Below are 57,671 nucleotides of genomic sequence, written 5' to 3' on the forward strand. Positions count from 1 at the left end.
TAATCGGCGACGACGTGTTCCGCGCGGCGCATGGCGGGAAGTGCGACGTCGGGTTCGGGACCTGCGGTGGCGGCGTCCGCGTGTTCAAATATCGGCAAGCTGGGCGCATCTCGCAGCGCCTGAACTTGCCAGAGGGCTTGTCGTCGGTCGAGGCCCATGGATCGCATAGCATCAGCGGCAGCAAGGCGGCGGATACTGCCGACGTCAAGACCCGCACGACCCTTGAGCGCCTCCACATTCGCGAACGCGGAATCGCGCGCGGCCATGATCCGCAGACCCGCCTCGCGGTGCATGCCATCGATCTGGCGCAGGCCGATACGCAGGGCGAAACCGTCTGCGCACGGCTCCAGCGTACAGTCCCAATCGGAATAGCTGATATCGACCATGCGCACCTCGACGCCATGATCTCTTGCGTCGCGCACGATCTGCGCGGGCGCATAGAACCCCATCGGTTGCGAGTTGAGCAGCGCGCAGGCGAAGGCAGCGGGATAGTGACACTTCATCCAACTCGACACATAAACCAATTTGGCAAAGCTGGCGGCGTGACTTTCGGGAAAGCCGTATTCGCCGAACCCCTTGATCTGATCGAAGCAGCGTTGCGCGAAATGCGGATCATAGCCGCGCGCCGTCATCCGCCCGACCATCTTTTCCTGCAACTTTTCGATCGTGCCGCGGGATCGAAAGGTCGCCATCGCCTTGCGTAATTCGTCACTTTCCTTGGCTGAAAACTGGGCCGCGTCCATCGCGATTTTCATCGCCTGTTCTTGAAAGATCGGGACGCCCAGCGTGCGACCAAGGATGCGGATCAACTCGTCCTGCGGATGCTCCGGCCCCGGCGCGGGATAGACGACAGGCTCCAGCCGTTGGCGACGGCGTAGATAGGGATGCACCATGTCGCCCTGTATGGGGCCTGGGCGCACGATGGCAACTTCGATAACCAAATCGTAAAATACACGCGGTCGCAGCTTGGGCAGCATCGCCATTTGCGCGCGGCTTTCCACTTGGAACACGCCGAGGCTGTCACCGCGACACAGCATATCATAGGTCGGGCGCCGGTCGTCCGGCTCTCGATCCTCGATCGGCACGGTAGCCAGGTCGTAACGTGAACCGTGATGCGCCTCGATCAGATCGAAACCCTTCGCGATACAGGTGAGCATCCCCAACGCCAGAATATCGACCTTGAAGATGCGCAACGCCTCGATGTCATCCTTGTCCCACTCGATGAAGCTGCGCTCGGGCATCGCGCCATTGCCGATGGGCACCATCTCCGTCAGGGGGCGCTCGGTCAGGATGAAACCGCCGACATGCTGCGACAGATGTCGTGGCATTCCGATCATCTGCCGCGCCAGTTTGAGGACCATACGCAGATAGGGATCAGTGAGGTCCAGTCCGGCCTCCTTGGCGCGCTGATCGTCCACATCCCCCTCGAAGCTGCCCCAGACCGTGCTTGCCAACTTCGAGGTTATATCCTCGGACAGGCCCATCCCCTTGCCCACTTCGCAAATGGCGGAACGGGGGCGATAGTGGATGACGGTGGCGCACAGGCCCGCACGCTCCCGCCCATATTTGGCGTACATGTACTGGATGACCTCCTCGCGCCGCTCATGCTCGAAATCCACATCGATGTCGGGCGGCTCGTCACGGGCCTCATTGAGGAAACGCTCGAACAGCAAATCGTGCGCGGTCGGATCGACGGAGGTAATGCCGAGACAGTAGCACACAGCGGAATTGGCGGCGGACCCGCGCCCCTGGCATAGGATCGGGGGCGTGGCCTCCTCCCGCGCGAAATGGACGATGTCGCGGATGGTCAGGAAATAGCGGGCGATGTCCTTACGCGCGATCAGGTCGAATTCTTTTGCGAGGACCTCGCGCACCTTGTCGGGCACGCCGTTCGGATAGCGGGCTGCCGCACCCTGCCATGTCAGGCGCTGCAATTCCTGCATAGGGGAGCGACCTTCTGGCACGATCTCGTGCGGGTATTCATAGCGCAGATCGTTGAGGGTGAACGTGATGTCATCCGCAACCTTGCGGGTCGCGGCGATGGCATGGGGCCAGCGTGCGAACAGGCGGCACATCTGCGCAGGGGATTTGAGATGACGCTCCGCGTTGGCCAGCAACCTGAACCCGGCGCGCTGGATGGTTATGCCCTCGCGGATGCAAGTCATCACATCCTGAAGCGGGCGACGGTCGGGGATGTGGTAGAGGACATCATTGGTGGCGAGGATTCCCAGCCCATGCGCCCGCGCGAGGGTATCGAGCCGGTTGATCCGCGCTACGTCGTCGCTGCGATAACGATAGCTTGCCCCAATATAGCGTAGCTCCGGCAAGGCGCGCGCGAGGCGGGAAAACGCCGCCTCGAACTGGTCGATATCCTCGTCCGGCATGGCAATCAGATGCAGGCCTTCGGCGTGATCCGCCAACATCTCCAGCGTCAGATGCGTCTCTCCCTTGGCCTGCCAGTCGCCATCCGCCGTTACCATCTTGCCGCGTGACAGCAGCGTGGACAGACGCGCGTAGGCGGCGCGGTCACGCGGATAGGCGAGGAATTCCGCGCCGCACAGCAACACCAACCGCACACCGATCATGGGCCGGATGCAGGCCGTCGCTGCCTCGGTATGTACCCGCACAACACCTGCCAGCGTATTGCGGTCCGCGATGCCCATCGCGTCATAGCCAAGGTGGTTCGCCGTTGCGCACAGCTCACTGGCGGTGGAGGCCGCATGCAGGAACGAGAAACAACTGGCCAGCCCTAGCTCTACGTAAGACGCGGGTGGGTTGCAGGTGAACCGGTTATCTTCCGCCAACAAGACCCGCTTATGTCCCTCCTGCTGCGGCATTACGCAAAGAATCCGTGCAGGAACCAGCGAGGTTCTTCACCGCGCCCGTCGCCGATTACGCCCTCGCGGTATAGCCAGAAGCGGCGACCGTCCTCGACCTCAACCTTGTAGTAGTCGCGCAGCCGCGATCCGGGTTTGTCGCGCCACCATTCTGGCGCGATCCGCTCCGGCCCCGATTGACGCGCCGTGCGCAGGGTGACGCGCCGCCAGATGAATTGCGCGGGCGGACCTTCGGGCACGGCATAGACAACGGTGACTTCTTCGGGCCGATCAAGCAGACGGATTGGGCGTTCGGCGGTAACAACGGGAGGCACTTGCGGATCGTTGCCGAGTGCCGTCACCCGCCGTTCCATGCGATCCGGCAGATGGCTTTCCTCCCAATGCGACCATGAGACGTGGCGCGCGCCCAGTCGTGCACTGAGCCGGTCGAGCAGGCCAGCCACGTCCGCATCCGCGTCGTGCGCGCCGTCCAGTCCGGTTTGGGTAGCCTCCAGCGGCTCGGTGCGCAGCGCCTCCAGTGTCAGCATATCGAAGCCGAAACCGGCATCGACTCCGTCGAGCTTACCGTTCAGCAACCGCAACATATGAGTAGGATCACGGCTCGCCCGTGCAAAGGCAACGTCCATCCAGCGCGCCTCCCCATCCACACAGTAGATCGTCAGGCGTAGAGCACGCGCGCCGCGACCGGACGCTTCCAGATCGGTGCAAAGCTGCCAGGCAAGGTCGGGCAAATATGGACCTGCATCCATCACCGGCTCCGCCAGCCGGGAACGCGCAATCAGGTGAACTTGATCCACCGGTGCGTCTAGAGGGTCAGCTTCGCGCCCCATCGCGCGGTCTAGCTGGATCAACGGATTGCGCCCCTGCGGTAGGTTCGCGAAGCGTCGCATCAGCGATACGCGTGGCATATTGTTCAGCGCACCGATGGTCTTGAGGCCCAACCGGTCGAGCAAGCGCTCCGTGTCAAATCCCAACCTCAGCGCACAGACAGACAGCAGCGCAAGACGCGCACCCAGATCGTCAGGCCCACAGATCACCCGCTCCTCGCCGTGTCGCGCAAAAGCCTGCGCCGCAAGCGATGTGGGCGCAATTGCCAACCTTACGCTGATCCCCTGCATGGTGAACCGGCCCGCAATATCATCCAGCAACGCCGTCTCTCCTCCGAACAGATGCGCCACGCCGGTCACGTCTACAAACAAGCCGTCCGCGCCGTCACGCGCGCTCCACGGCCCCCAGCGGCGTGCCCAGAACACCAGTCGGTCAAGCAGCGCCGCGTCGCCCTGCGCATCCGCAGGCTCGACATGTAGATCGGGATGGATCGCCTGCACGTCCACGATCCGCGCGCCGGACCGGATACCGCGCGCGGTGGCGGTCGTGGACGCTGCATGGATCACCGGTCCGTGCGCGCCGTCGCGCGCCAGAACCACCGGGACATCATTCCCCGGAAGCGTCCTGTCGCGCCGCGCCACGATCCTCCACCGCTCCATCGCCAGATGCGGGAACCAGATGGAGACGATCCTCTTTGGCACCCGGCTCATGCTGTGCGATCCACGTTCCCGGCGGACGTCCCTGTGCCCGGATCAGGTCGGCGCGCCATTGCGGCGCACCCGGCGCGCCAGCATCGTGGGGATGGCGCAATGAGGGCAAAGCGCCTATGCGCCACCTCTGCCGCGCTGCACTCAGCCCCTGCGCATCGTGGGATCGGATCAGCCAGACCGGCACGCCAGATGCCTCCGCTCTGAGCGCAAGCCGCTTGGTCGCCGTGAAATCCAACACCGCCGGATTGCCATGGATCTCGCCCACCACAGCACCCAGACCGGCACAGGCCGCGCCTTCCTCCATAGCCCAGAGCACATCGCGCGGATGGCTGACCTCGACCCGCAGCAGCGCTCCGAAACGCATGGGTTTGCCCGACCCCGGCAGATACAGCCGCCCAGCCCCCTGCCCCGAAGCACGATCCTGCAACCACAGCACTGTGCGCTGCGTCGCAGGTAGGGCTGACAGCACGAACGCCGTCACCGAAAGATCGCCTGCCCGCGCGGCCTGCGCCTCCTGCAACGCAACCTCTCCCGGACGGGGCACGCACCGACGCACCTCGCAGGACTGCATACGTGCAGTCGGCAAGCGTAAAACCTGCCCGTATGTTGAATCGATTCCCATTCACCGATCCATATGTTCACACTTTGTTCCAATTTGGAATGTGGTGAAATCAGCACAGAGCTGATCTGATGGCATCCTTCTTGGGGGACGCAAAGCGGGACAAGTCCAGTGATGTTTCCCCACCCGGCGATTAATCGTCGATGATATCAATACTCTGCCCAGCGGCGGGTGGCGTCGATTTTGTGGCGCCCCGCCTACCCAGTGCACGATCGGCAATGCCGGGCGATGGGTGACCGGGAAAGCCCTCTCCGAAATATCGTACCATTTCGATATATTTAAGCCCTAGCGAGGACATTTTGCAGATCTGAAATCCACCGATACTATCCTTAACAACGAGCCCGCCAGATTTTGCCGAAACCTCTAATCCATGCTCACTGAAGCGAGCGATTAGCTCACCCCACGACCTGCTATCGGTGTAGATACGCTGCGCAAGCTCACTCAGCACGGCTAGCTCATCGGGCATTGGAATTCGGTCAAGATCGCCTTTTTTATCAGCAGCACCACCGGATGCGGATATTGGTCTAGTAGGTGCGGTAGAAAACGTTTCCGAGGTATCTTCGTCAGCAGCTGCCTGCCTCTGAGGCGCGAATACTAGCTCAGGCAAAACGGTTTCCCATGTGTCACGGCGCGCATAATGGGCAAATCGTTCATCACCGTCGGATTTGCGCCAGTGGACCACTGCCCCCACCGTACCGGAATAAAGGACCCTACCCGATGGATATTCCCATGATTTTGACATTCGGCCCAAGACGCAACCATTGCGATCCAAGAACTCCCAAGCCGAGCTCCTGTATTCTAGCCGCAGCGGATCACCCACCTTGCACGTTCGGATCGCATCGTGAATTTCGTGCCGCGGCCCGTATCGGCTGGGGAAGGACAGGTTGGAATATTTGAGATTTGGCAAATGATAGACTCGGGCGGGCGGCACGCCGATTGGGTTATCCGGCGACACCTTTCGTTGGATGATCGATGGTGTGCTGGGTTTAAGCAATGCGTGGGCACCCGAGGTCATCACGGTCAGGCTCACCTGCGCGCGGGTCATTGCCACGTAGAAAAGCCGCCGCGGAGCGTCACGGTCTTCGTTTTTTGAGGGGTTGTCCCAACCGCCATTCAGAATGGCCACATGATCGAATTCCAGCCCCTTGGCCCGATGCGCTGTCAGTAACAGCAGGCCGCGCTGTTCGCCGCGCGTGTCGCGGGACCATTCGGCCAGCCATTCGACGATATCGGGCACAGGCATCGCCTTCGCCTTCAATTCTCGTGCCAGCTCGGCGATACCTTCGGCCAGAAGGTCGATCCATTTGTTTGGAGCCTGCTCATTTAGAATGTCGAGGATATCGGCCACTCCCAACAGTTCGCCCTGCCGCTGTCGAAGGCCGCTAACCAACGCCTGAGTTTCGCGCAATCGCCAGATATTTGGCAGGTCCTCATTGGCCATCTCGACCTTGATCTTCAACTGCTCGGCATAGGTGCGCACTGCGTCAAGTTTGCGCCAATCCCGTGAGATTACGGCGGTGCGGGCCCATGACCATTCAGGATCCAGTCGGGACAGGCGTACCAGTTCATCGACCGCTGCCATAGCCTGTGGAATATCCCCATTGGGAACATCCAAGAGCTGAACCCTGCCCTGCGCCACGCCATCTGCGCCTGCAAGCACCCCTCCCTCGGGCGTGTTTGCACGGTAAGCGTTTATCCTGATTTCATGCTCCAGCTTCATTCGATCTGGCGCGGCCGAAATCACAGTATTCGCGGCTGAAATTATGTGGCGGGTAGAGCGATAATTCTCGACCAGAAACGCCGGACGCGCCTTATAATCCTTTTCGAATTTGCGGATAAATTCGATGGATGCGCCGTTAAAGGCGTAGATGTTTTGATCGTCATCCCCGACCGCAAACAGGCTAAGCTTCATATCTGCATCGTCCAGCGACCGACCTGCAATTGCAGAGATCAGCTGGTATTCCTCTGGCCCGATGTCTTGATACTCATCCACTAGGATCCAACGATAGCCCTGAATTAGCGTGTCGCGCTGCGCCTCGGCCTCGGCCTTGGATAGGCCCTCACCCTCCAGCTGACGCACTGCTTCCATCACGATGTTATCAAAATCTGCGGTATCCGCGCGTTGACCGACAAAGCTGGCACCGACGAGCTTCATCGCCAAGGAATGACAGGTTGAAACCGTCACCCCCATAGCATCGTCCCCAACCAGAGCGCGCAATCGTACTCTAATTTCAGCAGCAGCGTGCCTGTTATATGCAAGAACCAGAATACCCTGCGGATCCTCACGCTTCATACGCAGCAAATAGGCAATTCGGTGGACCAGAACGCGCGTTTTTCCTGATCCCGGCCCCGCCAAGACCAGAACATTCGTCCGATCACGATCATCGGTTACGATTTCCTGCTGAACCTTGTTGCCCAGCTTCTCAACGATTGCATCCCAGGATGCGCTGGTGGTTTGCCGCCTGACTTCACGACCCACACCGGGCATCCAGCGCTTCATGAACTGCTCCTTGTTGAGCAGGAAGTAATCCTCGGACAGGCGTGTGGCATCTGTCATCATGCGCATGCCGGTTTCCGCATAAGCCGCCATGACGTGGGTTTGCAGGGTTTGCTCGCTGTAATGTTCCTCTAACGGGGTAAAGTGCGCCTGCGTGAATTGGCCGCCGGCAGGGTCGAGGTGCACCGTCATGGCGGAGCGGAACGCTGTCAGCCCCTTGCCTAGGGTTAGCACGCCCTGTTCGTGCAGCCACATCAATGCGCGTTCCATCAGCTTCGTCATATCACGCACGCCGACGCCCTTGAGAAAAGCATCCTGCGTTAGCTGCGCCAACAGATCACCGACCGTTGTTTCAACCTGTTGGTCCTTGCCGCGAGCACCCTTGTTCAACCGCCCTGTCAGGTAGGTGAGCATCAGTTCGGCGGCTAGCCATCGGACCCGTGCTGTCTCTTGGATCACTCGCCATGATCGGACCAGCGTAACCAATAACGTGTTGCGGCTGGCCTTGCGCAGCGAAATATTGCCCTGCCCCCCCTCCTGAGTGCGCCCGTCCTGTGCCATGCCGCGCACCAGCTTATCAATCGCGTCGGGCCTGACATCTGGATGGGCCTTGTCCCGCAATCGTTGGCAGGCCTCAGCAAGGTTCAGGGGCACGGGAGTGCGGTCATCCAAATCTGGGGCAAGTTCCTGCATCAACGCAATCAGATCGGCTTCCAGTGCAGAAGCTTGCGCCAACCTCTGCGCCGAGGAGTGTGCAACACCAACATGAACGAAGACGGTGATCGCCACGTCATTTCGCGCAATGCCTAGGGATTCAAGCGTCGCCATGGCCCTTGGCAGTGCCCCCGGAGGGATGCCGGCCACACCGCACAGCTCATCAGTTGAAACGCCCTCATCCGCGGGTGCGGACATGAGATGTTTAACGATAGACAGCAATTGCCTGCGATGTGACTGCGTTATATCTGCCTCGGCCAGACGGCTTTTTGCCTCATCTACCGACCGAACCCGCAGGGAGGACGGGAAAACCTGCACTCGGTTTTCCTCACGCGATACCAGATGCGCCTCCTCCAGCCATGATACGGCCGTCTTTACGCGGGTATCGTCGGTCGTGCTGTCACGCTCGAACGTCTGATCCTTTTCAGAGCGCACAATCTCACCCGAGGTTGCGACAACCTTGCCTGTCTTTTTTGTGCGATCATCAATCCGGCGAAGTGCCTTTAGGATTGCCCCAATCTCATGCCGTGCAAGGCGTGAGCTGGCCGTCAGGCGAAATTGGCGTTCAACGTCATCCGCCGCAAATAGCAGAACGCAATGGGCGTCCTCCCGATCGCGTCCCGCGCGGCCTGCCTCCTGTAGGTAATTTTCCAGCGATCCGGGAATATCAGCGTGGATGACCAACCGGATATCGGGCTTATCGATCCCCATGCCAAAGGCATTGGTCGCTGCGATCACGCGCAACTCGCCTACGCGGAACTGCTCCTGTACGGTCTGCTTGTCGTCAGGGCTCATCCCCGCGTGGAAATGTGCCGCATCCATCCCTTGTGATTTCAGGAATGCAGCGACACGCTCTGTTTCTTTGCGCGATGAGCAATAGACCGCCGCACCTGAACGCCCATCTGTGGGCAGCAGTTCCAGCAACACAGTTAGGACGTCGGATAGCTTGGTCGCCTTGGTCGTTGGCCGTACATCAAACGCCAAGTTTGTCCGCGATGCGCCACCATCCAGCGGCAGCAGCTCAATGCCTGCCTTGGTCTGGAAGTGGCTTATGATATCCGCCACGACCTCAGGCTTTGCCGTTGCGGTCAGGCAGATCATGGGTGCGGGCGGCATGTCACCCGAAAATTCCTTGATGAAACGGCCCAGATAGCGGTAGTCTGGCCGAAAATCATGCCCCCATTTCGACACGCAATGGGCCTCATCAATCGCCCACAGCCCAACCTCGCGCTGGGCCAAAACGTTGCGGATAGAGGGGCTTCGCAACTGTTCGGGAGAGATGATGAGGATACCAGCATCCCCCATCCGCACCTTGTTGAGAGCGTCCTGACGTTCCGGCATGGACATCATGCCGTTGATCGTAACCGAGCAAGAGATACCGGCACGTTCCATTCCATGCACTTGATCCGCCATCAGCGCGACCAAGGGTGAGATAACAACCGTTAACGCGCCAATCGTGTCGAACCTCGACAATGCGGGCACCTGATAACACAGGGACTTTCCAGTTCCCGTCGGCAGGATCCCCAACAGGCTGTTGCCTGACATTGCCTCATCAACGATGCGTTCCTGCAGGGGGCGCCCCTCGGGATCAACAGGTTTTGGGCGAAAGCTAGGGAAGCCGAACCATCGCTCCAACGCGCGCACCGGATCGTTCTGTTCCGCGCACCATGCGCAGTTGGGATCCTTGCACGATGTATCACGCAGGTGTTTGACGATCAGTGATGCTTCGCGAAATTGTGCACGAACCCAGGGTGGCATCACGGGATCGCCGGAAGCCACGGTGATCCAGGACAGAGCATAGGCCATTGGCCAGCCATTCTGGGGGCTGCTCAAACGAGTTAGGGCCTGCTCGATACGCACGCCACAGGCGCGTCCGTCCAGCATGCGCATGATCGCCATGCGCGCCTGCTCGTAATCAGGGCATTCGCGGCCGCGCACATAGCGAAATACAGCATCAAAGCCGCCTGCCCGTTCCATGCGTGTGGATAGGTAATGGTAAGCGGTCAGCGCGTCTGGCTCATCCTTTGACAGCTTAACGAAAGCATCTAGTTGATTTGCCAGCACATCAAAGACCAGCCTTGCGTCCAGCTCCGGATCATTCACATGGCCAGTTTCCAGCCGCCCGTCATGGTAGTGTTTCACCAGATGGTGGTACGGGTTTCGCGGAAAGGCCAGCGGGTTAAGCCACAGAGTGTCGATCGGTGCTTGAATGATCTTAGCCAATCGGGGCTTGGTTGCGACCAGATGCTTTAGATCGTGATTAAGGAAGTTGTGGCCAATCGGATGGGCCACATCACCGATCTGCGCCTCTAGCTGGTCCAAGAATTCGTCGGAGATGCCGCCCATTGCCTTTAGCGCGGGTCGATCATCCGCACGCACGGCTGCTATGGCAAATATCTTGGCCTTTGATGGATCAACTTCTAAGTCAATCGATAGGCAGTGGGACAATATTTCAGTGTGACGCATTTACATTTGTCCGTGATTATCGATTAGCCGAGCAAAGCCCTATTGGTTTCAAGGGCGTAGGCCAGCGTCTGCACGTATTGGTACAGCAGGGTTCCGAATTGACGGCGGCGGCCCACGTCAAATGGGGGTAAAATACGCAACAAAGTGGAGCACGCATCGCTACAGACCAGGCCGCCAGACACTGCGACAGATAGACTCTAACCTCGGTACGCAGCCTAGTAATGCCCACATGTCGGGTCAGATCGAGAGTCGGATCCACGCTGCCCTTACGCAACAGAAAGCTGCAAAGTACGCCCTGGTGGCGTACATTCCTCCACCGTGTCAAATGTCATTTCTAAGCAACCTAAACGCTAAAGCTCTTAAGGCAGTCAGCCATATGGAAAAAAAGTGTCAATTGAACAGTATTGAGCGGCATATCGATATTACGCCTGATGAACAACCTAGGCACGCCAATCCACAGAAACGCATTTTATGTAATATTGTAATCCCCCCCGATCTTAGAGCCCGTCTCAAAAGTTTATATTACATAGCAATATCTTGCGTGCCCTGCCCTTCTGATACGGCCGTCGAGAACTGCCCTTTGCGGACCTTCGATGGCACCACGGCTGCTGAGACGCTACTTAACCAAAGCGGTCGTTCGCCCAACATGCAGCGTAGTCCGGCTTCTGGATTTCGGCAAACCGGGCGATCTAATCATCCCGGAATGCTTCGCGACGCTCCTGACCCGCTCACGACGAGTCCCTCTGACAATGCCCTATCGATGTCCCACAGAAATTTGTCTCGCAGTGTCAAAGCTGCTTGACGGATCAATACGTCAGAATTCCCGGCTGAAATGAAAACCAGGAAGACCGGCCCGCATGGCCTTCATCGCTTCCTCGTAGCTTGCAATGTTCTCAACAGTTGGCGGATCCCCATCGAGGATCGCTCTGATGCCATCCGCAATCCCACGTCGCGAGACGTAGTCGTAGATAACCGGACCCATCGAAAGTTCATAATTTAACGACCCGGTCATCAGATCAAGCCGCGCATAGCCGGGCATGTGCGCGATCGAGTTTCGCACCCCCGCGACCTCATGTTTGGCTATGCTCACCCGCAGTGCCTCGATCGTTCCAAAGATCACATGGACGCGGCGCTGATCAGAGCGCAGATTCTCCACCAGTATTGGATCGTCGCGAACCGCTTCGAGTTGGCGGGCCCGAATCTGGCTTCCGAAATCTGCAGGGCCGTCACGCTTTCGAAGGTGGTCGATCTTGAGCTGCAGACCGCCATTAATATGAAGCTTCAGCGCGTCCGATACGCGCTGTCGCCATGTTCGAAGGAGTTCGTAGACTGCGAAGAGCCACATCTGGGTCTGCGCTGTGAGGAAGACAAGTTGATCAATTGGAACTCGGTCGTTCTGGATTTGTTCTTTCGCGGCCTCGGCTTCCACCTGCATCAGGAAATCGTCCACGATCGCGACATTGGTCACCTGCATGGACAAGTATGGATCGTCACCAAGGTAGTTTGAGCTACCCCCCGAAATTCGGACACTGACATAAGCTACGATTTGCAGTCTGCTGATCTTCGACGAGAAGGAGATCAAAGATGTCGAAACGGAAGCAGCACGCGCCTGAGTTCAAGGCGAAGGTCGCGCTGGAAGCCCTGAAAGGCGAGGAGACGGCTGCCGAGCTGGCAAGCCGGTTCGGGGTGCATCCGACGATGATCCATCAATGGAAGCGAGTCCTGCTCGAAGGCGCCTCCGGTGTGTTCGAACGCGGGGGCCGCAAGAAGCCGGAGATTGACGAGGAGCAGGTGAAGGAGCTCCACGCCAAGATCGGGGAGCTGGCGGTGGCCAACTCTTTTTTGGAACGAAAGCTGAAGCCCTGGGGCGGGAAGTGAGGCGCGACATGATCGAGCCTGACCACCCGGATCTGTCGATCGGCCAGCAGTGCAAGTTGCTGTCGATCGCGCGTTCGTCTTTCTACTACACGCCCAAGGGCGAGTCTGAGCAGAACCTCGGCCTGATGCGGCGGATCGACGAGCAGTTCCTGGAGACGCCGTTCTTCGGCGTCCGGCAAATGACTTGGCACCTGCGCAACGACGGCCACTTGGTGAACGAGAAGCGCATCCGGCGACTGATGCGTCTGATGGGGCTAATGCCGATTTACCAGAAGCCCAACACGAGCAGGCCGACGAAGGGCCACAAGACCTATCCCTACCTGCTCAGAGGTCTGCGGGTGGAACGCCCGAACCAGGTCTGGTGCTCGGATATCTCCTACCTGCCCATGCGGCGCGGGTTCCTATACCTCGTGGCGATCATGGACTGGCACACCCGCAAGGTCCTGTCCTGGCGGATCTCGAACACGCTGGAGGCCGACTTCTGTGTCGAGGCGCTGAACGAGGCCATCCACAAGTTCGGCCCGCCAGAGATAATGAATACAGATCAGGGATCCCAGTTTACGTCCTTTGCCTGGACGGATCGGCTCCGCCGGTCCAGCGTGCGCATATCGATGGATGGGAAGGGCCGCTTCCTCGACAACATCTTCATCGAGAGATTGTGGCGTACCCTGAAATACGAATGCGTCTACCTGCATGCCTGGGAGACCGGTTCGGAGACAAAGGCGGCCATCCGGAAATGGATGACCTTCTACAACCACCAGCGCCCGCATTCAGCCCTGGGCGGCCAGCCTCCGGCGCTGGTCTACTGGCAGAGAAATGATATCAACCAACCCGATCAGCAGGTGCAACGAGTAGCTTGTCTGACGTCAGCACCCATGGCACAGATTTGTGGATTTGAATAAGGAAGGATTTCTGGTTCATCTTATCGATTAGGAGATCGAGATGACAAAGAAACCCCAGACGTCGAAAGACGCCGCCGAAAAGGTGGTTAAGAACATCCGCCGCAAGACGCGGCAAACCTATTCATCTGAAGAAAAGATCCGCATTGTATTGGCAGGCCTGCGCGGCGAGGAAAGCATCTCGGTGCTATGCCGCAGGGAGGGTATTGCTGAAAGCCTGTATTATAGCTGGTCGAAGGAATTTCTCGAAGCTGGCAAGCGCCGGTTATCTGGCGACACGGCGCGACAGGCCACATCGCCTGAGGTAAAGGATTTGCGTTCTGAGGCTTTGGCCCTGAAAGAATGCGTCGCTGATCTGACCCTTGAAAACCGTCTGCTCAAAAAAAGCATGACAGGGGCTGGGGAGTTCGCGGAATGAGGTACCCTGCATCTGAGAAGCTTGAGATTATCCGCACCGTTGAGGGGTCACATCTGCCAGTCAAGCAGACCCTCGACATGCTGGGTATCCCACGCACAACATTCTATCGATGGTATGATCTCTATGTCGACTTTGGCCTGGATGGGCTGGCTGATAGGTCCCCACGCCCAGGATCGGTCTGGAACCGCATTCCTAATGTCCGTCGTGATGACCTGATTGGAACATGAGGCCCTGACCACACGGGAACTTGCCGTCAAATACACCGATGAGAAGCGGTATTTTATCTCTGAGTCATCGGCTTACCGTATTTTGAAAGCGGCTGATCTAATCACCGCACCGGACTACGTGGTGATCAAGGCCGCTGATGAGTTCACAGACAAAACGACGGCAATCAACGAGATGTGGCAGACTGACTTCACCTACTTCAAGATCATTGGCTGGGGTTGGTATTATCTCAGCACGATCCTGGACGATTACAGCCGCTACATCATCGCCTGGAAGCTCTGCACAAATATGCGGGCCGAAGATGTGACAGACACGATTGAACTGGCTCTGACAGCATCAGGCTGCGACCAGGCCATTGTGCGGCACAAGCCACGTCTGCTCAGCGACAACGGCTCATGCTACATCTCAGCCGATCTGGCCAAGTGGTTGGAGGATCAGAAAATGACGCATGTCCGCGGCGCGCCATTCCACCCGCAGACCCAAGGCAAGATCGAACGCTGGCACCAGACCATGAAGAACAGGGTTCTGCTCGAGAACTACTACCTACCCGGTGATCTCGAACGCCAAATAGGGGCCTTCGTCGATTACTACAACAACCAACGCTACCACGAGAGCCTAAACAACGTCACACCGGCCGACGTCTACTTCGGGCGAGACAAAGCCATTCTAAGGGAAAGGGCAAAGATCAAGAAACAGACAATCCGACAACGCCGCTTGCAACATCAAAAACAAGCAGCATAATCAATCATACAAACGAGCCAGAGCCTCCAATGCTCAAGCCGCTCTGATGTCCCATTTTATATGACGACGGACAGGGAGCGACGATCGCGCCCTTTCATCGGTCGATACCTACATAGTTTCGATCCACGCTCCCGCGAGGGGAGCGACGAGCGGGTGCATTCGCCCTAGCCGCGTTCATGTCGTTTCGATCCACGCTCCCGCCAGGGGAGCGACCATCCGCACCCGGCTGCAATACTCCAAACCGCTGGTTTCGATCCACGCTCCCGCGAGGGGAGCGACTCCAGCATCCCGTTAATCTCGGTCTGCAGTTCCTGTTTCGATCCACGCTCCCGCGAGGGGAGCGACACGAGCAGATGTTTGATGAGGGATGGTGTATCTCGTTTCGATCCACGCTCCCGCGAGGGGAGCGACGTGGGCGATAGCGTGGCGCAGGCGATGCTTGTCAGTTTCGATCCACGCTCCCGCGAGGGGAGCGACGCGACCGAACCATCCGTCTCTCCAATATGGCTCCGTTTCGATCCACGCTCCCGCGAGGGGAGCGACGGCTGTCCCTGATCACGGTCGGCGCCGTGCTGATGTTTCGATCCACGCTCCCGCGAGGGGAGCGACGCAAGCGCATCGGGCGCAGGGTCAAGCGTGGCGTTGTTTCGATCCACGCTCCCGCGAGGGGAGCGACAGAAGCGTGGACTGAAGGCCAGCGCCGGCCAGGGGTTTCGATCCACGCTCCCGCGAGGGGAGCGACCGGGGGGGTGGGTCACACAGTGCCCCCTAACCTAGTTTCGATCCACGCTCCCGCGAGGGGAGCGACGCTCACACGAGTACGCCGCAACACGTGCAGGAATGTTTCGATCCACGCTCCCGCGAGGGGAGCGACCCGTGGCAGTGACCGGCAATCCGATTCAATCGTGCTGTTTCGATCCACGCTCCCGCGAGGGGAGCGACCGGTGCGCCCAGTCACTGGCGGGCTTTTTATTCGTTTCGATCCACGCTCCCGCGAGGGGAGCGACGCGGAGGGTGCCGAGTGATGCCTTTCCACGCTCAGTTTCGATCCACGCTCCCGCGAGGGGAGCGACATCCGGGGGGGAATTCAGGCCTCGGGCGTGCCCATGTTTCGATCCACGCTCCCGCGAGGGGAGCGACGGCAGGCGCGCGCAGGATCGGGCGCTGCGTGTCGTTTCGATCCACGCTCCCGCGAGGGGAGCGACCTTTGCCCGTCGGAAATGGGCGTGAACGTCTTCATAGTTTCGATCCACGCTCCCGCGAGGGGAGCGACCGCCGGTATGCTGGAGAGACTGCTTGAAGGCGTGTTTCGATCCACGCTCCCGCGAGGGGAGCGACTGCCTTGGACCCGCCAATGCACGGCCTCCTTGGGGTTTCGATCCACGCTCCCGCGAGGGGAGCGACACCTGACCAATTGCAGGTAGTCCACTACGATCATGGTTTCGATCCACGCTCCCGCGAGGGGAGCGACCGATAGGGTCCATAGCCACTTCACCATCACCATAGTTTCGATCCACGCTCCCGCGAGGGGAGCGACACGTTGGCGTCAGGCTTGGGGCTGCTGTCCACCTGTTTCGATCCACGCTCCCGCGAGGGGAGCGACCGTCGATGTTCTGTTGCGGGTGGAGCGCGAGCTGGTTTCGATCCACGCTCCCGCGAGGGGAGCGACGCGGCGGCACCGATTGCGCCCTGATCGCCGCGACGGTTTCGATCCACGCTCCCGCGAGGGGAGCGACACGTCAACGGGGGCCGCTGGGACGGCAACTCCAGGTTTCGATCCACGCTCCCGCGAGGGGAGCGACCAAGCGCATCGGGCGCAGGGTCAAGCGTGGCGTTGTTTCGATCCACGCTCCCGCGAGGGGAGCGACTGTCATGTATAGCGCCTTTTGCGCCCACGGATCGGTTTCGATCCACGCTCCCGCGAGGGGAGCGACACCTGACATCCGCTCGATCCCTCCATGCCGCAAGTTTCGATCCACGCTCCCGCGAGGGGAGCGACGGTTGGTGGGGCTTCAAAATGGCACATGCTGTCGAGTTTCGATCCACGCTCCCGCGAGGGGAGCGACTTTCCGTTTGAGGCGCGTTACGCCTGCGGTGGGTTTCGATCCACGCTCCCGCGAGGGGAGCGACGCGACCTGCATGTCGATGTGGCGGGGTAACTTGGGGTTTCGATCCACGCTCCCGCGAGGGGAGCGACCCATGTAGTTACCAGCGAGCTGGGCCTGCGCTCCGTTTCGATCCACGCTCCCGCGAGGGGAGCGACAAGAGGCTGTAGAGGATCTTGCCGAGTGGTTCTGGTTTCGATCCACGCTCCCGCGAGGGGAGCGACTCGATAGCTGCCGACGCTGGATCAAGCTCTCCACGTTTCGATCCACGCTCCCGCGAGGGGAGCGACGCGCTCCCCTCGCCCGCGCCTGCGGTCAGCCCAAGTTTCGATCCACGCTCCCGCGAGGGGAGCGACATGTCGTCGTCACCTGTCAGCGGGGCGCTGTAGTTTCGATCCACGCTCCCGCGAGGGGAGCGACCAAAGGTGCACTCACCCGGATCGTTCAGACCCTGTTTCGATCCACGCTCCCGCGAGGGGAGCGACGGCCGATCCGGTAAGTGTCGCGGTAGGGGGCGGGGTTTCGATCCACGCTCCCGCGAGGGGAGCGACGTGGCGTGCTGCGCGGTGCGAGAGGTGCGGGGGTGTTTCGATCCACGCTCCCGCGAGGGGAGCGACATCGACCGCATGGCCGATGGCACGCCGCTTACCAGTTTCGATCCACGCTCCCGCGAGGGGAGCGACGCACGGCACCACCCTGCTGAGCGTACGTAACAAAGTTTCGATCCACGCTCCCGCGAGGGGAGCGACTTGGCGTGCACCGCAATCGACGCACATCGGCATAGTTTCGATCCACGCTCCCGCGAGGGGAGCGACAGCCGCGCCGGGTCAGACCCCGGCACCAGCGCTGTTTCGATCCACGCTCCCGCGAGGGGAGCGACGCAAATCACCGGGCTTCCAAGATCGCCAGTATGGTTTCGATCCACGCTCCCGCGAGGGGAGCGACCTGCCGGAGGTGGCGAATAGCCTGGTCGCGTATGTTTCGATCCACGCTCCCGCGAGGGGAGCGACCTGGCTCTCGCGTTCAGATCGGCGATATGGGCCTGTTTCGATCCACGCTCCCGCGAGGGGAGCGACGTCAGGCGGGATGCCCAGCGGGGCATGTGGATAGGGGTTTCGATCCACGCTCCCGCGAGGGGAGCGACCGACCTTTTTCTGATCTCAACGCTTGAGCGCGTTGTTTCGATCCACGCTCCCGCGAGGGGAGCGACCGAGGCGGAACGGCAAGCCCAAGCTGAGCGGGAGTTTCGATCCACGCTCCCGCGAGGGGAGCGACCGGCCCGCTCACATGCTCCCGACCTGACGACCGCGTTTCGATCCACGCTCCCGCGAGGGGAGCGACTCGCGCGCTTGCAGGTGGCCCTAGACTTGGTGGCGTTTCGATCCACGCTCCCGCGAGGGGAGCGACGAGCGGTATGACGACAACATCCGCAACGCCTATGTTTCGATCCACGCTCCCGCGAGGGGAGCGACTGTCTTGTTCTAACTATTTCAAAGAGCAGGAAGAAAAGCGTCAGATTTGCGAACCCTATGGTTCGGATGCGCTCCTTGAATACCCTGCTGCGATGCTGAGTGAAATAGCTTTGTTACAAAGGGCTGCGAACCTGACGGAGGTCGAGCGAGTGCTTGGGGTTCGCAAACTAGACGATCAACAGACCATCCATGTCAGTGGATGGCTTGGCCCCGATATGCTCTACTCGCCGACGCCATTCCCGGCCCAGCATGTAAAACCGCAGCGAGTCCGTTTCAGGGTCGATCGTATCGATCAGTCTGGCCCGTAAGGCCGACCATTGTGCTGGATCGAGATCACATTCAAAAATGGAGAACTGAACTCTTTGCCCCCAATCCTCACACGCGCGCGCAACACGTCGCAAGCGCCGACGACCTTCCTTACTATCCGTTCTGACGTCATACGTGACAAGGACCATCATCAGATTAGCTCCATATCCAAGCTGGATATGCATCAAGATCACCGCGAAGGTGTCGTGCCAGAAGCTGTGCCTGTATCTGCGGCACGAGACCGAGAGCAATACGTTCATCCAGCCAAGCATGTTTGAGCTCAACGCGCTTACGTTCTTGATAGGCCTTGAGCACCGTATTTCGGCCTATGTCGTTGAGCAGAACCGCTCCGGTTTCCTCCGTCCGAAAATCCGAGGATGAAAGTTGACGGCGATTGACGAGGCTAAGGCAAACCCGATCAGCTAAGGGCGCCCGCATTTCCTCCATCAGGTCTAGAGCCAATGACATGCGGCCTGGCCGGTCGCGATGTAGGAATCCCATCTGCGGGTCGAGGCCATGGCTTTCACAGGCGGCGCGCGCGTCCAACGATGTCAGGACATACAGAAAAGAAAGGACAGCATTTACCGCATCGCGGGGCGGGCGACGGTTGCGGCCAGCGAAACGGAACGTCAGATCTTCGGTACGGAAGAGGTGGGGAAATGCGGTCCAGTACGCATGAGCCGCCTCACCTTCCTGGCCGCGCAGAACATCTAGGTCCGGAGCAGTGAGAGCGTACCGTGCAGCGTCCGCCAAACGCCGTTGCGCGTTATCTACAATGTCTATTCCCGGGGCATTGGCGTAGTCGCGTAGGTGACGTCGCAGAAGCGCCCGCTGATTGGCGACCTTGGCAGCGACAAAAGCGCGGGCAACGGGCAAAGCGGCCTGCTGTTTGGTCATCTCATGTTGCGCGCGCCTAAGGAGGACATTGCCAGTCTGCGGTCCTTCGACACGCGCCTGCAATTTGCCGGAATAGCCAAGGAAAGAAATGGTGATCCCTGCCTCTGACGCGAACCCCATCAGTGTGGGAGAAACGGCGACCCGTCCAAAGCAGACGATCTGACCCAGCAAATGCGCGGGAGCACGAGCGCGGGTTGCCCCGTCGATATCGACGGCGACGGTTTCACCGTCTTTACGCAGATAGGCTCCCTCACTAGTGACGTAGAGCGTATTCAATAGCTTCTTCATTCTGGCACGCCTGCTTGCGCGATTTGATCGGCCACCCAGTTCGGACCAACCACACACGACCTCATGGGCCGGCACAAGTTATACATTGAGCAGGCACTACATCGTTTTGCTTCGAAGACCGGTGGTGGAAGGAGGCCTTTTTGAATAGCGTCGCGCACCTCGGACGCGACCCTCAATGTCAAATCACGGAGGCTGACATTGAGGGTGATTATCTGGCGTCGGCGTGTCTTGCCGTAGAAGAGTGCGCCTTCAGGAATTGACTGCCCTGACATTTCTTCCAGGCAGATGGCTTGCGCGCAAAGCTGCACTTCGTCAGCGCGATGGGCTTTCGGACGACCGCGCTTGTACTCGACGGGAAATGGGGAGGTACCACGCATTTCCACGACATCAGCTACCCCGTGCAGTCCGTACCGGACGGACGCCAATTGCACCGCGCGCAAGGTGCGAATACCGTTCCGGCTTTCAGGTCGACCCGCATCAGCGCGCTCGTGTAGGATACGGCCCTCGGCGGTCAGACGGTTCTCAGCCCACACCCGCTCGATATGAATCAAGGCACATTGCCGAGGGCAGAACAGCCAGTGTTGAAGAGCTGAGAGAGGGAGGGACGTGTCCACCATCAAAAGGGTTCTATGATCTCGATCCCCTCAGGCAAATCAGCGTCGTCCAGCCTGATCGCATAGTCTGTGAAAGCGCGAGCAACCGGCCAGTTGTGCGTGCCACCGTCGCCGACCGGCAAAGTGCTGCCCTCGTGCGCACGATGCACTGTCACGCGGTCGAAGAGTTTGTGTGCCTGCGCATTGCCGAGAGCACTGTCGTGCCGGAAGGCGATCAGACGTCGAGCCGCCATCATGCCGCGAGCAGCAGAGCGATCGTGTTCGAACATGTCGCGGAAACTAGCCCATAGGAGCACGAGATCGTCTTCGGAGAACCCGGTGCGTCGTGCGAGGTTGGCGTTTATGAACCCATGCGCGCGGTAGAGGCCGTAGGGCACAACGTGCTTGCGGCCCATGGTGCGTTCCTTGTCCGCATCCTTTACATTGGTGACTGAGGACCGAGTTATCGAAACCTCCAGCGGCATGATCGGCTCAGCGGACTTGGCGAAGGTTAGCTGGACTGGGCCGCGGACCTGCCCGGCATTGACCTCGGTCGTCATGACGGCACCAAATGTGCGGATGTCCCAGAAGTTGGCGCACATCCAGTCAGTTATGCGGGTCGCGTCCTCGATCTTTTTCGGCTTTTTTTTTGCTTCGGACTTCAGGCCTTCCGCTTCGTAGGCCAGAGCGTGCTGCTGGTTCAGGACTACACCCTCCTGCATATATATAGCATGGCCCGGCACCTCGCTTTTCGCCTCGGCTACGTAGTTGCGCAGCTTGCGTTTGAGCGAGACATCTGTGACGAGGCCCTGTGACGTCTCGGGGTCCATGCGTGGCAAGTTCCCCGCATCGGGGTCCCCATTGGGATTACCATTCTCGACGTCGAAAAACAGCACGAAATCATAACGGTTGGTCACGGCGGTCATTCTATCTCTCCGTCTAGAGTATCGTCGAAAATGGAATCCTCGGCCTTTTGGTAGAATGCCGAAAGTTGATGGTAGAAGCCTATGAAGAAGCGGCCCTGATCCTCTAGTGGAAGGGCGGAAGGCAGGACACCATCGCCGGGAAGTTTGGCTAGGATTGCGGCAATGGCTTTATCCGCCTTTATGCCTGCGCCCACCTTCTGGCCACCCGCTTTGGCAAGGCCGGCGCGGTTGTGTTCGTAACCCTTCATCAGCATTGGAAAGATACGCGCAGGTGTGGCCGAGGCTCCGCCCATGTATTTGTCGCGTATGGTCGCTCCCCGATCGGCATAACTGCGCTCGGCGTAAGTGAAGGCACCGAACAAACGGCCTAGCACGTAAGCTGGGTCTTCGGATGTCTCGTCCAAGGCCATGGGGACCTCCTGTGTTGTGTTGCGCGTCAGCACGGCGCGGATGATGGCGGCGCGGCGGCCGTCAGAAAAGCGGTCAGTTGGCGTGCCTTCGACCCTCAAGCGGCCAATCACGCTCGACAGCAACATCCGGGGATAGTTGGCTCCGGTCAGGATCGACCGCATCAATGCGCCCCCCAGAAGCGGCGGGATATTCTTTGCGTCGCCCAAGGCAGCTATATCATAGAGAAGACGCCAGGCCGCAGGCGGGCGGGACACACCGTCCAGGCCGAGCCAAGGGGAAGGCTCGATGGCAAGGTCGTCCCAGAATGTCGCGATGCGTTCAGCAAAATCCTGCAATCGTCCCGGATGCCAGAACCGCACTGAAAGGCGCGCGGCGTTTGGAGCGAGACCCAAGACGAAGACACGGGTTTCAGGATCGTAGTCAGGGGCGTCTTGCCACCTGCCGCGCGCGATCGCCACCAGTTCCGCCGACACCTTATTCTGCGCGGTATCGGCATCTTCAGGTGGCGACGGGGAGAGCGCCTCCGCAAAGAGCCATGATGTCGCCACAGCCTGATCCGGTGTGGCAGCTTCGACCCAAAATACGACAGTGGCATCGCCGACGCGCAGTGTCTGACCCGATCCGCGTGCCAGCAGAGCGTTGAGCGCGGTTCCATAAGCGAACGCAACCTGAGCAGAAACGGGAGCGTTATCGCCCTGCTTCTTGCCGTGAGATTCGTAAGCGAGATCGTTGAAAGAAACCAGTGAAGCGCCTGACGACTGCGCGCCCATCACGCCTTTGATAGACGGATGCAAACGAGCAACCGGTGCAATCTCGCCTGATACGAGACAGATTTCCCCGCCTTCGGCTTGTACTGCAAGGAGCGCCGCAACCTCAGGCAGATCGTGCAGAAACTGCGTATCCCCCTGAATGCGGAAGACGAGATTTTGATCCAGCAGTTTTGGAGAATATCCGTACTCCGCAAAATCCTGCCATGACCATCTTTCAAGAAAAGTCCGAAACGCGATCAAACTCGGCATCGCCACATCAACCAGCAAGTCCGTATGGACTGAGACAAATGCCGCATGTTCCGTTGCTGTTCGCTTACCTTGACCGGCGACCCCGTGCCCAAGATCATCCAGCAATGGTTTACCATCGTCGCCCATAGCGGCGATGACGCCTAGAACATAGGCTGACTTATCCCAGAAAAGGTTTGGCTGTATGCCGGATGCACGTTTGATGGCAGCAGGTACTGATATGGAACGCGGCCGCAGCTTACCCTTTTCGTCTGGCGCGGCTAGAACGTTTATTTCAACGACGGTGCCGTCCTGTCGTAATACAATCTCGCCGCCAATCGCCTCGCGTGAGTAGCCAGGCCGGGGCAAATCGGGCATTCTGTCATAGAGCGCAGCGAGTTCCGCCAGAATTGTCACGACGCAAGACCTTTTCGCGCCGCAGCAGCAACGTCGATCACACCATCCTCCATCACCGCATGGAAAAACGCAGATCGCCGGTCGTTCTGATAGTCGATATCATACAGCATCCATCCCAGATCGCGGTTGCGAGCATCGGGGGAAAGTGCCGTTTGCGGAAATTCATCCACCAACTCAAAGTCGGCGGCAAACTCCCGTACGCCCAGACAAGGGCGATGAAAGCACTGTCCCTTCGCGGCCCGCCGCATGAACATCTCCCGGTGCTTTCCTGGATTGTCCCCTGGCCCCGCACGGTCTGTCATCTCGAAATGCGCCTCGATCCCGTAAGCGACATCGCGCAGAGCCAACATCGCGCGCTGCTGCCGCTTGGCTATGACATCGATGCCAAGTGTCGATAAGTCGCCGGACCGCTCTGCCGCCCGCGCGTTGCGGTCGCTTACTTTGGCACCGACTTCGTTTCGACGAATATTGTCGAAACGGATTGGCCGGAGAACGTGAATACGATCCACGACCCATCGGACGGCAGGCTTCCAATGGATGGCCTCCAGAATGCCGCGTGCGGCAGAGGGCGTCATTACATCATATGACACACGCTCGACCTTCATCTCTGGGCGGGTGAAGCAGGCATAATCGCCCCAGACGTGAATTTTTACACCAAATGATGTCATGTTCAAAATATCAAAACCCATACTCCCCATGCATCCTGCTATTTATACAGACACACCTCAACCGTAAAATTATTACAAAACTCCCTATTTTGTGTGTGAATCAGTACACTTTCTATATCATTTATTTAGAGGATCAATGTTCCCATCTCATCGAAACGCTCCAATCTTAGCCCTGCATGCTCATCGTAAAGCTCCTTATGATCCAGCAATAGGAATTCACGCCCAAACAAGTCCTCTCGCCATATGCTCGCAGCACGGGTTTGCTCTAGTTCAAGGCGGATACGATGAGGGACGTTGACGACATAGGGTTGCAATGCGCGGGCGATGCCGCCGGCACCCTCTGCCCATTCCAGCTTGCTAAGCAAATCATCATCAATGCCCCAAGTCCCGCCCCGGATAATGATCGGGGCCTGCGCATCGTTGATTAGTCGAAAAGCGCGAGCAATTTGATCGAAGGGGAACATATAACGATTGCCGGATTCCGCAATCGTCTTGAGGATGCCAATCTTTTGCGCGCTGCCCTCTGCTCCCACCAATGCAGCATCCAGCGCTTCTTTTCCCTGCGACCATAGTAGATCTCGAAAGTAAGCGGCCACTGCCTCCTGCGACAAAGGATCGTCGCGATGCTCCGCCAGCACCTTCGCTCCAATAGCGGCCATCTGGGCGACATCTTCGGGTGGAGAAGAGCCGTCTGCCGTAGGGGTGAAAACAATCACCTCTCCGAGGCCTGATAGCTTCCCCTCGCGATTGCAGCGTCCCGCTGCCTGGGCGATGGAGTCGATGCCTGCGGCCGCACGTAGGACAATTGGAAAGTCGACATCCACCCCTGCCTCAACCAACGACGTCGAAATGAGCCGCACGGGCAGCTTGGCGTCAAGACGCGCGCGGACGTCAGCCAACACTGCGCGGCGATGGGCGGGAGTCATCATCGTACTTAGATGACGAGCACCGTTCGAATTTTGGATTTGTTCGAACAGAGCCCGGGCGTGACGGCGGTTGTTTACAATCGCAAGAACCTGAGGCGCGCGCTCAATACGTTTCTTCAAAGCCTCGTCGTCCAGAGGGCCTGCATCGATCACGCGTGTTCTGCACAATGCGCGGTATAGACGCGGCGGATCGGGTGCCAGCTCACACACGTTCTCCAATGCTTCAGGCACATCGAGACCCTTCTTGCGCGTGAGAACGGGTTGCGTTGCCGTCGACAGGACGACCGTGGCGCCGTAATGTTCGACAAGCTCGGAAATAGCGGCGAGGCAAGGCCTTAGGAACCGCCGCGGCATCGTTTGTGCTTCATCGATCACGATGACAGATCGGGACAGGTTGTGCAGCTTTGCGCAGCGCCGCTTGCGGGCAGCGAAAAGGCTCTCGAAGAACTGCACGGCTGTGGTGACAACCACCGGTGCATCCCAGTTGCGCGTCACGCTACGGAGACGCTTCAGATCCTCGTCGTCCGTCACACCGTCCCAGTCAAAGCTGGAATGATGCTCTACGACCTGATCAGGACCGAGAACTCGGCTGAATACATCCGCCGTCTGCTCGACAATAGAGGTGTAGGGGATGACATGGATCACCCGTTCCAAATCGTTTGCCAATGCATGATCCAGCGCGAAACCTAATGACGTCAGAGTTTTCCCGCCCCCAGTAGGCACGGTCAGCGTGAAGAGACCCGTTTTCTGAGCCGCCGCCGCGCGCGCATGGACCAATATCTCTGATCGGAGCCTATTAACTAGGCCCGTCGCATTGGTAAACTTCTCTAAATAACGATCGAAAGCGTCTCGATGTGCCGGTGTCACACGAGCAGGTGTCCGATCTACGGACCCTCCCTCCTGAACAGTGTAGAAGGCTTCCGTCTCCAACTCATCCGCGTCTATCAGACATGAAAAAAGCATTCTGATCATAAACTGAACAGAAAAATGGGAAGGCATTCCACGCATGGGTCCAGATCGTACTAAAGGCTCGGGATTCGGCATCCAGTCCGGAGGCTCGAGCGCAGGAGTGTCCTTCAGCCGTCGCACTAAATCAGAAATATCTGGCAAGCCCGAATGATGTCCGGCGACACATGCGGCGAGAAGCGACCCCAAGCCTCCGTGACGATCTATCAGAAATTTTGCCCCCTCGGTGCTATGAGATTCCCCGTTGTGTGCACCCATCAGCTTCTCTTGAAATCGAGATTTCATTTTGCCCAGATCATGTGTCCAACCTAGAAGGCCAGCCGCTTGAGATCCCTCAAAGGGGAGAGCGAACGCCGAAGCACGTATCGCAACGGCCCTCGCGTGATCTTCTAGGGTTTCCCATTCGGAAACGGGGCGCCCTTGAACAGTATGTGCGTAAATCATCATGCTCTTTCGTAGATTTTCAGCGTAGTTCATTGATTATAGTGGACCTGTCCCGCTTTCGTGCCGCCCCAAGTGCTCGTTTAGGCCGCTTTGCGTTCGAAAGCGACGGGGCTTTTCCAAGCCAGTGCTGAATTTCGGCGGCGCGGATTATAGAAGCCGTTGATGTAATCGAATATGGCCATCTCTGCCTCGCGTCGTGTCTCCCAAGGATGTCGCCAGATCAGTTCTGCCTTTATGGTTTTGACGAAGGTTTCGACGGCAGCGTTATCATAGCAATTACCTTTTCCGCCCATGGATACCTTGAAGCCATGCTGGCGCAGAAGCTTCTGCTAATCATGCGCACGATATTGGCTCCCACGATCCGTGTGATGGATGCAGCCTTTAGGTGGCTCTCGGAACGCAATGGCCATCTTCAGCGCTCGGATCGCAAGATCACGTTTCATACGATTGCTGACCGCCCAGCCGATCACCCGCCGAGAATGCAGGTACAGGATCACAGCAAGATACAGCCAACCTTCGCACGTCCAGATATAGCTGATGTAAGTTGCCCATTCTTGATTTGGTTCGTTTGCAGTGAAGTTTCGATCCAGCAAGTTCGGAGCGATGTTGAACTTGTGATTGCTATCTGTCGTCGCCTTGTGCTTGCGCGGCCTGCCATAGCTGCCAAGGCTGAGGCGCGACTGTTCCTTGATGTGTGCTAGCGTCACCAGATCACTGCGTTGTCTACGGCTGGCCCGGCGGCTACGGAAAGCCCGCAATCCGCCCGCGGTGACATTCATGACTTGGCACATCCGTCCAATGGAAAATGCAAATCGGTGGTCTTCAATGAACGGTGGGCTCAACCGGTGAACGCAACACTTTAGTCTTTAGGTTCTGTTGACAAACTGGATTCCCAAATCGTCTGATTTCTGATTCAAAGTTGCTTTCTGAGGGAGGCAGCTTTGGCGCGATTGTTGATGGGGAACGCGGAGTGGGCGTTCTTGTGCGACGTGATCCGTACTTCCGCATGTCTGGTACAGATTAATGGCCGAAACCTACCGCGAGGTCCCGCTTGGGGACGATATCCTGAACACCGCCCTGCGCAGTGTGCGGTCCCTGCCGGTCTTGGAGAACTCGCATCGGAAACTGCAGCCCAACATCGTCGGATGTATCGGGGAAGTTGTCTTCGAGCGGTTCCTGGAACGTCACGGGATTGCCTTTGAAGATCGGCGTGAGAGTACCCGGCACGACTACGCCTTTCCCCGGGGGCAGGACCTTGGATCTCAAGACGAAGGACCGGAACGTTCGTCCCAAAATCGACTTTGACAACTCGGTGCCGCTCTACAACCACGAGCACCAGCGACCGGACCTCTACTACTTCGCGTCCTTGCTGCGTGATCGCTCGGATGACGATGAGGACATCGCGCGGTTCAAGATGGCTTTTTTGCTCGCCGGGATCGATATCGGGACTCTCGATCGCGACGGCACGAGGTGGGAAGCGGGACAAACGGGACTGTTGCATTAACCGAGCCATTTGGCGACCTTCATACTTTTGAGATCGATCGGGTCGCGTCAGTCACCCTTTAGGCGGCACCGGTTTCCACGCGACATCATCCTTCGTGGTGCGGTGCTATCTGCGGTTTCTTTTGTCCTACCATGATGTGGAGGATCTGCTCGCAGAGCGCAGGATCTGTGTTAATCGGTCCACCGTGTATCGTAGGGAGACCAAATTTGGCCATGAGATCACCAAACGAACAGAGAGCCATTTGCGCCGGGCAAGTGTCGAGTGGCACGTAGGCGAAACCCACATTCGCGTTGGCGGCAAGTAGCGTTACTTGTGGCGGGACGTTGATGAAAACGGTCAGGTGGTCGACTTCCGCCTGACAGCCAAACGGGATACGAAAGCGGCCAGAGCCTTTCTCAACAAAGCGATTGAGCACGTCAGGCCACTTAGACCGGTCACGATCGTAACGGACAACGCCCACTCATATCGGCGAGTGATCCACAAGATCAATCATCGCTACGATCCACATTTCGACAGTATCCGGTACATCGACAAGAAGTGGCGAAACAAGCTCCCAGATTTCTCTGAAGATCTCGAACCCCGGGACAGTCCTGTCACGCATCATCACTTTCTGTCTCAAACCACTCCTCAACGATACGACGTATCATTTCAGGCCGACTGGGGAGATCAGTCTCTGCTCGACGTGCATGATCAACGCGCTCGATCAATGATGTCGGCATGCGGACCATAACAGGATGGGTATCTACTTTTGGGCGACCACGTGATGTCTGACGTCAGCACCCATGGCACAGATTTGTGGATTTGAATAAGGAAGGATTTCTGGTTCATCTTATCGATTAGGAGATCGAGATGACAAAGAAACCCCAGACGTCGAAAGACGCCGCCGAAAAGGTGGTTAAGAACATCCGCCGCAAGACGCGGCAAACCTATTCATCTGAAGAAAAGATCCGCATTGTATTGGCAGGCCTGCGCGGCGAGGAAAGCATCTCGGTGCTATGCCGCAGGGAGGGTATTGCTGAAAGCCTGTATTATAGCTGGTCGAAGGAATTTCTCGAAGCTGGCAAGCGCCGGTTATCTGGCGACACGGCGCGACAGGCCACATCGCCTGAGGTAAAGGATTTGCGTTCTGAGGCTTTGGCCCTGAAAGAATGCGTCGCTGATCTGACCCTTGAAAACCGTCTGCTCAAAAAAAGCATGACAGGGGCTGGGGAGTTCGCGGAATGAGGTACCCTGCATCTGAGAAGCTTGAGATTATCCGCACCGTTGAGGGGTCACATCTGCCAGTCAAGCAGACCCTCGACATGCTGGGTATCCCACGCACAACATTCTATCGATGGTATGATCTCTATGTCGACTTTGGCCTGGATGGGCTGGCTGATAGGTCCCCACGCCCAGGATCGGTCTGGAACCGCATTCCTAATGTCCGTCGTGATGACCTGATTGGAACATGAGGCCCTGACCACACGGGAACTTGCCGTCAAATACACCGATGAGAAGCGGTATTTTATCTCTGAGTCATCGGCTTACCGTATTTTGAAAGCGGCTGATCTAATCACCGCACCGGACTACGTGGTGATCAAGGCCGCTGATGAGTTCACAGACAAAACGACGGCAATCAACGAGATGTGGCAGACTGACTTCACCTACTTCAAGATCATTGGCTGGGGTTGGTATTATCTCAGCACGATCCTGGACGATTACAGCCGCTACATCATCGCCTGGAAGCTCTGCACAAATATGCGGGCCGAAGATGTGACAGACACGATTGAACTGGCTCTGACAGCATCAGGCTGCGACCAGGCCATTGTGCGGCACAAGCCACGTCTGCTCAGCGACAACGGCTCATGCTACATCTCAGCCGATCTGGCCAAGTGGTTGGAGGATCAGAAAATGACGCATGTCCGCGGCGCGCCATTCCACCCGCAGACCCAAGGCAAGATCGAACGCTGGCACCAGACCATGAAGAACAGGGTTCTGCTCGAGAACTACTACCTACCCGGTGATCTCGAACGCCAAATAGGGGCCTTCGTCGATTACTACAACAACCAACGCTACCACGAGAGCCTAAACAACGTCACACCGGCCGACGTCTACTTCGGGCGAGACAAAGCCATTCTAAGGGAAAGGGCAAAGATCAAGAAACAGACAATCCGACAACGCCGCTTGCAACATCAAAAACAAGCAGCATAATCAATCATACAAACGAGCCAGAGCCTCCAATGCTCAAGCCGCTCTGATGTCCCATTTTATATGACGACGGACAGTCTCTGTCGCGAACATGCGTCACGGCGACGTCGATTGCGCAGGTTGCGGGCAGAGCTGGACGTCGAAGCCAAGCAAAATCTATTTGCTCGATTTTACGCTTCCCGACCTGCCCGTGATCAAACTCGGCTTCAGTTCAAACCCCGAAGTCCGGATGCGCCAGGTCCAGATCGCCCCCGAAACAACAAAGGGTTCCGTTCTGCGATCTGTCGCGTTGGAGACGGGACATCGGGCGATCTGCTTCGAGAAGGCTCTGCATTCTCACATCAAAGCCCACCGCCCGATCTGATTGTGCCCCCGGACCTTTTTCGATCAGATATCCGGACGACGTCCGAGATCTACCACCGCCATGGGCGCACGTATATCTCGGCGCTTTTGGATGCGGTGGAGGCGGGTTGGGATCCCTCCGCCCAGGTATCGAACGCCGCCTAATCACGCCGAGGGCGCCCCACTTCGGGGCGTCTGCCCTACGTCAAAGGCGAAGACACGTTGTGATCTCAGCGCAACGGGAGATCCCGCGATAAACCCTAAGGCACCACAAACGCATTGAGCTACGGATTGTGTAGCGCAATGTGTAGCAAAACCAACATTAATATAAACTGGAGCCCCAGATAAACACACGCAAGTTATTGAATATAATGACATTACTGCGACGTGAGTCGTGAGCTTAGTGGCGGAGGCGGTGGGATTCGAACCCACGGTACGCTTTCACGCACGCCGGTTTTCAAGACCGGTGCCTTAAACCGCTCGGCCACACCTCCAGCTAGGTTGGTCCTAGCGAAGTGAACGCATAACGTCCAGCACCAGACTTTCCTACTGGATCACCGTGGGGTAGAGTTTGCGCGGACGATGGTCCCGCAGAGGGTCGCGATCACTGGCAAAGAGGCAGGCTCCATGGCGATAACGATGCGATACGTTCGTACAACCACAGCGATATGCGCGGTTTTGGCGGTCACGGCATGCGAGGTGCATGAAGGTCCGCAAGCCGCGACGCCTACTCAGAATATCGTCGATCGTGCTGTCGAGCCAACCGCCCAGCGCGATGGCGCCACCCCGCGGCCGGATCTTTTCGCGCTGCGAACCTTGGCCGCTTGGGACGGGCGGCCCTCGCTCGGAGGGGCCTGGATCGCGCATCCTGATGTCGTGTCGGCGGAGCGGGCCAGCATCACGGAGATTTCCACAGGCCGCACGATCACCGCCGCGCTGTTCCGTCGTGATCCGTCAATCCCCGGTCCACCGTTTCAGTTGTCAGCGGACGCGGCGCAGCAGCTGGGCGTTACGCCCGGCGTTCCGGTTGAGGTAGAGGTCGTGGCCCTGCGCTTTGACACGACTGCGCCTGCCCCGAGCACCTCACAAGATGTGGTGGCTGACATTGCGGAGCCGATGCAGGCGACGATCATCGACATTCCCGACACGGCGCCCGATATTCCGGCCAATATGCCAGACGTCGAACCTGTCGCGCCGGTCGTTGCCGCGCCGCAACCGGCGACGGTTCCGCCCTCCCCCCCCGCGCCCGGAGCGGTGCCGGAGCGACCCTACATGCAGGTCGGTACGTTCGGCGTCGCCTCAAACGCGACGGCTTTGGTGACGAAATTGCAAGCCGAAGGCCTGTCGGCGCGTACCGAACCTGCGGGCGCTCTGACCCGGGTCGTCGTCGGCCCGGCGCGCAGTGCCTCGGATCTGGCGGCGATCCGTGACAGGTTGCGGCAGATGGGGTTCGACGATGCCCTTGCCGTTGCCCTTTAAGATTTGAACCAGTGGAGTTTTTCTGATGATTTTGCGTATTTTCGCCGTGCTGGTGTTCGCATTCGCAGCGCCGATTTCGGCCCAGACGCTGGACACGTCCGCCACAGCCGCGCTCGTCGTTGACTACGACACCGGCGCTGTCCTGCTGGAGAAGAACGCGGACACGCCGATTCCCCCCGCCTCCATGTCGAAGCTGATGACGCTGAACATGCTGTTCGAGGCCATCGAGGAAGGGCGCGTCGATATGGACGATACGTTCCCGGTCAGCGCGAACGCCCATGGCTATCCCGGCTCGACCATGTTTCTTGAAACCCGGCACGACCCGACGGTGCGCGATCTGATCAGGGGCATCGTGGTTCTGTCCGGCAACGATGCATGTATCGTGGTGGCGGAACATCTGGCCGGGTCCGAAGGCGCATTTGCCTCTCGCATGACGGAGCGGGCACGCGAACTGGGGATGGATGGCTCGACCTTTGCCAACGCGACCGGCTGGCCGGCGGAATCGCACCGGATGAGCGCGCGTGACCTGGTCTTTCTGGCCCGCCGGATGATGGACGAATTCGGAGAGTACTATCCCTTCTTCGCGGAGCGGGAGTTCACCTGGAACGGCATCACCCAGCCAAACCGGAACCCGCTGCTGTACAGCTCCATCGCGGGGGATGGCCTGAAAACCGGGCATACCGAGGAAGCCGGTTACGGGCTGGTCGGCTCGGCGGTTCGCGACGGGCGTCGGATCATCTTCATGGTCACGGGTCTGGACAGCACCGAGACCCGCACGAACGAAAGCGAGCGGATCGCGGCCTGGGCCTTTCGCGAGTTCGAGAACGTCACCTTCTTCGACGGTGAGACGCCGGTCGCGCAGGCCGATGTCTGGCTGGGGGAGGACAAGCAGGTCGATCTGATCGCCGGTGAGGATATCGTCGCCACCCTACCGCGCGGACAGGCGGATGAGGCCACGGCTCGGGTCGTGTATGACGGCCCTGTCCCTGCTCCGATCCAGGCGGGCCAGCACATCGCGGATCTGCTGATCGAAACCCCCGGCGTCGGCACCATGACCATCCCCCTGCTCGCCCGCAGCGACGTGGCGGAGGGCGGGCCGATGACCCGTATCGTTTCCTCCACCGGGTTGCTGGCGTCGCGCGCGTTCGACAATCTGTTCGGATCGGATTGACGGGGCATGTTCATCACGTTCGAAGGCATAGACGGGTCTGGAAAATCGACGCAGGCGCGGATGCTGTGGGAACGGCTGGCCGCGGATGGACGCGACGTGGTGCTGACGCGTGAGCCGGGCGGCGCACCGGGGGCCGAGGATATCCGCAAGCTTCTGGTTGAGGGCGATCCGGGCCGCTGGTCGGCGGAGACGGAGATCCTGCTGTTCACTGCCGCCCGCCGGGACCATCTGGAGCGCACGATCCGGCCTGCGCTAGATCGCGGCGCGGTGGTCATCTCCGACCGTTTCGCGGACAGCACCCGTGTCTATCAGGGTGCGACGCGCGGCGACCTGCGCGATACCGTCGACGCCCTGCACGATCTGATGATCAGGGTCGAACCGGACATCACTTTGATCCTGGACACTGACCCCGATGCCGCACTGGCCCGCGGACTGGCGCGCAAATCCGGCGAGGACCGGTTCGAGGATATGGGGGCCCGCTTCCAGCACACCCTGCGAAAGGGGTTTTGCGCCTTGGCGCAGGATCACGCGGAGCGTTGCATTCTGATAGACGGCGATCGTCCGGTCCAGAGTGTCGCGGCGGATATCGCCCGCCGGGTCGAGGCAAAGCTGTGAGCGACGACATACCAGAACCGGACCGCATCGCGGGTGCCCCCCATCCAAGGGAGACTGCTGCCCTGCACGGTCAAGACGCGGCGCAGGATGCGTTTCTCAGCGTGGCGCGGGGCGGCAGATTGCATCACGGCTGGATGCTGACCGGCCCGCGCGGCGTGGGCAAGGCGACATTGGCCTGGCGCATCGCGCGGTGGATGATCGCGGGTCAGCCCGAGGGCGATGCCGGATTGTATATCGACCCCGACCAGCCCGCGTTCCGCAGGGTCGCCTCATTGGGGGAGCCGCGTGTGCTGCTGTGCCGCCGCCCCTGGGATGAAAAGACCAAGAAGCTCCGCAAACAGATCACCGTCGAGGAGGTTCGCAAGCTCAAGAGCTTTTTCAACATGAGCGCGGCCGATGGCGGCTGGCGGGTCGCGATCGTCGATGCGATGGACGATCTGAACGTCCCCGCCCAGAACGCTCTGCTGAAAATACTGGAGGAACCGCCTGAGAAGGTCCTGTTCCTGATGGTCTGCCATCAGCCGGGTCGCCTGTTGCCGACCATACGGTCACGGTGTCGCGAATTGCGGCTGGGCGCACTGGATGCCGCATCGCTGGGCAGTGCAATGATGGATGCGGGCTACGCGCCCGATGCGGATACGCAGGCGCTGACCAGCCTCAGCGGGGGCAGCGCGGGTGAGGCCGTGCGCCTGATCGCCGACGAAGGCCTGGTGCTCTATGGAAATCTGATCGCCATCCTTTCGGCGGCACCCCGGATGGACCGGATGCTGATGACCCGTGTGGCGGATGGATGCGCCGGGCGCGGAGCGGAGGAGCGATACGACCTGACCGTGCGCCTGATCGCCCTGCTGTTGAACAGGCTGTCGCGAACCGGGGCCACGGGGCAGCCCCCCGTAGAGGCGGTCGAGGGTGAGGCCGCGACCCTGCGCAGGCTGGCCTCCACGCCCTTCGCCGCCCAGCAATGGGCCGAACTGGCCCAGACGACCAGCGCACGGATTGACCACGGACGGCTGGTCAACCTTGACCCTGCGCAAGTCATCCTCGATACCTTCCTTGCAATAGATGCGACCGCACGACGGCAAATTCAGTAGGCCCCATGCTCACCGACAGTCACTGCCATCTCGACTTTCCCGATTTTGACGACGACCTGTCGCAGGTCATCGCCCGTGCCCACGCGGCGGGCGTGAACAGGATGGTCACGATCTGCACCAAACGCGCGGGGCTGGCGAAGGTACACTCCATCGCGGAACGGCTGCCCGAGGTTTGGTTCGCCTACGGCATTCATCCGATGAGCGTGGCATCCGAACCCATGATCGAGGTGTCCGAACTGGTCGAGGCCGCGCAGCATCCGCGCATGGTCGGCATTGGTGAGACTGGACTGGACTATCATTACACGGCGGAAAGCGCGGAGGCGCAGCAGACCAGCCTGCGCCGTCATATCGAGGCATGCCGCCAGACGGGTCTGCCCCTCATCATCCACTCACGCGCGGCGGATGATGATATGGCCGCGATCCTGCGCGAGGAGCACGCAAGCGGCCCGTTCACCTGTGTGATGCACTGCTTTTCCTCGGGTCCGGAGCTGGCCGCCACGGCGCTGGAGCTCGGCTTCTACCTCAGCATGTCGGGGATCGTGACCTTTCCGAAATCAACCGAACTGCGTGAGATTTTCGCGACCGCCCCGCTTGACCGTATCCTGGTCGAAACGGACAGCCCCTACCTCGCCCCGGTTCCCCATCGCGGCAAGCGGAACGAACCGGCCCATACCGCCCATACCGCGGCCCGCGGGGCGGAGGTTTTCGGCATCAGCGCCGAGGATTTCGCGGCCCATACCGAAGCCAATTTCGAGCGCCTGTTCACGCGCACCGTGGCGGGTGCATGATGGCGCGAATGGTGTTCACCATATTGGGCTGCGGATCGTCCGGCGGGGTTCCGCGCCTTGGCGGGCATTGGGGATCATGCGATCCGGATGAGCCGAAAAACGCCCGGCGCCGCTGCTCGCTGCTGATTGAGCGGTTCGAGGGGGAGGACGCAACCCGCGTGCTGATCGACACTTCACCTGACATGCGAAACCAGCTGCTGGAAGCAGGCATCGGCACCCTCGACGGTGTGGTTTATACGCATGAACATGCGGACCATGTTCACGGGCTGGACGATTTGCGCATGATCGTGTTCAACATGCGCGCCCGCCTGCCCGTTTGGGCCGACGAACCGACGCGCCGCGCCTTGCTGGAACGGTTCGGCTATGCGTTCAAGACACCCGAGGGCAGCCCCTATCCGCCGATCCTGTACCTCAAGCCATTGGACGGGCGCATCGAGATCGACGGCGCAGGCGGAACGATCGACATCACGCCCTTCGCTGTCGATCATGGCAGCATCCAGGCACAGGGCATCCGGGTCGGTGATTTCGCCTACCTGCCCGATGTCGCCCAGATGAACGACGCGGCGTGGCAGGCTGTCGAAGGGCTGGACTGCTGGGTGGTCGATGCCTTGCGCTACAAACCGCACCCGACACACAGTCATTACGCGCAGACGCTGGACTGGATCGCCCGGGCGCAGCCGAAACGGGCAATCCTGACCAACATGCACATCGACCTCGACTACGCGACGGTCTGTCGCGATACGCCCGAAAATGTGACGGCGGCCTATGACGGGATGAAGATCGAATATGACCTGTAGCCGCGCCCGGATCGAGTTCCCATGCTGGGACTGATCCAGATCGTCATTCCGGTCTTTCTGGTGATCGGGGCAGGCTACATCGCGACGCGGCTGAAACTGTTCAGCGATTCAGGTGCAGACGGTTTGATGGTGTTCACGCAAGGGTTCGCCATTCCCTGCCTGCTGTTCGCCGCGCTTGCCCGTCTGGATCTGGGGGCGGTGTTCGATATCAGGTTGCTGATCAGCTTCTACGTCGGCGCCAGCACCTGTTTCGTGCTGGGCATTCTGGGGGCGCGGCTGATCTTCCGACGCCGCCCGGGTGAGGCGGTGGCGATCGGCTTCGGCGCTCTCTTCTCGAACTCCGTCCTGCTGGGCCTGCCGATCATGGAGCGGGCCTATGGTACGGAATCGCTGGCGGCGAACTTCGCGATCATCTCGATCCACGCGCCGTTTTGCTATCTGCTGGGGATAACGTCGATGGAAATCGCGCGGGCGGATGGGCGCGGTCCGGTCGATACGGTGCGCGCCGTCGTGCGGTCGATGTTTCGAAACTCGCTGATGATCGGCCTCGCGCTCGGCTTTATCGTCAATCTCGGCAACATTCCCCTGCCCAATCCGGTCTGGGCGGCGGTCGATCTGATGGTACGGGCTGCCCTGCCTGCGGCCCTGTTCGGGCTGGGCGCGATCCTGACGCGGTACAAGCTGTCGGCCCAGTTGCCCCAGGCCCTTATGGTCAGTGTCCTGTCACTGATCGTGCATCCGTCGATCGCGTGGTTGATGACGGTGGAGGTGTTCGATCTGTCACCGGAATTCGTCCGCTCCGCCGTTGTTACGGCCGCGATGGCACCCGGGATCAATGCCTATGTCTTCGCGAACATGTACGACCGGGCAAAGGGTGTGGCCGCGTCGGTGGTCCTGTTGGGAACCGGGATGTCAGTCCTCAGCGTCTCCGTCTGGCTGTGGGCGCTCTCCACGCTCCAGCCTTAGCAGGTTCGACAATCGTTCCGTATCACGGCGCAGACCGCAATAACGCCCGTCGCTGACGCAATAATCGTATGATCCCATATCCAGGTTCAGGGCCATCATCGGGGCGCAGGCGGTCTGAACTGCGACGGCAGCAGAATACAGCGTCAGGGGCTGGGCGCTTTGCCAGATACCCAGACCGTCCTCCGTCTGGATCAGCACACGTCGGGTGAAACGCGGGGCGTCCTCGATTTCGTGAATGTCCAGTTCGCCATCCGAGATCAGCAGATGCGACTGAAGCAATGAGATGTGGTCCTGCTTCGCGCGCTCAGCCAGGGCAAGCCTGCCTTGCGCGCTGTCGATCCCGATCACGTCGCGTCGGGTGATCCGCACGTTGTCCCCGTCGATCAGCAGGACCCCGTCCATCGGACCACCGTTGCGGTTTATGACCTCACCGTCTTGCAGGAAAAATCCAACGGGTGCGTTGCCGCCCCCCTGCCGCAGTTCCGTACCTGTATAGGCACCCGTGACGGTAATGCCCTTGCTGTCGCTTAACGGCAAATCGTCAGGCACCACGAACAGAGTGGCCCGGGGGTTCGCATCGAAGAACAACATACCGTCAGACGTACACGCCTCGGCCATAGGGGCCGAGGCGATCAGGACTGACAACATAGCGAATTTCAGCTTCATCCAGGCGACATTCCTCGAAGACGCTCAGACCTGCGCCGCAGCAATTCGACCGTTGTAAGCAACAGGATGGAAATGAAAACCAGAATTGTCGCGACAGCCAGAATCGTCGGGCTGATCTGTTCACGCAGGCCGGTAAACATCTGCCAAGGCAGCGTCTGCTGGTTGGCCGATCCGATGAAGATCACGACAACCACCTCATCGAAGGATGTGATGAAGGCGAACAGACCGCCCGAAATCACACCGGGCAGAATCAGCGGCATCTGCACCTTGAAGAAGGTACGCACCGGCCCTGCCCCCATATTGGCGGAGGCCCGCGTCAGCGACTTGTCGAACCCGACCAGGGTCGCCGTCACCGTGATGATCACGAACGGAATGCCCAGTGCCGCATGCGCCAGCACGATCTTGATATAGCCGACGAAGTTCTGGCCCCAGCCCAGCTGATCCTCCAGAAAATTACCCATCTTCGAGTAGAAGAAGAACATTCCCGTGGCGGAGATGATCAGCGGCACAATCATGGGTGAGATCAGGATCGCCATGATCGCCCCGCGAAACGGAACGTGGCTTTGGCTCAAGCCAATTGCGGCCAGCGTGCCGAAGGTTACGGCGATCACCGTCGCGATCGGCGCGATGATGAACGAATTGCGCAATGCCTGCTGCCAGCCGCTGTCGGTAAAGAAATCCTGATAATGCTTTAGGCTGTACCCCGCCGGATCGAAACGCAGCATTTCGGGCGTGAAGGTAAAGAAATCCTGCGCGTTGAAGCTCAACGGAATGATCACGAGGATCGGGATGATCAGGAACGCGAAGATCAGGCCGCAGATGACGCGAAAACTGTAATACCAGATCGTTTGCCCGGTGGATGCATATGCAGGAAGTGACATGGCTTATCCCAGCTTCACGTTGTCGATGCCGACGAGGCGGTCGTAAACCCAATAGAGGGCCAGAACCATCGCGAGCAGAATGGTGGCGAGCGCTGCGGCAAGGCCCCAGTTCAGGCTCGACGAGATGTGATAGTAGATGCGGTTGGAAATGAACGTGCCGTCCGTACCGCCGACCAGTTCAGGCGTGATGTAATACCCGATGGCCAGAATGAAGACGAGGATCGCCCCCGCCCCGATGCCCGGAACGCTTTGCGGGAAATACACCCGCCAGAAGGCCGTCCAGTCGGTCGCGCCCAGCGACTTCGCCGCGCGCAGATAGGTGGGCGAGATCGTCTTCATCACGGAATAGAGCGGCAGGATCATGAACGGCAGCAGGATATGCGTCATCGCGATGACCGTCCCCGTTGCGTTGTTTATCATCGCCAATCTGTTGTCATCCGCGATGATACCGATCCAGACCAGCGTGTCGTTTATGACCCCCTGTTGCTGCAACAGAACCTTCCACGCGGATGTGCGCACCAGCAGAGATGTCCAGAACGGCAGCAGGACCAGGATCAACAGCAGATTGGCGCTGCGCGACGGCAGGTTCGCCAGAATCCACGCTATCGGATAGCCCAGCAGGAAGCACATGAAGGTGATCGTCACCGACAGGATCATCGTGCGGATGAACAGCTTCACGTAGATCGCCTGCAAATCCGACACCGGCTCGATCCCGTCGGGCGTCGCCTGCAGGTCAAGCGCGGCAAGGAAGTAGCCGGCCGTTATCGGGTCGGAATTTGTCTTGATGACGTACCAGGTCTCCGGATCCACCCAATCCTCGTCGATATCCTCGAATTGAGGGGCCAGCGGCGCAGAGGTGTCCATCCGCCCCAGACGCCGCTCATTGGTTTTCCGGAACAGCGACGACATGCCTGAGGATTCGTAGTTCAAGCGCGAGCCAAGGCGCGTGTGAATTTTCTGTTCGGTGGCGATCAGCATATCGGCGTAGAGCGCCTCGAAAACCGGCTCTTCGGGCAGCACACCGGAACTGGCATCCCAATCGCGCAAGGCCTCGACGGTCCGGGGGATCGTCTCTTCGACGATGGCATTGTCCACCGAGCGCAGCAGCATGTTCCCGATCGGAATGATGAATGTCAGAAGGATGAACAACAGCAGCGGCGCGACAAGCAGCAATGCCCGGATCTTCTGACGGCGCAGCGCCCTCGCGAGGGACCGCTTGAGCGGCTGGCCATCCGCGGCAAGTACGGGTTCGGGGGAGGTGCTCATCGTCCAAAATCCTTTGCGCGCGCTGGCGCAGCTGTCGCCTACATTCAGGAATAGGGTGGTGCGGCCCACCGCATACCTGAATGCCCCTTTTGCGGGGGGGGCGGTGCGGCACCCCGAGGATGCCGCACCGGTGTTCTCGGTCCGAACTTACTGAAGCAGCCAGGACTGGAACTGCGCGTCGATATCGTCGCGGTTATCAGCCCACCACTCGTAGTTGAACAGGAACGTGTTCACGCTGTTCGCGGGATCGGTCGGCATGTGCGGCGCCATTTCGATGCCCAGTTCCTCGTGGGTGCTGACCAGCGGGGCGGAGGACGCACGGGCGGGACCGTAGGCGATGTACTTCGCCTGATCCGCCAGACGCTGCGTATCGGTCGCGAAGTGCAGGAAGTCCATCACACGGGCCAGACGATCCTCGGGCAGACCGGCGGGAACGATCCAGCCGTCCAGGTCGAACATCTGGTAATCCCACAGCATGCCGACCGGCTGGTCCTGCTCCTCGATGACCGAGAACAGACGACCGTTATAGGTCGACCCGATGACGATTTCGCCGTCAGCCAGAAGCTGCGGCGTTTCCGCGCCGGCGGACCACCAGATGGTGTTGTCCTTGATCTCGTCCAGCTTGGCGAGGGCGCGTGCGACGCCTTCCTCGGTCTCCAGCATGTCGTAGACGTCTTCGTAGGCGACGCCGTCACAGATCAGCGCCCACTCTACGTTGCCGATCGGGCGCTTTTCCAGCGCGCGCTGACCGGGGAATTCCTCCGTGTTCCACACATCGCAAACGGAGGAAGGCTCGGCACCGTTCCACTCCGCAACATCGGTGCGGTAGCCGAAGGTCGTGGAATAGACGATCTGCGGAATGAAGCAGTCGGAGATGATCAGCTCACCGAAATCTTCCGTTGCGCTCGACCCGTCATCGCCCTGGGCGAGGACTTCGTCGTGGTCGATCTCCATTGCGATACCCTCGTCGCACAGGCGCATTGCGTCCGCGGCGACGACATCGACCAGATCCCAGGTCACGTTGTCAGCTTCGGACATCGCGCGCAGACGGGCGACAGCCTCGGCCGAGCTTTCGTCCCAGGTGACCTGAATCCCGGTCTCCTCAGCGTAGGGCTCGGAGTAGGCCTTCTGCTGCGACGTCTGATATGCGCCGCCCCAGCTGACGATCGTCATGCTGTCGGCCATATGGCCCTCGGCGTTCGCGACGCCGGTGAGTGCGAGTGCGGATGTCGCACCGATCATCAATGTCTTGAGTTTCATGTTCAATTCCCTGTCCCGGTTTTGATCTGTTCCGCAGTGCACCGAACCGGGGCTCCGGTCGCTGCGGGTGTCGCCGCGCGAGGCATTACCGCCCGCGCGACTATCTCGTTCAGTTCACCTCAAGCGCGCGGGCATCCGTGGGTGCCCAGCCGATCTTGATGCGCTCTCCGGGCGACAGCCTGCGCTGATCGCCGGAATTCCTTGATTTTACAACAAATTGGTCGTTTCCAGCCACACGAAGTCGTGTGCGGAAGATATCGCCCATATAGATCCACTCCAGCACTTCCGCGTCGATCAGATGCGCATCCTCCGGCAGACGGCTGTGGTCAATCTCGACCCGCTCGGGGCGGATAGAGACCAGCGTGCTTTCCCCCGGATTCGAAACGTTCACCGGTTCCGCACTGATCAGCTCACCCGAGGGGAGGCGCACCTCGGCCACGCCATTGGCTATGCTCTCAACCGTGCCGGGCAAGGTGTTGTTTTCACCGATAAACTGCGCGACGAAGCTGTTTTCGGGGCGCTCGTACAAATCCTCGGGCGGGGCGAGCTGCTGGATGCGCCCGTCGTTGAAGACCGCAACCCGATCCGACATCGTCAGCGCCTCACCCTGATCGTGGGTGACGTAGACCACGGTGATGCCAAGCTGTTCGTGCAAGTGCTTGATCTCGAACTGCATATGTTCGCGCAACTGTTTGTCGAGCGCGCCCAGCGGCTCATCCATCAGGACCAGTTCCGCGTCGAACACCAGGGCGCGGGCCAGTGCGATCCGCTGTTGCTGACCGCCCGAGAGTTGCGCCGGACGACGACCGCCGAACTCCCCCATCTGCACCATGTCCAGCGCGCGCTTCACCTTGGCCTCACGCTCGGCCTTGCCCATCTTGCGTACTTCGAGGGGGAAGGCCAGATTTTCCGCCACGGTCATGTGGGGGAACAAGGCATAATTCTGAAAAACCATCCCGATGCCGCGCTTGTGCGGCGGAATGTTGTTGATGGAAACGCCATCAAGCTTGATCTCACCGTGAGTGGCGCTCTCGAACCCTGCCAGCATCATCAGGCATGTCGTCTTGCCGGAACCGGACGGCCCGAGCATCGTCAGAAACTCACCGCGCCCGATAGAAAGGTTCAGGTCCTTCACCACGAGCGTTTCACCGTCGTAGCTCTTTTGAACACGATCAAATGTTACGAAGCCGTCGTTCGTTGAAGTGTCCGCCAAATCTGAAATCCCTGTCCGCTATCCCTGTCAGGCGTCGTTCCGCCAGCTTGCCCCAAGAGCCTAGCAGCGCTTTTTCAAGATGCAACGGGCCATCGAAAACACCGTCAGAACAGGCACATCGCTTCGTCAATTCACCTGATACAGGCTGGATTGCCTGAAATTTTACTTCAAAACAGGAATTTTTCTTTATCGGGCGAGGGCGTCGAGAGCCATAAGGTAACCTTGCGCGCCGAAGCCGGCGATAACGCCCGTCGCTGCCGCGGACACGAACGAGTGGTGGCGAAACGGCTCCCGACGGTGGGGATTGGACAGGTGCAATTCGATCACCTGCAGGCCATCGCATGTCTTGAGAGCATCCAGAACCGCCACTGAGGTATGGGTGTAGGCTGCGGCATTGATGATGATATCGGCGCCTTCACCCCTGGCCCGATGGATGTGATCGACCAGCGTTCCCTCGGAATTGGTCTGACAGAATGTCAGGGCGATCCCACGCTCCGCAGCGCGCGCCTGGCACCTCTGCTCGATCTGGTCCAACGTATCGGAGCCGTAGATCTCAGGCTCCCGCTGTCCCAGCAGGTTAAGATTCGGTCCGTTTAGGATATGGATTGTACGGGTCATGACGGCTCCGATTTCGATGTCGCGTGCACGGTGCCGGAGATTGTCAGGAAAGCCAATGCTCGATCATTGCGCTGTGCGGGTCGGCCAGATCATCTATCACATCGAAATGATGCCGGTTCGCTGCCACCTTCAGCATGGCGTCCGCGCCGCAGCCGGTCCAGATATTGGCAATCAACTCCGCCTGGCGCAGAAATTCGGGGCGCTCCTCGGCACCGACCCAGGCTGTCAGGCGGGTGCCGTCGCGCGGCGCGTGCAGGGCCGGGCTTTCGGCAGTGGCCTCCGCCCAGTCCAGACGCAGGTCACGGTTCATGTCGGTCCTCAACAAGGGGCGCAAATCGTGCAGACCGCTGATGGACAGGACATGGCCGAGCCGCCCCGCCACCCCCTGCCCCAAGGGGCTGAGCGCGCAGGCCATGCGTGTCACCAGATGCCCCCCGGCGGAATGCCCCGCCAGATGCACCGGCCCCGCAACCATTCCGGACGCCTGTGAGACCGCACGGGCGATCTGGCCGGTGATGTCTGAGATCGCGGCGTTCGGGCACAGTGTATAGGATGGAATGGCGACCGCGTAGCCTCTGTCCACCGCGCCCTGCGCCAGATGGGACCAAGTGGATTTGTCGAAGTTCCGCCAATAGCCGCCATGGACGAACACAGCCAGTCCCAGCGGGGCCGATACCGGCATGAATAGATCAAAACGTTCCCGTTCCGAGGTGCCATATCCCACACTCAACCGCGCACGATCCGCATCGAGCAGGGTTTCGCGGTATTTCTCGGCACGCTCCCGCCACAGCTCCGGATAGCTCTCGGCACCCTTGATATGCGCACCATTGGCATAGGCATCGTTCCAATCGGAGATCATGCCCGCTTCCTCCTCATAAGGCACATCGTCAAGGGGTCATGTGCCCTGCACGGTCATGCAATCAACGCAACTCGGAAATCGTTTGTGCCTGATTGTGCCGGGTTTTGGAAGTCGGATTGCCCAAAATCGCAAGAACACGCTAAACGTGTACTAGGTGCAATCAACTCGCCTAATAAACTATAGTCTTTGACAAAAGACGGTACTTTGTTATTTGAATCAGTTAAATTGCCGTGCGAAAGAGCCTGTCGGCTTTTACGTACCGCATTCGGGGCAGGTGAACACGACCCAAGTGCCTGACGTAATTTCGGAGACACTCGATGGCCAATATATATACCTACTCGGGCTATACGGATGCGGAAATGAATTTCGACGGTGGTTTCACCGAATTCACAGTTCCGACGTCAGCACCATCACTACAGATTCATATCGAAGATACGGATACAACGCTTTCGCGGCCTCAGTCCGGTGCGATGGCCTATATCTTCGATCCATCCACTGGAACCTATACCGACAGTGGTCAGGTTGAACTGGCAGTCGTCGACAGTTGGGCCGTTTCAGGTGGCTTCATCACGGTTTACGCGGTCGACATAGACGGCGATATCTACAACATCATCTCTGAAAGCGATCAGCAAGCCTACTCCGGCGAGACGGCTACATTCGATTCGGTGGTTGAAGGTTCGAGCGTCGCCTACGACGCCATCCCAAGCTGGGGTGAGACGCTGACAGGTGCCGAGGGCGGTCCCGCTATGGGCGGCGATGACGCAATCTACGGACTGGAGGGCGACGATTCCCTGCGCGGCTTGTCAGGCAACGACACCATTACCGGCGGGGATGGCAATGACAGCCTCGACGGCGCGGTCGGCAATGACAACCTATTTGGTGGGGCGGGCGATGACAGCGTGCTGGGGGGCGAGAACGACGATGTGGTCCAGGGCGGTGACGGCGACGATATCGTCTACGGCGATGGGTCGGATGTGCGCGATCCCAGCCAAGATGCCGCGACTTTCAACTTCAACCGCGCAAATGTGGATACGACGAATACCAGCGACAATGGCGACGCGAACGAGACCGTCGGCGAATCGATCACCTATGAAGCCGTGGCGACCACGGCCGAGGGCGTGGTCGTCGATGCGCGGTTCACCATCCTGTCGATAACCGAGTCCGACGGCACGACGCCCTCGGCGATGCCGGTTGATCTGAACAACAGCGACATGGGCGATCCCAACATCGTGATCCTGAACCTTGGGGCCACAACCACAGGCGGCCCCGGCGCGGTCTATGGCGGGCACAAGGCGGAGATCATCGTCGAATTCTTCGCGGCATCGGGTCCGAATACCGGCCAGCCCATCGCGCTCAACGGTACGTTCGTTTTCCGCGATCTGGATGAAACGGACCCGAACAACGGGCTGGACACCGATATCGAGCGGGTCACGGTCGCCACTTCGGAATTCACCAGCTACGAGGTCGCGACAAATACATCGGTCGATGTGCAGGACGACGCCAACAGTTTCACGTTCTCGGGCTCACGCAATAACGACCAGACCACCCTGACCGCCGTGGAGCAGGAGCAAAACCAGGTCGCACTGGACTTCGTGAACCGTGAGAGCTTTACCGTGACCCTTACGTCGCGGCGCGTGAACTCCGGCTTCACCTTCGATACGCGCAACTTCACCACCCCGACGACGATCGGCGATGCGAGTAACGAGGGCAACGATTATGTCAGCGGCGGCGCTGGCAACGACACCCTGTTCGGATCCTCGGGCACCGATACGCTGGATGGTGGAACCGGCAACGACCTGATCGACGCCGGAAACGATTCCGACACCATTCTGCTCAATGACGGGTTCGGCGCGGATACCATTCGCGGGTCCGAGGGCGGAACCGATCAGGATACACTGACCGCGATCGGTCTGTCGTCGAATGGCGTCGATGTCATTATCAGCGACTTTTCCAACGGGAACCTGACCGGCACAGCCGAGGAATCCGGTACGGGAGACGTCACCGAATTTTCCGAAATCGAAACGCTTGTGCTGTCGAACAACGACGACACCTACGATTCCACGGCCGTGGGTGCGGTAACCGTCGAAGGTCTGCAGGGTGACGACGCGATCACCACCGGATCGGGCAACGATACGATCTATGGCGGCAACGTGAACACTTCCACCGGGGGGGCCACAAGTTCGGGCAACGATACGATCAGCTCCGGTGCCGGCGACGATTACGTCTATGCGGGCGACGGTGCCGATCTGCTTATCGTCGGAACAGGCAATGACAGCATTCGCGGGCAGGCAGGCAACGATACGTTCCAGCTGGAAGACAACTTCGCCCAGGATACGCTGAGTGGGGATGGCGGAAACGATATCATCGACGCCTCCAATCTGACTGCGCATGGCATCGACGTCGTCTTCTCTGACGATAACAACGGTACGATCAGCGATCAGACGAACGCATCCGGTGAGTTCAGCTCGATCCGCGACTTCGTATTTTCCGAGCAGGCAGACAACGTCAACGCGGACAACATCGCCTCGAACGTGCGGGATCACGATCTGGCCGGGGGTGACGACAGTTACGATGCGGATGCAAGCACCGGCAACAGAAACGTGGATGGCGGCGCGGGCAACGATACGATCGTCACCGGTCTGGGCGATGACAACATCGTGGGCGGCGAAGGAAACGACAGCCTTCAGGGCAATTCGGGCGCGGATACGCTTTCCGGCGGCGCGGGCTCCGATACCCTGACCATGTTCGAAAACGATACGGCGACCGGCGGATTAGGAAACGACTTCTTCAACTTCGCAACGGGCGCATCCAGCGGGTCGGGCGGCGATACGATCGTCGCCACGGGTGGTGAGGATCCCGGCGACAGCGACATCGACACGCTGTCGCTGGCGGGTCTGACAAATCTTTCCGGCAACAGCCTTACCAAGAACGATATCACTTTCGTGAACGGCGATCCCGAGGCGGGCAGCTTCACGATGGAGGATGGCACCGTCGTCACCTTCAGCGAGATGGAGCGTGTGATCTGCTTCGATTCCGAGGCACGGATCATGACGCCAACAGGCCCCCGTGCCGCGGGAAAGCTGAAGCCGGGCGATCTGATCGTCACCCGCGATCACGGCCTGCAACCCGTGCGCTGGATGGGGCGGCGGACGGTCCGCGCTACCGGTGCGTTGGCCCCGATCCAGTTCGACGCAGGCGTATTCGGCAATCCCAACGTCCTGCGCGTGTCGCCGCAGCACCGGATGTTGCTGCGCGACAGTGCGCTGCGGCTGACCCACGGTGTCGATGAAATGCTGGTTGCCGCAAAGCATATGGTGAACGACACGACCATCCGTCAGATCAGCGGCGGCACCATCGAGTATGTGCACCTGATGTTCGACCGCCACGCCATTATCTTTGCCGAGGGGATCGAGTCCGAGAGCTTCCACCCCGGCGAAATGGGATATGAGGCGCTGGACCCCGCAGGTCGAAGCGAATTGTTCGCGCTGTTCCCGGAACTGGCCGTCAGCGGCCCTCAGGGCTACGGCCCATCATCGCGTGAGACGTTGAAACCCTGGGAAGTGCCTGCCAGCTTCGCGCGCAGCGCGTGAAAACCCCGCAGCACGTGCTGCGGAGCCTTCTATGATCCGTGAGTAGGCCCCGGAGCCCGGGGACGCCAAGCCCCTGCCGGTGAGGCGGGTCAGGAGATACAGCGCGCCGCAACTGTGAGGCGTGCCGCAGCCGTGCGGCGCGTCGCCTGCCCCGGTATTGCCGTGGCACGCAGTTGCATGACTGCCGAAAACTCTCGACCACGGCAAATGGGTTCACGGTAAATTTGTTCTGGCTAAATTTGTTCTGGCGAAGCTCTATCGTTCCGCGAAAGAGCCTGCGAAAAGGGAAGTGCACGATGGCGTGTGTTGTCCACCCATACGCTGCCACGATCGAGGATGAGCCATGACCACACTGGCCGACCGGACCCGAGACGCAATCGCGAAACTGCGCAGCATAGCCCCGGGCATGGTTCTGGCCATAACGGTCGCGCTGGCCAGTCTGTTCATTTCCGAGCATTACGGCGCACCCGCGATGCTGCTGGCGCTGTTGCTGGGCATCGCGCTCAATTTCCTGTCCGAAGACATCCGCTGCGGTCCCGGCGTCGAATTCGGCGCGCGGACGGTTCTGCGCTTCGGCGTGGCGCTGCTCGGCTTGCGTATCAGCTTTGACATGGCGCTCGAACTGGGTTGGCCGGTCGTCGCACTTGTTGTCGGGGGTGTTGTCGCGACCATCGGATTTGGCATGGCCGTGGCGCGGCTCTTCGGGTTCGGGCCGCGCTTTGCGGTCCTGTCCTCAGGCTCGGTTGCGATCTGCGGTGCGTCAGCCGCCCTGGCCATAGCCGCCGTGCTGCCGCAGAAGAAGAATGCCCAGGATCAGCTGGTGTTCACCGTGGTCGGCGTCACCATCCTTTCGACGATCGCGATGATCCTGTACCCGATCCTGGGATCGCTCGTGGCCCCTACCGACACCGTGATCGGCATCTATCTGGGGGCGACCATCCATGATGTGGCACAGGTCGTAGGGGCCGGATTCTCCGTATCCGACACGGCGGGTGAGACGGCGACCCTCGTCAAACTGATCCGGGTCGCGATGCTGGCCCCCGTGGTCGTGAGCATCGCCCTGATCGTGCGCAGCAGGCTGGGCCATTCGGCTGAGACGAGCGGTGAGGCGCAACCCGTCGTGCCGTTGTTTCTGATCGGTTTTATCGTTCTCGCCACATTGAATTCTTTGGTTGCCCTGCCCGAAATTGTGCTGTCACTGGCCGCCGACGGTTCGCGCACTCTGCTGCTGATCGCCATCGCCGCGGTGGGGCTGAAAACGGTGCCCAAAGACTTGCTGAAGGTCGGCAAGACCGCAGCCCTGCTGCTGGTGGTGGAAACGGTGTTTCTGGCGACGTTCACCGGGGTCGGCCTGATGGTGATCGGGGTGATCTGATCCAGCTTCATGTCGGGCCCATGTCCGGTTTCGGCCAAATGAACCGCTCGCCGCAATTCTGCTGGACACATGTCCAGATTATATGTTCACCTTCACATGAGCAGCAAAAAGACTGCGTCAAGGGAAGATGAAATTGCCATTCAATGCGTCATGTAACTACGTGATCGTGGGCGGTGGTTCTGCGGGGTATCCCCCTGCGGCACAGCTGTCCGGGGATCCTTTTGTGTCCGCCCGCCTGCCTGCTGGCAGCCGGGGTTGCGGATGTTCGACCGCTGCGGCCCAGATGCATCCGGTTCAGAAAATCCGCAGGGATCTGACGATCGTCAACGGCGCACATGTCACCGAAATTCCGACTGAAAAAACGCGCGCGACCGGTGCCGCCTGCGGCGCAACACCAACGCCCCCACAATCATGATCGCGGAACGGGCGGCGGGCCCGTTCCGTGGCACTACACCAGCTGCGATCGCAGCAGAATAAAGGAGAACAGTATGTTTGGAACAATGATGTATCAGGCGCTGACGACAGGTTCGCTGATCGATCACGCCGAGAAATATCACGCCGGAACCGAGATCGTTTCGGTCGAAACGGATGGCCAGATCACGCGGTCCAACTGGGGTGAGGTCGGGGTCAACGCGCGGCGGATGAAGGCCGCGCTGGACAAGCTGGGCGTGTCCGACGGTGCACGCTGCGCGACCATCGCCTGGAACAATCGCCGCCATCTGGAGCTTTACTTCGGGATCGGCAGCGGCGGGCGCGTGGTTCACACGATCAACCCGCGTCTGACCCCCGAACAGATGATCTATATCTTCAACCATGCCGGGGACGAAGTGCTGTTCGTGGACCGCACATTCCTGCCGATCGTGGCCAAGCTGGGTGAGCACCTGAAGACGGTGAAGCACTATGTCCTGATGGGCCCGCGTGATGAGGAAGCCGCCGCCATGGTCGAAGGGCTGCTGTTCTACGACGAGATGTTGGCTGAGAACGATCCGGTGCCCGAATGGCCGGACGTGGACGAAAACTCCCCCGTCGTTCTGTGCTATACCTCCGGCACGACCGGAAACCCCAAGGGCGTGCAGTATTCGCACCGCTCTCTTATTCTGCACACGATTGGCGGAAACCAGCCCGATGGGATGAGCATCGCCGCACGCGACGTTGTGATGCCGGTCGTGCCGATGTTCCACGTCAATGCCTGGGGCTCGACCTATATTGCCGCTGGCGTCGGGTCGAAACTGGTATTGCCCGGACCGAATCTGGACGGCGAAAGCCTCGTCCGGTTGATCGACTCCGAGAAGGTGACGATATCGCTGGGTGTGCCGACGATCTGGATGGGATTGCTGGCCGCGCTCAAGAGCACTGGCATCAAGCCCGACTCCATGAAGCGCACCGTGGTCGGTGGATCGGCGCTGCCGCCCTCCATGATCCGGGACTTCCGCGAAAAATATGGCGTCGAACTGATCCACGCCTGGGGAATGACGGAGACTTCGCCCCTCGGCACGCTGAACCAGATGCTCGAAAAGCACTCCGGACTCAGCGAGAGCGAGAAGTTCAAGCTGCGCGAAGGCCAGGGCCGCCCGCCGTGGGGTGTGGACGTGCGCATCGTCGATGCCGAGGGGAATGAACTGCCCCGCGACGGCAAAACGCAAGGTGAACTGCAAGTGCGCGGCCACTGGATCGTCGAAAGCTATTTCGGCCAGGAAAACCACGCCCTGACCGATGACGGTTGGTTCGATACCGGCGATGTGGCGACGCTGGACAGCGACGGCTATCTGGTCATTCGCGACCGCTCGAAGGACATCATCAAGTCCGGCGGGGAGTGGATCTCGACCGTTGAGCTGGAAAACATCGCGATTGCGCACCCCAAGATCGCCAACGCCGCCGCCATCGCTGCATATCACCCGAAATGGGATGAACGCCCCGTTGTGATTGCCGTCCCGGACGAAGGGGAAACGCCGACCGAGGAGGAAATCATCGCCTCCTACGACGGCAAGGTGGCCAGCTGGCAGGTCCCCGACAAGGTGATCTTCGTCGACGAACTGCCCATCGGTGCTACCGGAAAGGTGCTCAAGAACAAGCTACGTGAGACCTATGGCGACGTTCTGACGAAGGAGGCCTGACGTGAACAGGGTCACGATCGATATTCGCCCCGACCTTCGGGCCATTGATCGTGACCTTGATACTCTGCCGGCAACCGGGGCGCGTAGCTGCCTAATCAGCAGGCGACAGCGCGGCCCGGGCAGGCTGCTGGCCCGCGTACGGCGCCCTTGGGGGTTGTTGAAACCGGCGCCCATTTTCATCTACGCAGTGCGGGGGTGAGACTGGGGACATGGTCACATGAACAAGCTCGACAAGGTCAACCGCCTCGCAGCCAAGGCCGATGCCAAGGTCGCGAAGCGCGTCCGCAAGAAGGACGAGCTGGCAGACAGCGCGATAGCCGCACTAAAACAGCTCGGCTATGCCCGCACCAGCCTGCGTGACATCGCCGAACTGTCCGGCGTGGCCGTCGGCACGTTGCATTACTACTTCGATGACAAGGTCGATCTGATTGCCTACTGCGTGCGCCGCTATAAGGTGGGTTTCGTCGCGGAAATGCAGTCGATCCTGGCCGAGGACGCCCCGCCGGAGCGTCTGGCCGAGCGGTTCGTCAGCGGCCTCGCCCTGTCCATCCATCGCGAGGCGAAGACGCACAGGCTTTGGTATGATATCCGGTCTCAGGCCATGTTCGACCCCTCGTTCCACCAGATCGTGGAAGACATCGAAGCCGGGCTTGTGGAACTGGTCGAGGAGTTTCTGGAGCGAACCGGCCACACACATGTCGATGCCACCTCGATCTATCTGCTGCTGGACGCCGCATTCCGCTATCACCTGCAAAAGCTGCTGACGGATGACAGCACCGCACCTGCCGATTTCGAGGATCTGGTGATGGGCATGTTGAGGACCGTTTCAAGAGCAGCCCGGATCGGCCGGTAGCGCACTCCGCAGACGGGCAGACAGCATTTTGTCGCGAGCGCCCTGACATGGATGTTTTCGCTAAGGCGCATTGGCTGAGCGTCCTCGTTTAGGCTGCTTTCTCAACCATAACGTGTATGCCTGCGCAGTTATTCCTTGCTCCGCGCCCTCCCCGCTTTACCTGAAAAAACAACGACCAAGCTGGATGCTGCTTCCGGCTTCACAATCGGCGGGAAGGATTCGACATGGAAACTGAGCTTACCATCAATGGCACGCAGCATCGGCTGGACCTCGACGAGAGGACGACGCTGCTGGATGCCTTGCGCCATCATCTGGGCCTGACGGGCAGCAAGAAGGGCTGCGACCATGGGCAATGCGGGGCCTGTACGGTGATGGTGAACGGGCAGCGGATCAATTCCTGCCTTACCCTCGTCTGCATGCATGACGGCGACGAGGTGACCACGATCGAGGGCCTTGGCCAGCCGGGAAACCTCAGCCCCCTGCAACAGGCCTTTGTTGCCGAGGACGGTTTTCAATGCGGCTATTGCACACCCGGTCAGATCTGTTCGGCCACCGCGATGCTGCAGGAAATCGCGAACGGTTGGCCCAGCCATGTCACTGATGACCTCGACAGCGCGCCGGATCTGACGACCGAGGAAATCGCGGAACGGATGAGCGGCAACCTCTGCCGTTGTTCAGCCTATCCCAACATCGTGGAAGCAATCCGCAAGGCCGCGAAGGAAAGCGTATGAGACCGTTCGACTATACCCGCGCCGAAACCAGCGAAGACGCCACGCGGCAGGCGGCCAGCGGGGCAACCTTCATCGCCGGCGGCACCAATCTGCTGGACCTGATGAAACTGGAGGTGATGGCACCCGGATCGCTGATCGACATCAACCGGCTCGACCTTGGCAGGATCAAGCGGACAGATGACGGCGGCTTGCGGATCGGGGCGCTGGTCACGAACAGCGACTTGGCGAATAATTCTGACGTGCGCCGCAACTGGCCGGTCCTGAGCCGGGCCCTGTTGGCAGGCGCCAGCGGCCAGTTGCGCAACAAGGCGACCACGGGCGGCAACCTGCTGCAACGCACGCGGTGCCTGTATTTCTATGACCGCGCCATGGCCTGTAACAAGCGTAAACCGGGCAGCGGCTGTGCCGCGCGCGACGGGTTCAATCGTATGTTGGCCGTGCTCGGCACGTCGGAGCATTGCATCGCCACCCATCCCAGCGACATGGCCGTGGCCATGCGCGCGCTCGACGCGCAGGTGGAAACGTTGAGGCAGGACGGGGAAACCCGACAGTTGATGCTGGATGAGTTGTACTTGCTGCCCGGCGACCGGCCCGACCGTGAGACGGTGCTGGAGCCCGGCGAACTGATTACCGCGGTCGTCCTGCCCGCACCCGTCGAAGGTCGCCAGACCTACCGCAAGGTGCGCGATCGCGCGTCCTATGCATTCGCTCTCGTTTCGACCGCGGGCATCGTCGCGGTGGAGGATGGGCGCATCAGCCGCGCCGATCTGGCATTTGGCGGACTGGCGCCAAAACCTTGGCGCAATGCGCAGGTCGAGGACCTGCTGGTGGGTGAGGTCCCGTCCGAATCCCTGTTCGGCAAAGCCGCCGACCTGCTGCTGGCCGAGGCACGCGGTTTTGGCGCAAATGATTTCAAGATCCCCCTCACGCGGCGCACTCTGGTGTCGGTGCTAACGGAACTGACCCAGGAGGCAAGCGCATGACCGAGTCTTTCAAGATGGACGCCCCGGTCACGGACCGACGGCTCGATGACATGGTGCAGGGACTGGTCGGCGCACCGCTCGACCGGCCCGAGGGGCCGTTGAAGGTAACGGGCCAAGCGACCTACGCCAATGAATGGCAGGTCGAAGGCATGGTCCATGGCGTGATGGTTCGCGCGCCGGGCAACAGCGGGCATGTCGTGCTGACCAATCGGGATGTGGTTGCGGCTATGCCCGGCGTGCTTTCTGTCATTCAGGACGATCGTCTGTTGCGCAATCCGGCGCAGGGCACGGCGAACGAAGCGCCCATTCAGGGACCACATCACGCAGCCTATATGGGCCAGTTGATCGCCGTGGTTGTGGCCGAAAGCTTTGAGCAGGCACGCCATGCCGCGCAGTGTTTGCAGGTAACGCTGGAAAACGCCGAAGTGGTGGCGGTCGATCCCGATACCGCAGCGCTCGAACCGCAGGAGGGCCAAGCGCTCGACCAGGGGGACCTGGACGCGGCGATGCGTGATGCGGCCTACGCGGTCGATGTAACCTATACTACACCCTCGCATTCCAGCGCGGCGATGGAGCCGCATGCCTCGATCGCGTCATGGGAGGGGGAGGATCTGACCCTGCGCGGCAGCTATCAGATGCTGAAATACAATCGCAATGAACTCGCGGATTCATTGGGCATCCATCCCGACCGCGTGCGCGTCCTCTCCCCCTATGTCGGCGGTGGTTTCGGCTCCAAACTGGGCCTCTCGCCCGAGGCGGTGGCGGCGGCCATAGCGGCAAGGGAGGTCGGACGTCCGGTATCGGTCGCATTGCAGCGCCAGCAGGTTTTCGAGGCAACGATGCGTCGGTCTGAGACCCGCCAGCGCATCCGCCTTGCCGCCGATGCGGAGGGCCGTTTGACCGGACTGGGCCATGACGCGCGGATATCGAACCTGCCCGGGGAAACATTCGCCGAGCCGGTCCTGCAAGCCTCGCACTTCCTCTATTCGGGTCAGAACCGCCGGATGTCGATGGATCTGGCGCGCCTGCACAGGCTTTGTGCGGGGTCGGTGCGCGCCCCGGGTGAGGCCGTGGGCGTAACCGTTCTGGAAAGCGCCATGGACGAGCTGGCCTATAAAATCGGCATGGATCCCGTCGAACTGCGCCGTCGCAATATACCGGACAAGGATCCTGAAAGCGGCAAGGCGTTCTCCTCCCGCCGGTTCCGCGAAGCGCTGGACAGCGGGGCGGAGGCCTTCGGCTGGGCAGATCGCCCCGGCGTCAAGGAACGACGCGAAGGCGAATGGCTGATCGGCTACGGCATGGCCTCGGCTGCGCGGGTGAATGTGCTGATGGAATCCCAGGCGCGTGTCAGCCTGACACCGCAGGGCAAGGCCGTGGTCCAGACGGACATGACCGATATCGGGACGGGTACATATGCCATTCTGGGACAAATTGCCGGTGAGATGCTGGGGCTGCCGCGTGAGGACGTGGAGGTGGTTCTGGGCGACACCGACCTGCCGCCTTCGTCAGGCTCCGGCGGGTCGTGGGGAGCATCCTCAAGCGGCACGTCCGTCTACCTCGCCTGCCAGGCGATCCGCAGGCAATTGGCCGAGCGGTTGCAGGTCAGCGAACCCGACCTGACATTGAAAGACGGCAGCGCGACCTTCGACAATCGAACCCGATCCCTGGTCGAAATCCTGCAAGGCGATGAAATCGTCAAGCTGGGCCATGTTCAACCCGGCGATACATCGCAAGCCGTCAGGCAGGCGACTTTCGGCGCCTATTTTGCCGAGGTTGCCGTGCACGCAGCCTCGGGTGAGACGCGGGTGCGGCGGATGCATGGCAGCTTCGCGGCGGGCAGGATATTAAATGCCAAGACGGCACGATCGCAGTGTCTGGGGGGCATGATCTTCGGCATTGGCATGGCGTTGGAGGAAGAACTGGCCTTTGACCCGCGCGACGGCCATGTGGCGAACCACAATCTGGCGGAGTACCACATTCCCGTGAACGCGGACGTGCCGCAGATGACCGTCGAGTTGCTGGAGGAACGCGACGATTGGGCCAACCCGATGCAGGCCAAGGGGATCGGGGAGCTGGGCATCTGCGGTGCCGCCGCCGCGATCGTCAACGCGATCCATAATGCGACGGGCGTGCGGGTGCGCGACTATCCCGCAACGCTGGACAAGGTGATTGCCGGAATGTGACCTGTGCCGGCGGGGTGGCCGAACCTACCCCGCCGGCCACCTCACTATGAAACCGCACGATCTGCCAGGTACAGGCCTTCAATCGTTGTGGAAAAGCTCTGAATCCTCGACGACCTTTTGCGCCAGAAGCAGACTGCATCCCAGCGTGTCGCCCAGCCCCGCCGCGACCGAGCGGCTCATCCAGCGGGTCCAGAACCCCTGCTGGTGATGCCCGATGACGACCAGATCTGCCCCGATTGCATTCGCGACCTGTGTGATTTTTGCGACGGGATCTCCGAACTCCATATGAACCTCGGGCGACAGCCCCATGCCGGATAGCCTTCGATAGCCTTCGTCGAGTATCTCCTTGAAATCGGTTTGCTGCTGGGCGAGCGCGCCGACATCCGCAGCGTGCGCCAGCGCGCTGCCCGCACCCGTTTCAACCACCGCCAGCAGGATCACCGCGGCGCCTGTGATCTGGGCCAGCCGCGCGCCCTCTCGCAGTGCCAGCCGACCCTCGCGAGAGCCATCGAAACACAGCAAAATCTTCTTGTACATTGGGTGAATCTCCGGTTCCGCATTGGCCCTTGCAATATGATTGAGATCACACTAATTAGCCTTGCATCTATTAGCAAGCTATTGAAAGTTGATGAGCGATGCAGAACGACATCGAGGCTCAGGAGCCTTTTACGCGCTCGCTGATCTCCTCGGCGCGTATGTGGAGACGCTATCTCGATCTGGTGTTTCGTGACCTCGAACTGTCGCAGGCACGGTGGAGCGTTCTGTTCGAGCTGTCGCAAAATGAAGAGGTTACGCAGGTTGAACTGGCGCGCACTCTGGGAATTGAGGCCGCAACACTGGTTCGCCAGCTGGACGGGCTTGAGGATGCCGGTCTGATCGAACGCCGACCTTCGGCCACCGACAGGCGGGCAAAGACGCTCCACCTGACGAAGGCGGCATATCCTCTCATCGAGAAGATGGAAGAGATGTCAGCGACCAGCCGCACGGAAATTCTTGAGGGTATCTCCCAGCAGGATCTGCGTATTGCAACAAAAATCCTGAGCCGCATCACGGCCAGATTGGAGAATTTGAGCAGTGGCGAAAATTGATAATATGAAAACGGATGCGGGCGAAGCAGGCACGGATACTCCTGTGCCGCCCACCCCACGCAGAAGAAGCCGCACGAGATGGATCAAACTGATTGTGATCGCCGGCGTAGTTGCTGCGGCCATCTGGCTGGCCGCCCCTGGGCTGATCGCGCGATTCACGCAGGTGCACATCAACGACGCCCGGATCACAGCCAATGTCGTCACCGTATCCAGCGAGGTTTCCGGTCGCGTCACGGCGATTTCGGTGCTGGTGGGGGACACCGTCGAGCAGGGTGACCTGATCGCGTCCATCGACCGCGAATATTCGCAGCCGCAGCTTGACGCCGTCCTGTCCACACTTGCCGCAACCGATGCGCAGTTGGAAGAGCTTCAGGCACGCAGGGTGCTGCTCGAAAGGCAGTTGTCCGCACGGCGGGATGCGGCTCTGGCCGGGATAGCCGCCGCGGATGCAAACCATGAGGCATCACTCGCCGTATTGACGAATGCCCGCGCCCGTCAGGAGAGGGCGATCAAACTTACCGAGCAGAATATCACGTCGCAGCAAACCCTGGACGAGACCCAGGCCGCGCTGGATACCGCCGCCCAGCAGGAACGCGCCGCGTTCGCAGCAATCGAAAGCGCCCGTGCCAGTCTGGCCATCGTTGAGGCCGACGGGGAGCAGATAAACGTGCTGGAATCCCAGATCGCGTCCGTTCTCGCCCAGCGCACGGGAACCGAGGCAGACCGCAGCCTGAAGGAGATCGACCTCGCACACCGCATGATCACGGCCCAGTTCGACGGCCTTGTCGATGCGACCTTTGTC

General features: G+C 60.0%; 39 protein-coding genes, 1 tRNA gene, 5 pseudogenes and 1 CRISPR repeat array (2 of these 46 cut by a window edge). Of the genes and pseudogenes, 22 read left to right on the top strand and 23 right to left on the bottom strand.

Features of this window, described 5'->3' with window-relative positions:
• The 5 genes from G8E03_RS12495 to G8E03_RS12515 all read right to left on the bottom strand — a co-directional run.
• Nucleotides 1-2,837: the 5' portion of an error-prone DNA polymerase gene (locus tag G8E03_RS12495; RefSeq protein ID WP_166192454.1), read on the bottom strand. The gene continues 493 nt to the left of window position 1, outside the view; 2,837 of the gene's 3,330 nt are visible here — the first part of the coding sequence; its start codon is at nt 2,835-2,837; its stop codon lies beyond the left edge, outside the window.
• Nucleotides 2,837-4,375: a Y-family DNA polymerase gene (locus G8E03_RS12500; RefSeq protein WP_240910346.1), complete on the bottom strand. Its 1,539-nt coding sequence runs from the start codon at nt 4,373-4,375 to the stop codon at nt 2,837-2,839. The genes G8E03_RS12495 and G8E03_RS12500 overlap by 1 nt, the downstream gene beginning before the upstream one ends.
• Entirely contained in the window at nt 4,272-4,919 is a 648-nt protein-coding gene (locus G8E03_RS12505) for an ImuA family protein (RefSeq protein WP_240910347.1), read from the bottom strand. The genes G8E03_RS12500 and G8E03_RS12505 overlap by 104 nt, the downstream gene beginning before the upstream one ends.
• Nucleotides 4,920-5,127: 208 nt before the next feature.
• A complete protein-coding gene (locus G8E03_RS12510) occupies nt 5,128-10,671 on the bottom strand; it encodes a RecQ family ATP-dependent DNA helicase (protein WP_166192457.1) in 5,544 nt (1,847 codons plus the stop codon).
• 814 nt (nt 10,672-11,485) lie between these two features.
• Nucleotides 11,486-12,145 carry a hypothetical protein gene (locus tag G8E03_RS12515; protein WP_166192460.1) on the bottom strand — a complete coding sequence of 220 codons (660 nt, stop codon included), beginning with the start codon at nt 12,143-12,145 and terminating at the stop codon, nt 11,486-11,488.
• A gap of 110 nt (nt 12,146-12,255) precedes the next feature.
• On the opposite strand from G8E03_RS12515, the gene G8E03_RS12520 reads away from it, so the two are divergent.
• Both G8E03_RS12520 and G8E03_RS12525 read left to right on the top strand, forming a co-directional pair.
• Nucleotides 12,256-13,451 (top strand): IS3 family transposase gene (locus G8E03_RS12520; RefSeq protein ID WP_430693162.1). Its coding sequence is split into 2 segments (ribosomal slippage): nt 12,256-12,508 and nt 12,508-13,451, totalling 1,197 coding nucleotides; the frame shifts between segments, so codons are not numbered across the junction.
• 40 nt (nt 13,452-13,491) lie between these two features.
• A pseudogene (locus G8E03_RS12525) lies at nt 13,492-14,832 on the top strand (IS3 family transposase).
• 115 nt (nt 14,833-14,947) lie between these two features.
• Nucleotides 14,948-18,409: a CRISPR direct-repeat array (repeat unit 32 nt; unit sequence GTTTCGATCCACGCTCCCGCGAGGGGAGCGAC).
• A 167-nt stretch (nt 18,410-18,576) separates the two neighbouring features.
• Here G8E03_RS12525 and cas2 read toward each other — a convergent pair.
• The 8 genes and pseudogenes from cas2 to G8E03_RS12565 form a co-directional block, all read right to left on the bottom strand.
• Nucleotides 18,577-18,987: a CRISPR-associated endonuclease Cas2 gene (cas2, locus tag G8E03_RS12530; RefSeq protein ID WP_347340502.1), complete on the bottom strand. Its 411-nt coding sequence runs from the start codon at nt 18,985-18,987 to the stop codon at nt 18,577-18,579.
• On the bottom strand, nt 18,872-19,900 hold the full coding sequence (gene cas1c, locus G8E03_RS12535) for a type I-C CRISPR-associated endonuclease Cas1c (RefSeq protein ID WP_166192466.1): 1,029 nt from the start codon (nt 19,898-19,900) through the stop codon (nt 18,872-18,874). Before cas1c ends, cas2 begins: the two co-directional genes overlap by 116 nt.
• Nucleotides 19,897-20,451: a CRISPR-associated protein Cas4 gene (gene cas4, locus G8E03_RS12540; protein ID WP_240910349.1), complete on the bottom strand. Its 555-nt coding sequence runs from the start codon at nt 20,449-20,451 to the stop codon at nt 19,897-19,899. Before cas4 ends, cas1c begins: the two co-directional genes overlap by 4 nt.
• Nucleotides 20,452-20,516: 65 nt before the next feature.
• Complete coding sequence (cas7c, locus tag G8E03_RS12545; RefSeq protein ID WP_166192472.1) at nt 20,517-21,419, bottom strand: type I-C CRISPR-associated protein Cas7/Csd2; 903 nt, start codon at nt 21,417-21,419, stop codon at nt 20,517-20,519.
• Entirely contained in the window at nt 21,416-23,242 is a 1,827-nt protein-coding gene (gene cas8c, locus G8E03_RS12550; protein ID WP_166192474.1) for a type I-C CRISPR-associated protein Cas8c/Csd1, read from the bottom strand. The genes cas7c and cas8c overlap by 4 nt, the downstream gene beginning before the upstream one ends.
• Nucleotides 23,239-23,931, bottom strand: a complete 693-nt coding sequence (gene cas5c, locus G8E03_RS12555; RefSeq protein WP_240910350.1) for a type I-C CRISPR-associated protein Cas5c — start codon at nt 23,929-23,931, stop codon at nt 23,239-23,241. Before cas5c ends, cas8c begins: the two co-directional genes overlap by 4 nt.
• Nucleotides 23,932-24,035: 104 nt before the next feature.
• Nucleotides 24,036-26,279, bottom strand: coding sequence for a CRISPR-associated helicase Cas3' (gene cas3, locus G8E03_RS12560; protein ID WP_205793114.1), 2,244 nt, complete (start codon nt 26,277-26,279; stop codon nt 24,036-24,038).
• A 47-nt stretch (nt 26,280-26,326) separates the two neighbouring features.
• Nucleotides 26,327-27,076, bottom strand: a pseudogene (locus G8E03_RS12565) (IS3 family transposase); the annotation flags it as partial.
• A 425-nt stretch (nt 27,077-27,501) separates the two neighbouring features.
• Between G8E03_RS12565 and G8E03_RS12570 the strand changes: the two are divergent.
• Nucleotides 27,502-27,750, top strand: a complete 249-nt coding sequence (locus G8E03_RS12570) for a hypothetical protein (RefSeq protein ID WP_166192477.1) — start codon at nt 27,502-27,504, stop codon at nt 27,748-27,750.
• A gap of 36 nt (nt 27,751-27,786) precedes the next feature.
• A pseudogene (locus tag G8E03_RS17710) lies at nt 27,787-28,303 on the top strand (IS6 family transposase); the annotation flags it as partial.
• 40 nt (nt 28,304-28,343) lie between these two features.
• On the opposite strand, the gene G8E03_RS12580 reads toward G8E03_RS17710, so the two are convergent.
• Nucleotides 28,344-28,478: a ribbon-helix-helix protein, CopG family gene (locus G8E03_RS12580; protein ID WP_166194224.1), complete on the bottom strand. Its 135-nt coding sequence runs from the start codon at nt 28,476-28,478 to the stop codon at nt 28,344-28,346.
• Nucleotides 28,479-28,599: 121 nt separating this feature from the next.
• Between G8E03_RS12580 and G8E03_RS12585 the strand changes: the two are divergent.
• Nucleotides 28,600-29,940, top strand: a pseudogene (locus tag G8E03_RS12585) (IS3 family transposase).
• Between the two features lie 88 nt (nt 29,941-30,028).
• Nucleotides 30,029-30,301, top strand: coding sequence for a hypothetical protein (locus tag G8E03_RS17485; protein WP_240910351.1), 273 nt, complete (start codon nt 30,029-30,031; stop codon nt 30,299-30,301).
• Between the two features lie 382 nt (nt 30,302-30,683).
• Here the strand turns inward: G8E03_RS17485 and G8E03_RS12595 are convergent.
• Nucleotides 30,684-30,773, bottom strand: a tRNA-Ser gene (locus G8E03_RS12595).
• 184 nt (nt 30,774-30,957) lie between these two features.
• On the opposite strand from G8E03_RS12595, the gene G8E03_RS12600 reads away from it, so the two are divergent.
• From G8E03_RS12600 to G8E03_RS12630, 7 genes are read left to right on the top strand one after another with little or no spacing between them, the layout of a single operon-like run.
• The gene (locus tag G8E03_RS12600) at nt 30,958-31,758 is read left to right on the top strand and encodes an SPOR domain-containing protein (RefSeq protein ID WP_166192479.1); all 801 of its coding nucleotides are present in this window, start codon (nt 30,958-30,960) and stop codon (nt 31,756-31,758) included.
• 25 nt (nt 31,759-31,783) lie between these two features.
• The gene (locus tag G8E03_RS12605; RefSeq protein WP_166192482.1) at nt 31,784-32,929 is read left to right on the top strand and encodes a D-alanyl-D-alanine carboxypeptidase family protein; all 1,146 of its coding nucleotides are present in this window, start codon (nt 31,784-31,786) and stop codon (nt 32,927-32,929) included.
• A 6-nt stretch (nt 32,930-32,935) separates the two neighbouring features.
• A complete protein-coding gene (gene tmk / locus G8E03_RS12610) occupies nt 32,936-33,544 on the top strand; it encodes a dTMP kinase (RefSeq protein WP_166192484.1) in 609 nt (202 codons plus the stop codon).
• Nucleotides 33,541-34,635, top strand: coding sequence for a DNA polymerase III subunit delta' (locus G8E03_RS12615; protein ID WP_166192488.1), 1,095 nt, complete (start codon nt 33,541-33,543; stop codon nt 34,633-34,635). The genes tmk and G8E03_RS12615 overlap by 4 nt, the downstream gene beginning before the upstream one ends.
• 5 nt (nt 34,636-34,640) lie before the next feature.
• Nucleotides 34,641-35,423: a TatD family hydrolase gene (locus tag G8E03_RS12620; RefSeq protein ID WP_166192490.1), complete on the top strand. Its 783-nt coding sequence runs from the start codon at nt 34,641-34,643 to the stop codon at nt 35,421-35,423.
• On the top strand, nt 35,423-36,220 hold the full coding sequence (locus tag G8E03_RS12625) for an MBL fold metallo-hydrolase (RefSeq protein ID WP_166194227.1): 798 nt from the start codon (nt 35,423-35,425) through the stop codon (nt 36,218-36,220). Before G8E03_RS12620 ends, G8E03_RS12625 begins: the two co-directional genes overlap by 1 nt.
• Nucleotides 36,221-36,241: 21 nt before the next feature.
• Nucleotides 36,242-37,186 (top strand): AEC family transporter, encoded by a 945-nt coding sequence (locus tag G8E03_RS12630; protein WP_166192492.1) that lies wholly within the window; start codon nt 36,242-36,244, stop codon nt 37,184-37,186.
• Here the strand turns inward: G8E03_RS12630 and G8E03_RS12635 are convergent.
• The 7 genes and pseudogenes from G8E03_RS12635 to G8E03_RS12665 form a co-directional block, all read right to left on the bottom strand.
• Complete coding sequence (locus G8E03_RS12635; protein WP_166192494.1) at nt 37,133-37,852, bottom strand: hypothetical protein; 720 nt, start codon at nt 37,850-37,852, stop codon at nt 37,133-37,135. The two genes, G8E03_RS12630 and G8E03_RS12635, sit on opposite strands and share 54 nt — an antisense overlap.
• Nucleotides 37,849-38,706: pseudogene (locus G8E03_RS17490) on the bottom strand (ABC transporter permease); the annotation flags it as partial. The gene G8E03_RS12635 and the pseudogene G8E03_RS17490, both read right to left, overlap by 4 nt.
• A gap of 30 nt (nt 38,707-38,736) precedes the next feature.
• Nucleotides 38,737-39,999, bottom strand: coding sequence for an ABC transporter permease (locus G8E03_RS17495; RefSeq protein WP_166192496.1), 1,263 nt, complete (start codon nt 39,997-39,999; stop codon nt 38,737-38,739).
• Between the two features lie 147 nt (nt 40,000-40,146).
• Nucleotides 40,147-41,259 (bottom strand): extracellular solute-binding protein, encoded by a 1,113-nt coding sequence (locus tag G8E03_RS12650; protein ID WP_166192498.1) that lies wholly within the window; start codon nt 41,257-41,259, stop codon nt 40,147-40,149.
• Nucleotides 41,260-41,368: 109 nt separating this feature from the next.
• Entirely contained in the window at nt 41,369-42,472 is a 1,104-nt protein-coding gene (locus G8E03_RS12655) for an ABC transporter ATP-binding protein (RefSeq protein WP_166192500.1), read from the bottom strand.
• Nucleotides 42,473-42,658: 186 nt separating this feature from the next.
• A complete protein-coding gene (gene aroQ, locus G8E03_RS12660) occupies nt 42,659-43,090 on the bottom strand; it encodes a type II 3-dehydroquinate dehydratase (RefSeq protein ID WP_166192502.1) in 432 nt (143 codons plus the stop codon).
• Nucleotides 43,091-43,133: 43 nt separating this feature from the next.
• Complete coding sequence (locus G8E03_RS12665; RefSeq protein ID WP_166192504.1) at nt 43,134-43,949, bottom strand: alpha/beta hydrolase; 816 nt, start codon at nt 43,947-43,949, stop codon at nt 43,134-43,136.
• Between the two features lie 317 nt (nt 43,950-44,266).
• Here G8E03_RS12665 and G8E03_RS12670 point away from each other — a divergent pair, with 317 nt between their 5' ends.
• The 7 genes from G8E03_RS12670 (at nt 44,267) to G8E03_RS12700 (ending at nt 55,781) form a co-directional block, all read left to right on the top strand.
• Complete coding sequence (locus tag G8E03_RS12670; RefSeq protein WP_166192506.1) at nt 44,267-47,539, top strand: Hint domain-containing protein; 3,273 nt, start codon at nt 44,267-44,269, stop codon at nt 47,537-47,539.
• A gap of 343 nt (nt 47,540-47,882) precedes the next feature.
• Nucleotides 47,883-48,914, top strand: coding sequence for a YeiH family protein (locus tag G8E03_RS12675; protein ID WP_166192508.1), 1,032 nt, complete (start codon nt 47,883-47,885; stop codon nt 48,912-48,914).
• Between the two features lie 488 nt (nt 48,915-49,402).
• A complete protein-coding gene (locus G8E03_RS12680) occupies nt 49,403-51,028 on the top strand; it encodes a long-chain fatty acid--CoA ligase (protein WP_166192511.1) in 1,626 nt (541 codons plus the stop codon).
• A gap of 217 nt (nt 51,029-51,245) precedes the next feature.
• Nucleotides 51,246-51,881 (top strand): TetR/AcrR family transcriptional regulator, encoded by a 636-nt coding sequence (locus G8E03_RS12685; protein ID WP_166192514.1) that lies wholly within the window; start codon nt 51,246-51,248, stop codon nt 51,879-51,881.
• Nucleotides 51,882-52,105: 224 nt separating this feature from the next.
• A complete protein-coding gene (locus tag G8E03_RS12690; protein WP_166192517.1) occupies nt 52,106-52,612 on the top strand; it encodes a 2Fe-2S iron-sulfur cluster-binding protein in 507 nt (168 codons plus the stop codon).
• Complete coding sequence (locus tag G8E03_RS12695) at nt 52,609-53,595, top strand: FAD binding domain-containing protein (protein ID WP_166192520.1); 987 nt, start codon at nt 52,609-52,611, stop codon at nt 53,593-53,595. Before G8E03_RS12690 ends, G8E03_RS12695 begins: the two co-directional genes overlap by 4 nt.
• Nucleotides 53,592-55,781 carry a xanthine dehydrogenase family protein molybdopterin-binding subunit gene (locus tag G8E03_RS12700; RefSeq protein ID WP_166192523.1) on the top strand — a complete coding sequence of 730 codons (2,190 nt, stop codon included), beginning with the start codon at nt 53,592-53,594 and terminating at the stop codon, nt 55,779-55,781. The genes G8E03_RS12695 and G8E03_RS12700 overlap by 4 nt, the downstream gene beginning before the upstream one ends.
• A gap of 78 nt (nt 55,782-55,859) precedes the next feature.
• Here the strand turns inward: G8E03_RS12700 and G8E03_RS12705 are convergent, their stop codons facing one another.
• On the bottom strand, nt 55,860-56,318 hold the full coding sequence (locus G8E03_RS12705) for a universal stress protein (RefSeq protein WP_166192526.1): 459 nt from the start codon (nt 56,316-56,318) through the stop codon (nt 55,860-55,862).
• A gap of 98 nt (nt 56,319-56,416) precedes the next feature.
• Between G8E03_RS12705 and G8E03_RS12710 the strand changes: the two genes are divergently transcribed.
• Nucleotides 56,417-56,869: a MarR family transcriptional regulator gene (locus tag G8E03_RS12710; protein WP_166192529.1), complete on the top strand. Its 453-nt coding sequence runs from the start codon at nt 56,417-56,419 to the stop codon at nt 56,867-56,869.
• A gap of 94 nt (nt 56,870-56,963) precedes the next feature.
• Nucleotides 56,964-57,671, top strand: the 5' portion of a protein-coding gene (locus tag G8E03_RS12715) for an HlyD family secretion protein (RefSeq protein ID WP_240910353.1). Its footprint extends 345 nt past the window's final position; only the first 708 of its 1,053 coding nucleotides appear in the window; the start codon lies at nt 56,964-56,966; the stop codon falls past the right edge of the window.

It is taken from the genome of Pontivivens nitratireducens (genome assembly GCF_011290545.1).
Taxonomy (GTDB): Bacteria; Pseudomonadota; Alphaproteobacteria; order Rhodobacterales; family Rhodobacteraceae; genus Pontivivens; species Pontivivens nitratireducens.

What these genes read in the sequence shown, in the direction of transcription:
- G8E03_RS12690 (WP_166192517.1), top strand. Translation starts at nt 52,106, where the DNA reads ATGGAAACTGAGCTTACCATCAATGGCACGCAGCATCGGCTGGACCTC.
- G8E03_RS12665 (WP_166192504.1), bottom strand. Translation starts at nt 43,949, where the DNA reads ATGATCTCCGATTGGAACGATGCCTATGCCAATGGTGCGCATATCAAG.
- G8E03_RS12635 (WP_166192494.1), bottom strand. Translation starts at nt 37,852, where the DNA reads ATGAAGCTGAAATTCGCTATGTTGTCAGTCCTGATCGCCTCGGCCCCT.
- G8E03_RS12670 (WP_166192506.1), top strand. Translation starts at nt 44,267, where the DNA reads ATGGCCAATATATATACCTACTCGGGCTATACGGATGCGGAAATGAAT.
- G8E03_RS12630 (WP_166192492.1), top strand. Translation starts at nt 36,242, where the DNA reads ATGCTGGGACTGATCCAGATCGTCATTCCGGTCTTTCTGGTGATCGGG.
- G8E03_RS12650 (WP_166192498.1), bottom strand. Translation starts at nt 41,259, where the DNA reads ATGAAACTCAAGACATTGATGATCGGTGCGACATCCGCACTCGCACTC.
- G8E03_RS17485 (WP_240910351.1), top strand. Translation starts at nt 30,029, where the DNA reads ATGCGTCACGGCGACGTCGATTGCGCAGGTTGCGGGCAGAGCTGGACG.
- cas1c (WP_166192466.1), bottom strand. Translation starts at nt 19,900, where the DNA reads ATGAAGAAGCTATTGAATACGCTCTACGTCACTAGTGAGGGAGCCTAT.
- G8E03_RS12580 (WP_166194224.1), bottom strand. Translation starts at nt 28,478, where the DNA reads ATGGTCCGCATGCCGACATCATTGATCGAGCGCGTTGATCATGCACGT.
- G8E03_RS12700 (WP_166192523.1), top strand. Translation starts at nt 53,592, where the DNA reads ATGACCGAGTCTTTCAAGATGGACGCCCCGGTCACGGACCGACGGCTC.
- G8E03_RS17495 (WP_166192496.1), bottom strand. Translation starts at nt 39,999, where the DNA reads ATGAGCACCTCCCCCGAACCCGTACTTGCCGCGGATGGCCAGCCGCTC.
- aroQ (WP_166192502.1), bottom strand. Translation starts at nt 43,090, where the DNA reads ATGACCCGTACAATCCATATCCTAAACGGACCGAATCTTAACCTGCTG.
- G8E03_RS12675 (WP_166192508.1), top strand. Translation starts at nt 47,883, where the DNA reads ATGACCACACTGGCCGACCGGACCCGAGACGCAATCGCGAAACTGCGC.
- G8E03_RS12695 (WP_166192520.1), top strand. Translation starts at nt 52,609, where the DNA reads ATGAGACCGTTCGACTATACCCGCGCCGAAACCAGCGAAGACGCCACG.
- G8E03_RS12605 (WP_166192482.1), top strand. Translation starts at nt 31,784, where the DNA reads ATGATTTTGCGTATTTTCGCCGTGCTGGTGTTCGCATTCGCAGCGCCG.
- G8E03_RS12510 (WP_166192457.1), bottom strand. Translation starts at nt 10,671, where the DNA reads ATGCGTCACACTGAAATATTGTCCCACTGCCTATCGATTGACTTAGAA.
- G8E03_RS12685 (WP_166192514.1), top strand. Translation starts at nt 51,246, where the DNA reads ATGAACAAGCTCGACAAGGTCAACCGCCTCGCAGCCAAGGCCGATGCC.
- G8E03_RS12620 (WP_166192490.1), top strand. Translation starts at nt 34,641, where the DNA reads ATGCTCACCGACAGTCACTGCCATCTCGACTTTCCCGATTTTGACGAC.
- tmk (WP_166192484.1), top strand. Translation starts at nt 32,936, where the DNA reads ATGTTCATCACGTTCGAAGGCATAGACGGGTCTGGAAAATCGACGCAG.
- cas7c (WP_166192472.1), bottom strand. Translation starts at nt 21,419, where the DNA reads ATGACCGCCGTGACCAACCGTTATGATTTCGTGCTGTTTTTCGACGTC.
- cas3 (WP_205793114.1), bottom strand. Translation starts at nt 26,279, where the DNA reads ATGAACTACGCTGAAAATCTACGAAAGAGCATGATGATTTACGCACAT.
- G8E03_RS12710 (WP_166192529.1), top strand. Translation starts at nt 56,417, where the DNA reads ATGCAGAACGACATCGAGGCTCAGGAGCCTTTTACGCGCTCGCTGATC.
- G8E03_RS12680 (WP_166192511.1), top strand. Translation starts at nt 49,403, where the DNA reads ATGTTTGGAACAATGATGTATCAGGCGCTGACGACAGGTTCGCTGATC.
- cas5c (WP_240910350.1), bottom strand. Translation starts at nt 23,931, where the DNA reads ATGGGTTTTGATATTTTGAACATGACATCATTTGGTGTAAAAATTCAC.
- cas2 (WP_347340502.1), bottom strand. Translation starts at nt 18,987, where the DNA reads ATGCTTGGCTGGATGAACGTATTGCTCTCGGTCTCGTGCCGCAGATAC.
- G8E03_RS12500 (WP_240910346.1), bottom strand. Translation starts at nt 4,375, where the DNA reads ATGAGCCGGGTGCCAAAGAGGATCGTCTCCATCTGGTTCCCGCATCTG.
- G8E03_RS12625 (WP_166194227.1), top strand. Translation starts at nt 35,423, where the DNA reads ATGGCGCGAATGGTGTTCACCATATTGGGCTGCGGATCGTCCGGCGGG.
- G8E03_RS12705 (WP_166192526.1), bottom strand. Translation starts at nt 56,318, where the DNA reads ATGTACAAGAAGATTTTGCTGTGTTTCGATGGCTCTCGCGAGGGTCGG.
- G8E03_RS12515 (WP_166192460.1), bottom strand. Translation starts at nt 12,145, where the DNA reads ATGCAGGTGACCAATGTCGCGATCGTGGACGATTTCCTGATGCAGGTG.